General features: G+C 66.3%; 53 protein-coding genes, 1 tRNA gene and 2 pseudogenes (1 of these 56 running past the window's edge). 33 read left to right on the forward strand and 23 right to left on the reverse strand.

The features are described 5' to 3' along the window. The 3 genes from ACLP9N_RS08625 to ACLP9N_RS08635 form a co-directional block, all read left to right on the forward strand. The coding region (locus ACLP9N_RS08625) for an RNA polymerase-binding protein RbpA (protein WP_442407110.1) at positions 1–126 on the forward strand (126 nt) is incomplete at its 5' end. 115 nt (positions 127–241) lie between these two features. Then, positions 242–862: an AAA family ATPase gene (locus tag ACLP9N_RS08630; RefSeq protein WP_442407111.1), complete on the forward strand. Its 621-nt coding sequence runs from the start codon at positions 242–244 to the stop codon at positions 860–862. A gap of 106 nt (positions 863–968) precedes the next feature. Next, positions 969–1,436, forward strand: coding sequence for a restriction endonuclease (locus tag ACLP9N_RS08635; RefSeq protein WP_442407005.1), 468 nt, complete (start codon positions 969–971; stop codon positions 1,434–1,436). 135 nt (positions 1,437–1,571) lie between these two features. On the opposite strand, the gene ACLP9N_RS08640 is transcribed toward ACLP9N_RS08635, so the two are convergent. Further along, positions 1,572–1,967, reverse strand: coding sequence for a hypothetical protein (locus ACLP9N_RS08640; protein ID WP_442407006.1), 396 nt, complete (start codon positions 1,965–1,967; stop codon positions 1,572–1,574). Next, entirely contained in the window at positions 1,964–5,671 is a 3,708-nt protein-coding gene (locus ACLP9N_RS08645; protein ID WP_442407007.1) for a PE family protein, read from the reverse strand. The genes ACLP9N_RS08640 and ACLP9N_RS08645 overlap by 4 nt, the downstream gene beginning before the upstream one ends. Before the next feature lie 240 nt (positions 5,672–5,911). Here ACLP9N_RS08645 and ACLP9N_RS08650 point away from each other — a divergent pair, with 240 nt between their 5' ends. Next, positions 5,912–7,147 carry a cytochrome P450 gene (locus ACLP9N_RS08650; protein ID WP_442407008.1) on the forward strand — a complete coding sequence of 412 codons (1,236 nt, stop codon included), beginning with the start codon at positions 5,912–5,914 and terminating at the stop codon, positions 7,145–7,147. Here ACLP9N_RS08650 and fadD1 read toward each other — a convergent pair. The 8 genes from fadD1 to ACLP9N_RS08690 form a co-directional block, all read right to left on the reverse strand. Next, the gene (gene fadD1, locus ACLP9N_RS08655; RefSeq protein ID WP_442407009.1) at positions 7,132–8,733 is read right to left on the reverse strand and encodes a fatty-acid--CoA ligase FadD1; all 1,602 of its coding nucleotides are present in this window, start codon (positions 8,731–8,733) and stop codon (positions 7,132–7,134) included. The genes ACLP9N_RS08650 and fadD1 overlap by 16 nt on opposite strands. Beyond that, positions 8,726–9,133: a Zn-ribbon domain-containing OB-fold protein gene (locus tag ACLP9N_RS08660; protein WP_442407010.1), complete on the reverse strand. Its 408-nt coding sequence runs from the start codon at positions 9,131–9,133 to the stop codon at positions 8,726–8,728. The genes fadD1 and ACLP9N_RS08660 overlap by 8 nt, the downstream gene beginning before the upstream one ends. 1 nt (position 9,134) lies before the next feature. Next, on the reverse strand, positions 9,135–10,337 hold the full coding sequence (locus ACLP9N_RS08665; RefSeq protein ID WP_442407011.1) for a thiolase family protein: 1,203 nt from the start codon (positions 10,335–10,337) through the stop codon (positions 9,135–9,137). Further along, positions 10,334–10,771 (reverse strand): MaoC family dehydratase, encoded by a 438-nt coding sequence (locus ACLP9N_RS08670; RefSeq protein WP_442407012.1) that lies wholly within the window; start codon positions 10,769–10,771, stop codon positions 10,334–10,336. The genes ACLP9N_RS08665 and ACLP9N_RS08670 overlap by 4 nt, the downstream gene beginning before the upstream one ends. Beyond that, positions 10,768–11,271, reverse strand: coding sequence for a MaoC family dehydratase (locus ACLP9N_RS08675; RefSeq protein ID WP_442407013.1), 504 nt, complete (start codon positions 11,269–11,271; stop codon positions 10,768–10,770). The genes ACLP9N_RS08670 and ACLP9N_RS08675 overlap by 4 nt, the downstream gene beginning before the upstream one ends. Before the next feature lie 8 nt (positions 11,272–11,279). Beyond that, entirely contained in the window at positions 11,280–12,404 is a 1,125-nt protein-coding gene (locus ACLP9N_RS08680) for an acyl-CoA dehydrogenase family protein (RefSeq protein ID WP_442407014.1), read from the reverse strand. A gap of 5 nt (positions 12,405–12,409) precedes the next feature. Beyond that, positions 12,410–13,588: an acyl-CoA dehydrogenase family protein gene (locus tag ACLP9N_RS08685; RefSeq protein ID WP_442407015.1), complete on the reverse strand. Its 1,179-nt coding sequence runs from the start codon at positions 13,586–13,588 to the stop codon at positions 12,410–12,412. Between the two features lie 255 nt (positions 13,589–13,843). After that, positions 13,844–14,197 carry a hypothetical protein gene (locus tag ACLP9N_RS08690; protein WP_442407016.1) on the reverse strand — a complete coding sequence of 118 codons (354 nt, stop codon included), beginning with the start codon at positions 14,195–14,197 and terminating at the stop codon, positions 13,844–13,846. Between the two features lie 393 nt (positions 14,198–14,590). Here ACLP9N_RS08690 and ACLP9N_RS08695 point away from each other — a divergent pair, with 393 nt between their 5' ends. From ACLP9N_RS08695 to ACLP9N_RS08705, 3 genes are all read left to right on the forward strand, one after another. Beyond that, positions 14,591–15,826 carry a cytochrome P450 gene (locus ACLP9N_RS08695; RefSeq protein WP_442407017.1) on the forward strand — a complete coding sequence of 412 codons (1,236 nt, stop codon included), beginning with the start codon at positions 14,591–14,593 and terminating at the stop codon, positions 15,824–15,826. A 36-nt stretch (positions 15,827–15,862) separates the two neighbouring features. After that, positions 15,863–16,012, forward strand: coding sequence for a hypothetical protein (locus tag ACLP9N_RS08700; RefSeq protein ID WP_442407018.1), 150 nt, complete (start codon positions 15,863–15,865; stop codon positions 16,010–16,012). 623 nt (positions 16,013–16,635) lie between these two features. Further along, complete coding sequence (locus ACLP9N_RS08705; RefSeq protein WP_442407019.1) at positions 16,636–17,154, forward strand: DUF5994 family protein; 519 nt, start codon at positions 16,636–16,638, stop codon at positions 17,152–17,154. Between the two features lie 79 nt (positions 17,155–17,233). On the opposite strand, the gene ACLP9N_RS08710 is transcribed toward ACLP9N_RS08705, so the two are convergent. From ACLP9N_RS08710 to ACLP9N_RS08720, 3 genes are all read right to left on the reverse strand, one after another. Next, positions 17,234–17,437 (reverse strand): cold-shock protein, encoded by a 204-nt coding sequence (locus ACLP9N_RS08710; RefSeq protein ID WP_442407020.1) that lies wholly within the window; start codon positions 17,435–17,437, stop codon positions 17,234–17,236. Positions 17,438–17,622: 185 nt separating this feature from the next. After that, complete coding sequence (locus ACLP9N_RS08715) at positions 17,623–18,906, reverse strand: DEAD/DEAH box helicase (protein WP_442407021.1); 1,284 nt, start codon at positions 18,904–18,906, stop codon at positions 17,623–17,625. A 279-nt stretch (positions 18,907–19,185) separates the two neighbouring features. Beyond that, a complete protein-coding gene (locus tag ACLP9N_RS08720; protein ID WP_442407022.1) occupies positions 19,186–19,800 on the reverse strand; it encodes a TetR family transcriptional regulator in 615 nt (204 codons plus the stop codon). A gap of 97 nt (positions 19,801–19,897) precedes the next feature. Between ACLP9N_RS08720 and ACLP9N_RS08725 the strand changes: the two genes are divergently transcribed. Continuing rightward, positions 19,898–20,710, forward strand: coding sequence for an SDR family NAD(P)-dependent oxidoreductase (locus tag ACLP9N_RS08725; RefSeq protein WP_442407023.1), 813 nt, complete (start codon positions 19,898–19,900; stop codon positions 20,708–20,710). On the opposite strand, the gene ACLP9N_RS08730 is transcribed toward ACLP9N_RS08725, so the two are convergent. Next, the gene (locus ACLP9N_RS08730) at positions 20,692–22,134 is read right to left on the reverse strand and encodes an amidase (protein ID WP_442407024.1); all 1,443 of its coding nucleotides are present in this window, start codon (positions 22,132–22,134) and stop codon (positions 20,692–20,694) included. The genes ACLP9N_RS08725 and ACLP9N_RS08730 overlap by 19 nt on opposite strands. Before the next feature lie 105 nt (positions 22,135–22,239). Between ACLP9N_RS08730 and ACLP9N_RS08735 the strand changes: the two genes are divergently transcribed. Both ACLP9N_RS08735 and ACLP9N_RS08740 read left to right on the forward strand, forming a co-directional pair. Continuing rightward, positions 22,240–23,580 (forward strand): hypothetical protein, encoded by a 1,341-nt coding sequence (locus tag ACLP9N_RS08735; protein WP_442407025.1) that lies wholly within the window; start codon positions 22,240–22,242, stop codon positions 23,578–23,580. Between the two features lie 166 nt (positions 23,581–23,746). After that, on the forward strand, positions 23,747–24,013 hold the full coding sequence (locus ACLP9N_RS08740) for a hypothetical protein (protein WP_442407026.1): 267 nt from the start codon (positions 23,747–23,749) through the stop codon (positions 24,011–24,013). Between the two features lie 41 nt (positions 24,014–24,054). Here the strand turns inward: ACLP9N_RS08740 and ACLP9N_RS08745 are convergent, their stop codons facing one another. Beyond that, positions 24,055–24,513: a winged helix-turn-helix transcriptional regulator gene (locus tag ACLP9N_RS08745; RefSeq protein WP_442407112.1), complete on the reverse strand. Its 459-nt coding sequence runs from the start codon at positions 24,511–24,513 to the stop codon at positions 24,055–24,057. Positions 24,514–24,573: 60 nt separating this feature from the next. Here ACLP9N_RS08745 and ACLP9N_RS08750 point away from each other — a divergent pair, with 60 nt between their 5' ends. The 12 genes and pseudogenes from ACLP9N_RS08750 (at position 24,574) to ACLP9N_RS08805 (ending at position 39,549) form a co-directional block, all read left to right on the forward strand. Next, a complete protein-coding gene (locus tag ACLP9N_RS08750) occupies positions 24,574–25,713 on the forward strand; it encodes an acyl-CoA dehydrogenase family protein (protein ID WP_442407027.1) in 1,140 nt (379 codons plus the stop codon). 8 nt (positions 25,714–25,721) lie between these two features. Continuing rightward, positions 25,722–26,708: an LLM class F420-dependent oxidoreductase gene (locus ACLP9N_RS08755; protein WP_442407028.1), complete on the forward strand. Its 987-nt coding sequence runs from the start codon at positions 25,722–25,724 to the stop codon at positions 26,706–26,708. A gap of 126 nt (positions 26,709–26,834) precedes the next feature. Next, positions 26,835–27,182, forward strand: coding sequence for a DUF732 domain-containing protein (locus ACLP9N_RS08760; protein WP_442407029.1), 348 nt, complete (start codon positions 26,835–26,837; stop codon positions 27,180–27,182). A gap of 194 nt (positions 27,183–27,376) precedes the next feature. After that, positions 27,377–31,681 (forward strand): AAA family ATPase, encoded by a 4,305-nt coding sequence (locus tag ACLP9N_RS08765; RefSeq protein ID WP_442407030.1) that lies wholly within the window; start codon positions 27,377–27,379, stop codon positions 31,679–31,681. Between the two features lie 92 nt (positions 31,682–31,773). Further along, the gene (locus ACLP9N_RS08770; RefSeq protein ID WP_442407031.1) at positions 31,774–32,553 is read left to right on the forward strand and encodes a hypothetical protein; all 780 of its coding nucleotides are present in this window, start codon (positions 31,774–31,776) and stop codon (positions 32,551–32,553) included. Then, positions 32,553–33,737, forward strand: coding sequence for a polyprenyl synthetase family protein (locus ACLP9N_RS08775; protein WP_442407032.1), 1,185 nt, complete (start codon positions 32,553–32,555; stop codon positions 33,735–33,737). Before ACLP9N_RS08770 ends, ACLP9N_RS08775 begins: the two co-directional genes overlap by 1 nt. Continuing rightward, on the forward strand, positions 33,734–34,192 hold the full coding sequence (locus ACLP9N_RS08780) for a hypothetical protein (protein ID WP_442407033.1): 459 nt from the start codon (positions 33,734–33,736) through the stop codon (positions 34,190–34,192). The genes ACLP9N_RS08775 and ACLP9N_RS08780 overlap by 4 nt, the downstream gene beginning before the upstream one ends. Continuing rightward, positions 34,189–34,470 carry a hypothetical protein gene (locus ACLP9N_RS08785; protein ID WP_442407034.1) on the forward strand — a complete coding sequence of 94 codons (282 nt, stop codon included), beginning with the start codon at positions 34,189–34,191 and terminating at the stop codon, positions 34,468–34,470. The genes ACLP9N_RS08780 and ACLP9N_RS08785 overlap by 4 nt, the downstream gene beginning before the upstream one ends. After that, a complete protein-coding gene (locus ACLP9N_RS08790; RefSeq protein ID WP_442407035.1) occupies positions 34,467–35,489 on the forward strand; it encodes a hypothetical protein in 1,023 nt (340 codons plus the stop codon). The genes ACLP9N_RS08785 and ACLP9N_RS08790 overlap by 4 nt, the downstream gene beginning before the upstream one ends. After that, positions 35,482–35,886, forward strand: a complete 405-nt coding sequence (locus ACLP9N_RS08795; protein ID WP_442407036.1) for an SCP-2 sterol transfer family protein — start codon at positions 35,482–35,484, stop codon at positions 35,884–35,886. Before ACLP9N_RS08790 ends, ACLP9N_RS08795 begins: the two co-directional genes overlap by 8 nt. Continuing rightward, positions 35,883–39,001: pseudogene (locus tag ACLP9N_RS08800) on the forward strand (NAD(P)-binding protein). The gene ACLP9N_RS08795 and the pseudogene ACLP9N_RS08800 overlap by 4 nt, the downstream one beginning before the upstream one ends. Positions 39,002–39,075: 74 nt before the next feature. After that, on the forward strand, positions 39,076–39,549 hold the full coding sequence (locus ACLP9N_RS08805; RefSeq protein WP_442407037.1) for a GtrA family protein: 474 nt from the start codon (positions 39,076–39,078) through the stop codon (positions 39,547–39,549). 71 nt (positions 39,550–39,620) lie between these two features. On the opposite strand, the gene ACLP9N_RS08810 is transcribed toward ACLP9N_RS08805, so the two are convergent. Beyond that, positions 39,621–39,704: transfer RNA gene (locus ACLP9N_RS08810), tRNA-Tyr, on the reverse strand. 69 nt (positions 39,705–39,773) lie between these two features. Between ACLP9N_RS08810 and ACLP9N_RS08815 the strand changes: the two genes are divergently transcribed. Genes ACLP9N_RS08815 through ACLP9N_RS08830 form a run of 4 tightly spaced genes read left to right on the forward strand, consistent with a single transcriptional unit; the run spans position 39,774 to position 42,972 of the window. Continuing rightward, the gene (locus ACLP9N_RS08815; RefSeq protein WP_442407038.1) at positions 39,774–40,265 is read left to right on the forward strand and encodes a YajQ family cyclic di-GMP-binding protein; all 492 of its coding nucleotides are present in this window, start codon (positions 39,774–39,776) and stop codon (positions 40,263–40,265) included. 60 nt (positions 40,266–40,325) lie between these two features. Beyond that, positions 40,326–40,832: a hypothetical protein gene (locus tag ACLP9N_RS08820; RefSeq protein ID WP_442407039.1), complete on the forward strand. Its 507-nt coding sequence runs from the start codon at positions 40,326–40,328 to the stop codon at positions 40,830–40,832. Then, positions 40,826–41,452 (forward strand): RES family NAD+ phosphorylase, encoded by a 627-nt coding sequence (locus ACLP9N_RS08825; protein WP_442407040.1) that lies wholly within the window; start codon positions 40,826–40,828, stop codon positions 41,450–41,452. Before ACLP9N_RS08820 ends, ACLP9N_RS08825 begins: the two co-directional genes overlap by 7 nt. Before the next feature lie 50 nt (positions 41,453–41,502). Then, complete coding sequence (locus ACLP9N_RS08830) at positions 41,503–42,972, forward strand: flavin-containing monooxygenase (protein ID WP_442407113.1); 1,470 nt, start codon at positions 41,503–41,505, stop codon at positions 42,970–42,972. 8 nt (positions 42,973–42,980) lie between these two features. Here ACLP9N_RS08830 and ACLP9N_RS08835 read toward each other — a convergent pair whose 3' ends face one another. Beyond that, positions 42,981–44,399 carry a trypsin-like peptidase domain-containing protein gene (locus ACLP9N_RS08835; RefSeq protein WP_442407041.1) on the reverse strand — a complete coding sequence of 473 codons (1,419 nt, stop codon included), beginning with the start codon at positions 44,397–44,399 and terminating at the stop codon, positions 42,981–42,983. A gap of 173 nt (positions 44,400–44,572) precedes the next feature. On the opposite strand from ACLP9N_RS08835, the gene ACLP9N_RS08840 reads away from it, so the two are divergent. From ACLP9N_RS08840 to ACLP9N_RS08850, 3 genes and pseudogenes are all read left to right on the forward strand, one after another. Next, positions 44,573–45,598, forward strand: a complete 1,026-nt coding sequence (locus ACLP9N_RS08840) for an NAD(P)H-dependent glycerol-3-phosphate dehydrogenase (protein WP_442407042.1) — start codon at positions 44,573–44,575, stop codon at positions 45,596–45,598. A gap of 228 nt (positions 45,599–45,826) precedes the next feature. Continuing rightward, a pseudogene (locus ACLP9N_RS08845) lies at positions 45,827–47,077 on the forward strand (SulP family inorganic anion transporter); the annotation flags it as partial. 178 nt (positions 47,078–47,255) lie between these two features. Beyond that, on the forward strand, positions 47,256–47,663 hold the full coding sequence (locus ACLP9N_RS08850) for a hypothetical protein (RefSeq protein WP_442407043.1): 408 nt from the start codon (positions 47,256–47,258) through the stop codon (positions 47,661–47,663). A gap of 8 nt (positions 47,664–47,671) precedes the next feature. On the opposite strand, the gene htpX is transcribed toward ACLP9N_RS08850, so the two are convergent. Together htpX and grcC1 are read right to left on the reverse strand one after the other, a co-directional pair. Then, positions 47,672–48,532 carry a zinc metalloprotease HtpX gene (htpX, locus tag ACLP9N_RS08855; protein WP_442407044.1) on the reverse strand — a complete coding sequence of 287 codons (861 nt, stop codon included), beginning with the start codon at positions 48,530–48,532 and terminating at the stop codon, positions 47,672–47,674. 204 nt (positions 48,533–48,736) lie between these two features. Continuing rightward, entirely contained in the window at positions 48,737–49,744 is a 1,008-nt protein-coding gene (grcC1, locus tag ACLP9N_RS08860) for a nonaprenyl/(2E,6E)-farnesyl/geranylgeranyl diphosphat synthase (protein ID WP_442407045.1), read from the reverse strand. A gap of 21 nt (positions 49,745–49,765) precedes the next feature. Here grcC1 and menJ point away from each other — a divergent pair, with 21 nt between their 5' ends. From menJ to ACLP9N_RS08875, 3 genes are all read left to right on the forward strand, one after another. Further along, entirely contained in the window at positions 49,766–51,004 is a 1,239-nt protein-coding gene (gene menJ, locus ACLP9N_RS08865) for a menaquinone reductase (RefSeq protein ID WP_442407046.1), read from the forward strand. 114 nt (positions 51,005–51,118) lie between these two features. Next, positions 51,119–51,799 (forward strand): class I SAM-dependent methyltransferase, encoded by a 681-nt coding sequence (locus ACLP9N_RS08870; RefSeq protein ID WP_442407047.1) that lies wholly within the window; start codon positions 51,119–51,121, stop codon positions 51,797–51,799. Between the two features lie 25 nt (positions 51,800–51,824). Continuing rightward, on the forward strand, positions 51,825–52,163 hold the full coding sequence (locus tag ACLP9N_RS08875) for a DUF732 domain-containing protein (RefSeq protein ID WP_442407048.1): 339 nt from the start codon (positions 51,825–51,827) through the stop codon (positions 52,161–52,163). Here the strand turns inward: ACLP9N_RS08875 and ACLP9N_RS08880 are convergent. Beyond that, on the reverse strand, positions 52,160–52,849 hold the full coding sequence (locus ACLP9N_RS08880) for a demethylmenaquinone methyltransferase (protein WP_442407049.1): 690 nt from the start codon (positions 52,847–52,849) through the stop codon (positions 52,160–52,162). The two genes, ACLP9N_RS08875 and ACLP9N_RS08880, sit on opposite strands and share 4 nt — an antisense overlap. A gap of 123 nt (positions 52,850–52,972) precedes the next feature. Between ACLP9N_RS08880 and ACLP9N_RS08885 the strand changes: the two genes are divergently transcribed. Further along, a complete protein-coding gene (locus ACLP9N_RS08885) occupies positions 52,973–53,797 on the forward strand; it encodes an SDR family oxidoreductase (RefSeq protein ID WP_442407050.1) in 825 nt (274 codons plus the stop codon). On the opposite strand, the gene ACLP9N_RS08890 is transcribed toward ACLP9N_RS08885, so the two are convergent. The 3 genes from ACLP9N_RS08890 to menD all read right to left on the reverse strand — a co-directional run. Further along, the gene (locus ACLP9N_RS08890) at positions 53,798–54,961 is read right to left on the reverse strand and encodes a glycosyltransferase family 4 protein (protein ID WP_442407051.1); all 1,164 of its coding nucleotides are present in this window, start codon (positions 54,959–54,961) and stop codon (positions 53,798–53,800) included. Positions 54,962–55,039: 78 nt separating this feature from the next. Continuing rightward, complete coding sequence (locus ACLP9N_RS08895; RefSeq protein WP_442407052.1) at positions 55,040–55,546, reverse strand: DUF3592 domain-containing protein; 507 nt, start codon at positions 55,544–55,546, stop codon at positions 55,040–55,042. 10 nt (positions 55,547–55,556) lie between these two features. Further along, positions 55,557–56,864, reverse strand: the 3' portion of a protein-coding gene (gene menD / locus ACLP9N_RS08900) for a 2-succinyl-5-enolpyruvyl-6-hydroxy-3-cyclohexene-1-carboxylic-acid synthase (RefSeq protein WP_442407053.1). Its footprint extends 327 nt past the window's final position; only the last 1,308 of its 1,635 coding nucleotides appear in the window; its start codon lies beyond the right edge, outside the window; it ends in the stop codon at positions 55,557–55,559.

The following is a 56,864-nucleotide window of genomic DNA, read 5'->3' on the forward strand; positions in this document are numbered from 1 at the left end:
CCCAAGAAGGTCAAGGTGCCGCGCACACCCTGGGACATGCTGCGGGAACGCCGCTCGATCGAGGAACTCGAGGAACTGCTCAAGGAACGCCTCGAGATCATCAAGTCAGGCCGCCGCGGCAGCTAGCTTAGCTACCGGCCGGGGTCACGAACCTCGGGCCCAAGCCGACGGGGTGGAGTTGTCAACCGCCGCCACCGGCAGCAATCAGTAGCGGTATCCCATTGGGCACATTTTGGGCACGATGCCCGCTTTGTGTGGTCTAAATACTACGTCTGAGCTGCGCAAATACTTGTGCGCCCTCTATTATCTCGCTCAGATTGACAGTGAGATACTCGATCAGATTGTCACGCGGTTGCGGAGTGTCCTAACAGGATTCGACGGTTTCGAGTTCAACACCACCGAAACCAATAGGATCGGGTTCTCTGCTCGATTCGCGGACGTGCGGGGCCTCGTTCCGGCGGTGAACCTTTCTGACGGCACTCTTAGCCTAATCGGCATGCTCGTCCTTCTATTCAGTGCCGCAAGGCCGCCCGTAATGTTCTTGGAAGAGCCAGAGAACGGCCTCACCCCGCGTTCTACGCGTGCAATCTATGAGGCGGTGCTTGAGGCCGCAAGCCCAGTTGCAGATCGTCGAAGCCAGATCCTCATAGCTTCTCATAGTCCGTTTGTGATCGTCCAAGCGTGGAACGGGGAGGAGCGCGACTTCATCTACCAAATGAAATCGGACGAAGGGATTGCCCGTGTCCGTCCGCTCAAGGAGGCGCTCGAAGCCCAAGGCGTCCAGCTGCGGAAAAAGGGAGGCGAACGTAGCGAATTGGGTCTCAGGACGGCTGATCTTGTGATGGACGGCTACCTTTCCTAGCCCATATCTAGCCCGGATCCCATCGCCTAGTCCCTAGTCGCCGTGCAAGCCCAGCTCCTTCAAGAGTGACCAGACCCACGAATCGCTCGCCCGCAAGGGCGAGACGATGACCACCGCCGAGATGCTTGGCCTACGCATCCGGCACCAGCAGTCCTACTCTAATGAAGGGAAGTGGTCCATATTGACGACAGCATTGACTGCACTGATCAACCAGTTGCCCGAAGACCCCAAGGCCAGGGGTGACAGGTTCGAAGAGCTTTGCCTGTGGTTCTTCAGAAATGACCCGTACTGGAGGCAGAGCTTCGAGCGTGTCGACTCGCGGGCCAAGTCGCCGTACCGTCACATGAAGGCAGACAAGGGCACCGACCTGATCGCCAAGCACATCGACGGAACGCTGTACGCCATCCAGTGCAAGGCGTACCCCAATAGCTCGGTCACCATGCACGGCATGTCTCAGTTCAAGAACGGCCACGCCATTTTCCACTCCGCGATGATCGCGCCCACCGTCGGCCCCGGGTCCAATAAGTTAGGTGCCCAGATCGCCGATTCGTGGCGCACGCACAGCGACGCGTAGGCTCCGCGCGACACCCACCCGCGCATGGGCGAACGCGGAAACCCCTTGGCGCCGCGGAAAACTACACCGCGATCCACGCCGGTCGAGCGGTGTGTGCGCGTGATCGCCAGTGGCGGTGCTGGGCCTACGTACGTTTCACCCCGCGTCGCTGAGTGGCCCATGCTGCCGGCAGGAATCGGCGACCTCGATGTGTGGGGGGCCGATCCTGGTTGATGGCCGCCGGTGCCTGCCAGACGAGTCGTTATGATGCTGATCCGGGGCTCCCGGGTGTGCCGGGGGAACCGCCGGGTCCGCCGCTACCGCCGGCGCCGCCCAGGCCGCCGGTGGCAACGCCCGGCGGATTCGTGATGGCGCCACCGCCGTTGCCGCCGCCCCGCCGTACTCGCCTGATCCCGAGCTGTCGCCGCTGTTGCCGCCGGTGCCGCCGTTACCCGATGTCGCCCCGCCCAAGCCGCCAGCCCCGCCGTTGCCGCCGACCTGCCCGACGCCGCCGACGCCGCCGGTGCCGCCGTTAGGGCACGCCGCGATCATGCGGCACCGCCGGTGCCGCCGGTGCCTTTGCTGCCGCCGGTGCCGCCGGCCCCGCCGGTGACACCGCTGGGGGCGCCGCCGTTGCCGCCGGTGCCGCCGGCCCCCCCTGCGTTGCCGGTGGTGCCGCCGGCCGCACCGTAGCCGCCGTGCCCGCCTTCGGCGCCATTGCCGCCGTGGCCGCCTGTGCCACCGCTGCCGGTGCCGCTGCCGGTGCCGCCGGTGCCGCCGACACCGCCGCCGCCACCGGCGCCGCCGCTGCCACCCTTGCCGGTGGTGCCACCCTCGCCGCCGCCGCCGCCGCGGCCACCATTGCCGCCGGTGCCACCGCTGCCGCCGCTGCTATTGCCGCCCCCGGCGTGCCCGCCGGCACCGCCGTTGCCGGCGGTGCCGCCGGCCCCGCCGTTGCCGCCGGCGCCGGCGGCGCTGGTGTTGCTGTCACCCTGGCCTCCGCCGCCGCCGGCGCCGCCGGTGCCCCCGACGCCGGCCGGGTAGCTGCTGCTGCCGGTGCCGGTGCCGGCCGCGCCGGCATTGCCGCCCGTACCGCCATTGCCGCCGGCCCCGCCGTTGCTGCCGCTGCCGGTTTGGGCTTGGTAGAAGGTGTGGCCGGCGCCGCCATTGCCGCCGCCGCCGCCGTTGCCACCTTGGCCGTTGGTACCGCCCTTGGGGGTGCCGCCGCCGGCGCCGCCATTGCCGCCGGCCCCGCCATTGCCGCCGGCATTGGCACCAGCGGCAACGGCGCTGTCGCCCTGGCCGCCGCCGCCGCCGGCCCCGCCGGTGCCCCCGACGCCGGGCCCGAAGCTGCCGCTGCCGATGCCGGTGCCGGCCGCGCCGGCATTGCCGCCCGTGCCGCCATTGCCGCCGGCCCCGCCGTTGCTGCCGCTGTTGGTGGAGTTTTGATAGAAGCTGTGGCCGGCGCCGCCATTGCCGCCGCCGCCGCCGTTGCCACCTTGGCCGTTGGTACCGCCGTTGGGGGTGCCGCCGCCGGCGCCGCCATTGCCGCCGGCCCCGCCATTGCCGCCGGCATTGGCACCAGCGGCAACGGCGCTGTCGCCCTGGCCGCCTCCGCCGCCGTCGCCGCCCCGGCCACCCAGGCCGGCCGCGCCGCCGCTGGCGGCCGCGCCGGCATTGCCGCCGGTGCCGCCGTTGCCACCATTGCCGCCATTGCTGCCGCTGTTGGTGGAGTTTTGATAGAAGCTGCCGCCGTTGCCGCCGCCCCCACCGGCACCGCCGCTGCCGCCGTTGGGGCTGGTGGCGCTACCCGCGGCGCCGTTGCCACCGGCCCCGCCGACGCCGCCGTTGCCGGTGCCGCTGCCGTTTCCGCCGTTGCCGCCGTTACCGCCGCTGGCGCCGGGGGTCGTGGGGCTGAAGCCGTTGCCGCCGTTGCCGCCGTTGCCGCCGGTTACCGCGCTGCCCGCCGCGCCGGCCGCACCGACCTTACCACCGCTGCCGGTGCCCGCCGCGCCACCGGTGCCGCCGTTACCGGCGCTGCCGCCACCGGCGGTGCCGCCGTTACCGCCTTTACCGCCGTTGGGGTTGGCGGCCGTACCCGCGGCGCCGGTGCCGCCGTTGCCGCTGCCGCCGGCATTGCCGCCGTGGCCACCGGTCCCACCGTTACCGGCGTTGCCCGCGGTACCGTGCGCGGCCGTGCCGGCCGCCCCACCTTGGCCGCCGGCCCCGCCGGTGGCCCCGTTACCGCCGTTACCGGCACCGTTGCCGCCAGCGCCGAAGTTCACCCCGGCCACACCGGCCGCACCGTTCACACCGCTACCGCCGTTACCGCCGACCCCGCCGGAACCGCCGACACCGCCATTACCACCGTTACCCGATAACGAACCGCCCGAGCCGCCGGCACCGCCCTTGCCGCCGGTCCCACCGGCGCTGCCGGTACCGCCCACACTGGTCGCGGTGCCCGCGGCGCCTTGCGCGCCCGCCCCGCCGGTGCCGCCGTTACCGCCCGCACCGCCGTTGCCCGCCGAACCCACGCTGCCGCCGCTGCCGGAGCCGGCCGCCCCGCCCGCACCCGCGGCCCCGCCTTGCCCGCCGGTGCCGCCGTTGCCGCCGACCTGGCTGGCCGAGCTCGACGCCCCACCGGTGCCGCCGTTGCCGCCGACCCCGCCGGTGCCGCCGGTGCCACCGTTGCCCGCGACCCCACCGGTGGCCGCCGTCCCGCCGACCCCACCGATACCGCCGGTACCGCCGTTGCTGCCGGTACCGCCGATGCTGGCCGCCGCACCCGTAGCGCCCGCAGCGCCCGCCCCACCGTTGCCGCCCCGACCGCCGGTACCCCCGTTGCCCACCGCCCCGGCCTGACCGCCGCTACCACCGGCCGCCCCACCGGAACCCGCGGCCCCACCGTGCCCGCCGGTGCCACCGTTACCGCCGGCCAGGCTGGCCGAGCTCGATGCCCCACCGGTACCGCCGTTGCCGCCCAACCCGCCAGTGCCGCCGGTACCGCCATTGCCCGCCACCCCACCCGCGACCGCCGCACCGCCGGCCCCACCGGTACCGCCAGCCCCACCGGCCCCACCGGCTGGGCCGGTCGCACCCGAGGTGGTGGCCGCCGCGCCCGCACCACCGGTGCCACCCTTGCCAGCGACCCCACCGGTGCCGCCGTGGCCGCTGCTCACATGGGCGGCGCCTCCGGCCCCGCCGTTAGCGCCGGTCCCGCCGTTACCGCCGACCCCGGCGTTCGGTAACCCGGACTCCCCGGCACCGCCGGCCCCGCCGCCCCCGCCGGCCCCACCGGCCCCGCCGCTACCCGCCGAAGTTCCGCCCGCCCCGCCGGTCCCGCCGTTCGCGCCAGCCCCACCAGCGCCACCCCCGGTCCCACCGTTGCCGCCGAACCCACCGGCCCCGCCGGTCCCGCCGTTCCCTGTCGTCCCGCCCGACCCGCCGGCCCCGCCGAGCCCGCCGGCCCCACCGGCCCCGCCATTGACCCCCGCCACCCCGCTGGCCGGCAACACCCCCGCACCGCCGGCGCCACCAGCCCCGCCCGGCCCGCCGGGTGCACCATTGAGCAGCGTCGTCCCGTTGGCGTTGGCCCCGACCCCCCCGGCCCCGCCACTCCCGCCGTTACCACCCTGCGAACCGGCGCCCCCAGCCCCGCCGGCCCCCCCGCCCCCCAGCACCCCGTTGAACCCGGCGACCCCGGCCACCCCCGCCGCACCGGCCCCGCCGTTACCGCCATGACCACCCAGCGCCCCGGCCGCCCCACCAGCCCCACCGGCCCCGTCGTTGACCCCCGACACCCCCGCGGCGCCATTGCCGCCGTTGCCGTACAACATCCCCGCCGCCCCGCCATTGCCCCCCGCGCTCGCTGCATTAGCGCCGTTACCCACCAGCGGGCGCCCGATCAGGTCCTTCACCGGGGAAAAGAACGCCAGGCTCTGCGCACCGGCCACCACCGCCGCCAACGGCGAGGCATTGGCCGCCTCCGCGGCCGCATACGCGGCCTCCGCGCTATTCAAGGCATTCGCAAACTGGGCATGAAACGCCGACGCCTGCGCACTCAGCGCCTGAAACTGCTGACCGTGACCGGAAAACAGCGACGCAATCGCCGCCGATACCTCATCCTCAGCCGCAGCGATCACCGCGGTGGTCCGGACCGCAGCCGCCGAATTGGCCGCGCTCAGCGACGAACCGATACCCGCCACATCCGCGGCGGCCGCCGCCATCATGTCCGGAACTGCAAGCACGAACGACATGGCGGTACTCCTATCAGACCATTTCTTGACCATCGGAGATATGAATTTTGTTATGAATTAGACCATCAGTATGTATCACAAGCAATGGCCAGATTTTTGGTTTTCTGCTATCTTTACGCCCCCGTTAAATCTGGCGACAAGCTGAACCAGCCTGCGGCCGTGACGAAGGGACTGGTCCTCGCGCCGGGTGCTGGATGGCGCGGCTAGCATCTCCCAAACAGAAGCCCAAGGAGCAATCCCATGGCCACTCCAAACCTCCCGCCGGGTTTTGACTTCACCGATCCCGAGATCTACGCCCACCGGTTGCCAGTGCAGGAGTTAGCGGAGCTGCGCCGCACGGCGCCGATCTGGTGGAACGAGCAGCCGCCCGATCAGGGCGGGTTCGGCGTCGGCGGCTACTGGGTGGTGAGCAAGCACCGCGACGTCCGCGAGGTCTCGCTGCGTAGCGACGTCTTCTCGTCGGCCAAGAAGTCCATCGTGCCTCGCTACCCGGAAGAGCTGGCGCAGGGCCAGATCGAGGCCGGCCGGACGTCGATGATCATGATGGACGACCCCGAACACAGCCGGCTGCGCAAGATCATCGCCCGCGGCTTCACTCCGCGCGCCGTCGAGCGGCTGCGGGCCGACCTTGGTGAGCGTGCACAGCGAATCGCACAACACGCTGCGGAGGAGGGCTCGGGCGACTTCGTCCTTCAGGTGGCCGCCGAGTTGCCGCTGCAGGCCATCGCCGGCCTGCTCGGGGTTCCGCCGGAAGACCGTGGCAAGTTGTTCGACTGGTCCAACCAGATGATCGGAAGCGACGATCCGGAGTTCGCTCACTACAACTCGCTGACCTCTGCGGGCGAAATGATGTGGTACGCCATGCAATTGGCCGCCCGCAAGGCCGAAGAACCGGGTGACGACATTGTCACCACGCTGATCCAGGCCGACGCCGAGGGCCAAAGCCTCTCCGAGGCCGAGTTCGGCATGTTCGTCGTCACGCTGGCCATCGCGGGCAACGAGACGACCCGCAACTCCATCACGCAGGGCATGATGGCCTTCACCGACAACCCCGACCAATGGGAATTGTTCAAGGCGCAACGACCGAAGACCGCCGCCGACGAGATCATCCGCTGGGCCACCCCGATCACGGCGTTTCAGCGCACCGCACTGGCGGACACCGAGCTCGGCGGTGTGGCGATCAAGGAGGGCCAGCGGCTCGTGCTGTTCTACCGGTCCGCCAACTTCGACGAAGAGGTCTTCGACGACCCGTACACCTTCAACATCTTGCGAGACCCCAACCTACACTTGGGATTCGGCGGCACCGGAGCTCACTACTGCATTGGCGCCAACCTCGCGCGCATGACGGTCGACCTGATGGTCAATGCCATCGCCGACCACATGCCCGACCTGGCCCCGACGGGAGATCCCGAACGGCTGCGCTCACCGTTCATCAACGGCATCAAACACTGGCCGGTCGACTACGCGGGCCAGTGAAAATCGGGGCCCCGTACCTCATTGAATTCGCGCCCCCGCGTGCGACGCTCCCACAGCAGCCCGTCTCCGGCGGTCGGGCCGGCCTTGATGAGCTCGCGCTTGAGGATTTTGTTGGTGGCGGTCCGGGGGAGTTCGGTGTTGATCCGTACATACCTCGGCCACGCCTTCGGTGACAGGTCAGCCTGGGCGGCAAGGAACTCTTCAAAATCCTTGGGCGACAACGCTGCATTGAGCACCAACGCCGCCATCACCTGATCACCCACGTGCTCATCGGGGACCGCGTACACGGCCACCTGGTTGACCTCCGGCAGGCGTTGCAGGATCCGCTCGATCGGTCCCGCCGCGAGGTTCTCCCCGTCCACCCGCATCCAGTCGGCGGTACGCCCGGCCAGATAGATCCAGCCGTCCGCGTCGCGGTAGGCCAGGTCGCCCGACCAGTACATGCCGTGTCGCATTCGCTCGGCGGTGGCGTCGGGATCGTTGTAGTAACCGGTGAACCCGCCCACACCGTAGGTGTTGACCAATTCGCCGACCGCTTCGTCGAAATTGGCGAGCGCACCGTGCTCATCGAAAACCGCTGGCGCGCATTCGGTCACGGTCTCCGGGTGGTACACGCTGACACCCGGATAGCCTTTCCCGATCGAGCCGGGCGGCGTCCCGTCCTCGCGCATCACCACGACGGCGAACTCGCTAGAGCCGAAGCTGTCCGTCACCCGACAACCGAAACGCTTTGCGAATTCGTCGATATCGCGCTCGGTGGCCTCGTTGCCGAAGGCCGCGCGCAGCGTGTTATCGGCGTCGTCGGGACGTTCCGGGGTCGCCAGCAGCAGCGCCAGCGGTTTGCCGACATAGTTCATGTACGTCACGCCATACCTACGGATGTCGGCCAGAAACCGCGACGGCGAAAACTTGGCCGGCACCATCGCGGCACCGCTGTTGATCGCCACCGCCCACCCCGCCGCGACACCGTTGGAGTGAAACAGCGGCATCGCCAGGTAACACACGTCGTCGCCGGTGATCTCAAACCGGTCGACCAGGCTCGCGCCGCACAAGACCGCCATCGCGTGCGCGAAGCGCACCGCCTTGGGGTCACCGCTGGTGCCCGACGTGAAGATCATCGTCACGGGGTCGACGCCTGTGACTTCGTGGGCAACCAGCGGTCCCGCGGCCGTCACCGCGTCACGGTACGCGGCGCTGTCGACGTCCAGGACCGGTACACCGCCCAGGTCCAGTCCGTCGAGCAGCGTCAGGTTGTCGGTGTCGACGAGCACGACTTGGCAATCGGCGCGGCGAATGTCGGCCTCCAGGCCCTCGCCGCGGCGGGTGGTGTTGATCCCGCACAGCACGTAGCCGCCGAGCGCGGCCGCCGCCATCGACCGCAGCATGGCCGGGGAATTGCCCAGCAGCGCGCCGACATGCGACGGCCGGGCGGGGTCAGCGAGCACCAAGCGGGCCGTCAGAAAGGACGCCTCGGCTGACGCCTCGTTCAGGTGCTCACGCCAGGTCCAGGTCCGGTCGCCGTGCATCACCGCGACCGTGTCGTCGGCCATGCGTGAGCGCAGCAGCTGCTGCACTGTCTCAAACATCGGCAGGCCTATACCGCAGCAACGTGACGTCTCCGACGTCGCAGAACACCGGGGACACCCGCATGCCGATACGGATGTCGTCCGGTTCGACGTCGACCAGTTCCGTGCTGACCCGCGGGCCCACGTCCCACTCGACGACCGCGAGCAACTGTGGCACCTTGTCAGCCCACGGCGGACCGGTCGGGCGCCGTGCGACGGTGTAGGTGTACAGCTTTCCCGCGCCGTCGATTTCACGCCACTCCAGATCGTCGACGAGGGTCCCGGGGGCAAGGGTGCGCGGATAGAAGACGTACTTCCCCGCCGACGGCGAATACTGGATCACAATCCGGTGCTCGCGCAACGCATCCCAGAATGGCCGTGATACGGGTGTCGGCTCGGGGACCGGGCAGGGTTCGGTCAACTCAGTCACCCCCTAACACCAGGGCGACCTGCTCGCTCATGATGCCGCCGTTGCCCGTCACGAACGCCGTGTTGCACTCGCCCACCTGCGCTTCGCCGGAGCGGCCCATGATCTGGCGCGCACCATCGACCACGTGATGCATGCCGCCGGCCATGCCCGCCTGCCCGAACGACAGCTGGCCACCAGCGGTGTTGAGCGGGAAGTCGCCGCGGAAGGTCAGGTCGTGCTCGGTCAGCCACTTCGTGCCCTCGCCCTTGCCGCAGAATCCGGCATCCTCGAGCGTCATCAGCACGGTGATTGTGTAGCAGTCATAGATGGACGCGACGTCGACGTCGGCCCGCTGCAGCCCCGCCATCGCGAACGCCTTGTCGGCGGCCCGCGCGATCGGCGTGCGCATGAGATCGTCGGCGTACGTAGGGGTTTTGAACCGGATGTGCTCGCCGAACCCCTTCACCCACACCGGCCGGTGGCGGGCCCGGCGCGGCACGTCGGCGTTGGCGACGAGCACGCCGGCGCCGCCCTGGACGCGCATCACCGTTTCCAGCATGTGGATCGGATCGGCGATCACCGGACTGTTCAACACGTCATCGACGGTGATCGGCTTGCCGTGAAACACCGCACCGGGGTGCGCGCACGCGTTGGCGCGCTGGTGCACCGCGATCGTCGCCAAAGCCGCAGCTTCGTAGCCGAATTCGGCGGCATACCGCTGCGCGATCTGCGCGTACGGGGCGTTCTGGCCGACGTTGCCGTACGGGATCTCGAATTCGGCCTGCGGTGAGCCGTAGTTGTTGCTCGACGCCCCGTACCAGCCCAGTGTTCGCGCGGGCCGCTGCTGCGATCGCGGAATCTCCAACGACCCCGGAACCACCGCCAGCACCGCATCGCACACCCCCAATTCGACCGCCGCCGCCGCCCGCCACACCATGCCGGCCGCGGTTGCACCGCCCAGGTCGACCCGGTCGCCGAAGTCCAGCGGAATACCCAGATACTCCGATAGCGTCGCGGGCGCGAACATGTCCGACTCCACGATGCCGTGGCACGACAGTCCGTTCACCACAGCGGGTTCCACGCCCGCATCCTCGATCACCAGCTTTGCCAGCAAGGCGTACTGGTCCAGCGTGAACGACGGCGGCCGGCTCTGATGGCGTTCGGCCGGCAACTCCGCGATACCGATGATGGCCGCTTCGCCGCGCAGGCCGGTCATCGCGCGCCCCGTAGCGGCAGCGCGACGGTCGCGGTGCCGGGCATCAGCAGGTCGTCGCCGCGCCGGCAGGAGATGTCCAGATCCACCTGCGCCAGGCCGTCCGCTATCCGCTTGCCGGTGACCACACCCCCGAACGTCAGCTCCTGGCCCGGATAGGCGATCGCGCGGTTCTGCACCGAGAATGCCACCAGCCGGCCATCACCGCCGATCCAGTCGGTGAGTGCCCGCGACAGCAACGCCGCCTGCAACGGGCCCTGGACGAGGACGTTGTCGTAGCCTTCGACGTCACGCGCGAAGTCCTTATCGTAATGGATGCGATGACCGTTGTATGTCGCGGCGCTGAAGAAGAACATCTGGGTCTCGGTCACCGTCACGGTCAAAGGGTTTATCGCAGTGCCGGTTTCGACGTCCTCATAACACAGCCCCTCGGTCATGCGGGCCGCGCGATCATCGACATGGTGGCTTCGGCGACCAGCTCGCGGTCCTGATTGCGGTACTCACCCCGCCAGGTCACCAACACGAATCGGCCTGACCTGCCTTCCTTTTCCACGATCGACTCGACGGTGCGCACCATTTCGATCTGGTCGCGGTGATAGGCGGGCAGGTGGAAGGTGGTGCTTTCGCCGCCGGCCATGCGCCGCGGCGCCCGCGGAAAGGAAAGGCTGCCGGTTACCGCGCCGGACGATCCGTCGGGCCGCAGGTCACCCAGGTCGCTCACGCCAAGGACGGCGTACTGCAAAAACAGTGGCGGACAGATAATGTCACGGTAGCCGTGCGCCCGCGCGTATTCGCCGTCGAACCACAGCGGGTTGTGGTCGCCGACGGCTGCAGCCCACCGCTGCCAGTCGCGCCGGTTCACCTCACCGCTGGCGGTCGCCACGACCGTGCCAACGCGCGCAGCGGATTCGGCGTCGATGAGGCTTTCGGAAGTCATCGCTAAGTCTACCAATCCATCTCGTCCGCAAGCCATTTCGCGGCAATATCGGCCCCGCCGCCCAGCGTCGCCAGCACGCGGGCACGCTCGGAGAACAGGTGCAAATCGGTGTCAAGAACGTAGCCCATCCCGCCATGCAGCTGATGGGCGTCGAGCGTGATCTTTTTGACCGCGGCCGCGCGAATCTTGGCGATGGCGGTTTCCCGGGTGGCGGTGCGGCCGCGCCCGATCCAGAACACCGCCGACTGGGCGGCCAGCCGGGCCGCGGTGAGCGCGATGTGCATGTCGGCCACCAGATGCTGGGCGGCCTGGAAGGACGCGATCGGGCGGCCGAATTGTTCGCGCATTTTCGTGTATTCGACCGTGCGCTGCAGCACCGCCTCGGCCACCCCGACCAGATCCAGGCACAGCAATGCCACAGCGGCGTTGGCCACCCGCCGCAGCTCGCGCTCACCGAGGCCCCCGGCGCCGCCCAGGACCCGGCGCTGATCGTCAACCACCACGCCGTCGAATCCAACGGTGAACGCGCGGTGCCCGCCCATCATGGCCAGTGGTTCAACGGAAAGCCCGGGCGAGCCTGCGTCCCCCATGTCCAGGACGAAACCCATTGTCCCACTGCCAGCTTCGGCGCTCACGACGATCAGGTCCGCGAGGTCGGCGTCGGCGACGAAGTCGGCCACGCCGTGCAGCCGCCAACCGTCGCCGTCCTCGCGGGCGCGCAGCGGCGGGGTCAGCACGGAAGCGTCGCGCGGGTTCCACAGCGCGGTAGTTCCCCGCGCGCTCCCCGACGCCAGCGCCGGCAGCCACGTCTCGCGCGCCTCACCTAAGCTCAGCCAATCGACGGCACGAGCTGCGTGCAACGTGCTGTGAATGACCATGGGGCACAACGCATATCCGGCCTCCACGCAGAACACGCCGAGATCGACCAGCCCTCCGCCAGAACCGCCAAGCCCTTCCTCGATGGACAGCCCCAGCACCCCGGCCTCGGCGAGCGCTTTCCACAACCCCGGTGTGATGCGCACGCCGTCGGGGCTGTGCAGAGCGCGGGCGAGCGTGGTCGGGCATTCGGCGGTCAACACGTCGCGACACATGGCGGACAGATCGCGCTGGTCCTGATCGGGAATGAGCCTCATGCCGGTCAACGTCCGTAGGAGGGCATTCCGTGACCGCGCTGGGCGATCACATCACGGAGCACCTCGTTGGTCCCACCCCCGAAGCGCATCAACGGCGACACCCGGTAGAGGCGCTCGAAGAAGCCGTCCAGCGGCGCGTCCGGGCTGCGATGCGCGATCAACCCGTCGGGCCCCAGGATATCGATCGCCAAATCGGCGATCCGCTGGCGCAATTCGCTGGTGAATATCTTCTCGACACTGACCTCGACGGTCGGGATGCGCCCGCAGTCGAGCATCGACGCGGCCTCATAGCCCATCAGCTTTGCGACTTCGACGTCTGTCTCGGCTTGTGCCAGGCGGCGGCGAAACACCGGGTCCTGCGCCGGAACCGAACCGTCGCGTACCGGCCGGGCGGCCAGGGCAACCAGATCGTCGAGCGCCCGACGCAGGTCGCCGGCGTTGGTCAACGCACCGCGCTCGAGATCCAGGGCGCCGGTGATATAGGTCCAGCCCATGTTGACCTCGCCGATCAGGTTGGTTGCCGGTACCCGCACGTCGCGGAAGAACGTCTCGTTGGTCCGGTAGCCCGACCAGGCGTACAGCGGGTGAATCTCGATACCGGGCTGATCGATCGGCACCATGATCACCGAGATCCCGCGGTGACGCGGGGCATCGGGATCGGTGCGCACGCACAGCCACTCATGCGTCGACCGTTGGGCCCCACTGTTCCAGATCTTGGACCCGGTGATCACCCATTCGTCGCCGTCGCGGACGGCACGTGTTCGCAGGCTGGCCAGGTCGGTGCCGGCATTGGGTTCGGAATAGCCGACCGCACAGACGATCTCGCCCCTGGCGATGCCCGGCAGGAACTCCTTCTTATTCCGTTCGGTACCGTGCCGCATGATCATCGGTGCCACGGAGGTGACGGTGAGATCGGGTCCCGGTACACCCCAGTATTCGAACTCGCTCATCAGCAGGTGCTGATGCATGGCGGTGAGTCCCAGGCCCCCGTACTCCGAGGGCCAGTTCAGACCAAACCAGCCGCGCTCCCCGATCTTGCGGCGGAACGCCGACAGCTCACCGCCCTGGTACTCCAGACCGTGCTCGGCCATCTCGGCCCGCAGTGCGGGCGTGACGTTGTCCTCCAGGAAGCGCCGTACCTCTGCCAGCCATGCCCGCTGCTCGTCGTCGAGCTCGAAGTCCACACCGGCGACACTAGTCGCTGAGCGCTAATTCGCTACCGTGGGTTTCGAAAATGTCTCGCCGCGGGGGACCACGTCGGGCGGGAGAGCGAGTCATATTCCTTCGCCACGGCGAGGCCCGAGGCGACTAGGACAAGTTAGTGGCGACGCTCAACGCCCCTGACCCCCACGGTAATTGGTCTCCGCGAGCGTGCGTGTTCGTACAGCGACACGCCGCAAATCCTGACATTTTGCGCACGCTCGGCGCGCGCCGTGCGACTAGAGCAGCGGAGAGTAGGTCGCCTTGACGCGGTCCAACAGATCCTGCGCCCGGCGCTCGTAGTCCGCGATCGTGTCGCGCTGTTCACCGGCTTTCGGCCGCTCAGTAGGCAGGGCGGTGCCGATGTCGAGCGTTCCCGTGTTGCCCCGACCGAGGACGCGCACCAGGTCCGGCAACAGGTTCTCATAGTCACTGATCGCGCCCTGGAAGTCACCGGCTCTCGCACGATCGCGCGCCAGCTGGGCCCGTTTGACCAGGGTTTCCGGGTGCTTCGGGCCGCGAAGGCGGGTGACTTGGGCTAGAGCTTCCTCTGAGGCAATTACGGCGGCCGCGGTCAAACGATCCGGGGGCATCGACGGCTCCTTTCGTGCAATTGTTTGAGGCTAGCCCCTGCCGGGGCGCCCTGCACGATGACGCTTTTGCGCCGGACGGACCATGACAATACGTCGGGTAATTTATGTATGGTGACTCGCCAGATGCGGCTCGATTTAAATCGGTTCGGGTATCAACAAGCCCGGTGAGCAATCGACGTCGTTGACAGTCGGCGACCGCGGCCATACATTACGTGAATGTTGTCCGCGGCCTCTGGCTCAGCGGAACCGCACTGCATCGGGCGGGCAGGTGAACGATTGAGTTTGACCGCGATCAGCAACCCCACGGGTCGTGCGTGGCGGACCGCGGGCTTGATGCTGATGTCCGTGCCCAGCGCGGCAATACCGTAGCGTAATACGACCCTAGGAGGCGTCATGCCCGTCGGTACCGCTCCCGCAAGCGTTTTCGACGCCGATCTGCCGGCACTCAAGTATGAGCAAACCGAAACCCCTGCGGAGATCTATCCCCGCCTCCAGGCGGCCCAACAGCTGGCCCCAATCGCGCTCGGACCGTACGGACCCGAAGTGCTCTCCTACCAACTGGTCCGTTCGGTTCTGCGGGACACCCGGTTCCAGATCCCACCGGGCCTGAATCTCCTTGTGCAGGGCATTACTTCGGGTCCGCTATGGGACAAGGTGGTCAACAGCTTGCTGTGCCTGGAAGGCGATGCACACCATCGGCTGCGCAGTCTGACGTCCAAGGCATTCACGCCCCGAGCGACCCTGCGCCTGCACGACACCATGGTCGAGATGATGAACGGTCTGGTCGATGGAGTCGCTGACGCGGGCCGCTGCGACGTCGTCACCGACCTCGCGCGCCCCTACCCCGTCCCGATCATCTGCGCGTTGCTCGGCGCGCCCCGCGAGGATTGGCAACAGTTTTCGTTGTGGGCCGACGATGTCTTCAAGGCCTTCACCTTCACCGTAGGGGTGCGCGAAATCGAGCCGGTCGTCATGCGCGCGTGGGGACAGCTCGACGAGTACGTCGACGACATGGTGGACCGGCGCCGGCACAGCCTGACCGACGACCTGCTCTCCGACCTGATTCGCGCCGAGGACGACGGCGATCGCCTCAACCCCGCCGAACTGCGCATGCTCGCGGGCGGCCTGCTGTTGGCGGGGACGGACACCACCCGCAACCAGTTGGCCGCATCGGTGCACGTCCTGTGTGAGCATCCGGAGCAGTGGAAGCTGCTCAGGGAGCACCCCGAACTGGCGATGCACGCGGTCGAGGAAACCATGCGCCACTCGCCGATCGTCTGCGGAACCCTTCGCCTGGTTGTCGAGGATGCCGAGCTCGACGGCTATGTATTCCCCGCTGGCACGATGGTTCTGGTGAATACCGCTGCGGCCAACCGTGATGCCGCTGTCTACGACGAACCGGACCGCGTCGACATCACGCGCGAGGGAGCGCCGGCGATATTGACTTTCGGGGGCGGCATCCACTACTGCCTGGGCGCCAACCTGGCCAGGCGTGAGCTCGCCGAGGCGCTGAACGTCCTCGCGGGCCGGTTGCTGAACCCGCGCATCGCCGGGCCGGTTCCGTGGAAGCCAATGATGAGCCTGAGCGGGCCGACGAGTCTGCCGATCGAGTTCGACACGGAGCGATAGTCGCCGGCCGCACGGCACTCGCGTAGGGTCCGGAAGGTGACTGCGCGCGAGACACTCGACGGCAACGTACTTGTGTTAGCGGACAACTTCATCAGGGCCGAAAGCGATCAATATTCCAGCAACGTCGTCAAGGACGGCGGATTCGGCAAGTTTGCGGCCGACTTCGGCGAAACCAGTTGGTATTGATGCGGGCCAATTGCAAACACAAATTCTCTTGTGCCGCAGAATCTCTCGGGATCAGCCCACTATCGCTGACCATCGATTGAGTTCCGGAGGTTTGCAGGAGCCGGCGTAAACCCTGGCTGCTGGAATGTGGCTGGAATCAGATTCGCCGGTGCAGCTATCTGCTGCCCCGGCCGATGCGGGGTTTTGTCAACAGAGGATTGCCCGCAGCCGCGCATGCGCCGACGCCCCGGGATCCGGATTGCGGATTATGCGCGGCTAGTGGCTTACCCAGTCGCTGCCAGCGCCATAGCCACTAGGGTGTACTATTAGGAGTGGACCGTTTCGCGTTAGCGGTGATCCCCATCGTAAATGCATTACGAAAAGATCAGCGTGCGATTCGCTCCCACCGCGATCGTGTAGCCCGTTCTACCACAATATAGCCGGGCCGACTCTGCTAATTGGTAAAGGACATAGTCCATGGATTTTCTCAACTTGTTTTCTCACCCCCAGGAGCCTGAGTTTGTTTCTTCTGGCGACACCTCAACAGGGCCAGTGGAGCACCCCACTTTCTCGGACCGGCCCGACACGAATGCTCCGGGCGCCAAGTCGGCATCACCGTGAACGGCACGAGGGGGTCGCGGCGCTTGGCCGGTCCCGTGCGAATCGCCCTAGCCACCCTCCTGGGCAGCGACATTGATGGGGCGTGGTGGCCACGCACAGCTTCGGTCGCACGCGAACTGCCCGAGCTCATCGAGGCTTTGCATCGACCGCTGGGCGAAATCATCCATATCAGCATCAACTGGTCGTCGACGGAGCGGGCGGCTGATCTGGACTCGATGAGCTACGGCGGGAAGTCGATGCCCTGTTGGCGCGACCAGCGTCAACGCATCATGGTGATCGCAGGTCGTCGCGCTCGCGCGAAGCTGTTGGTTGTGCCGCACATGACGACGCCAGCCCTTGGCTGGATGGTCTTACGCCGGGCGGCCGCTGTACCGATTCCTGATGCAGAACAAGACAGCCAGGTGCTTCACACCGCCGACGTCGTCATGCGTGCCGCGCAGGTCGAAAGTGCATCATGGGCAACTCGAACGCTTAGCGCTCAAGTTGCCGAAAGCCGAACGGCGCCAGGGTTGCACAACCGCGAGCCGTCTCCCAAGGGCTAGGAACAGCCTAGAAAGACCATTGGGCTGGTGCGCCATCGCACACCAGCCCAATGGTTATGTGTGGTCAGCTAGACCTCAGCTATACCGAGGTCACTCCGACGGCCTGGGGCCCTTTCGGCCCTTGCTCGATGTCGAATTGGACGCGCTGGTTGTCCTCGAGCGTGCGAAAGCCGCTGCCTTGGACCTCGGAATAGTGGACGAAAACGTCCTTCCCGCCCTCATCAAGAGCGATGAAGCCAAAGCCCTTTTCGCCGTTGAACCATTTCACAGTTCCCTGTGCCATTTAACTTAACTTCTCTCATTCAGCGGATGAACCAAAAACATCCGAATCCTCAGTATACACGAATAATAGTGGAAAATTATTTGGGCGATCACGCGTGGAAATCTTCGCGCGGCCTTGTTTCGACGATCGGCCAAACATGGATACGCCTCCGATAGCAGGCGCTGCCACCCCGTCGCGTCCGCTGGCTAGCGAGTGCTCCGTTGTGGGCGGCTGGACCGGCGACGACGTCGTTGGCCGGCGACATCCGATCGACGACCTTGGGACGGTTGCGGCGGGGCGGCCTTGGGTGCGGGAGCCTGGTAGCGGGCGGGCTCACCAACCAGCGCATGCACGGCGGGTGAATCGGCGGCCACCAACTGTGGAGTGACATCGATACCGGCCCTGCGCAGCAACGCCTGGGTGTCCTTGCGCTGCTCGGGCAACACGACCGTGACCACGTCACCCGCGTTTCCGGCCCGCGCCGTGCGCCCGGAACGATGGAGATAGGCCTTGTGTTCGCTGGGCGGATCTATGTGGACCACCAACTCAACCTCGTCGACGTGCACTCCACGTGCGGCGATATCGGTCGCCACCAAAACCCGGGTCTCGCCCGCGGTGAACGCGGCCAGATTGCGATCGCGCGCGGGCTGAGACAGGTTGCCGTGCAAATCAACTGAAGGAATCCCTGATTCGGTGAGCTGCTTGGCGAGCTTGCGGGCGTGGTGTTTGGTGCGCATGAACAGAATGCGGCGCCCGGTGCCGGAGGCGAGCCGATGGACAAGCTCCTTCTTGGCGTCAACACCGGCGACGTGGAAGACGTGATGGGTCATTGCGGACACCGGCGAGTTGAGTTCATCCACGGAGTGCGAAACCTGGTTTTGGAGGAATCGCTTGACGAGTTTGTCGACTCCGTTGTCGAGGGTTGCGGAGAACAGCAGCCGCTGACCACCCGTCGGTGTGGCGGCCAGGATCCGCGTGACGCCCGGCAAGAAGCCGAGATCGGCCATGTGATCCGCTTCGTCGATCACGGTGATCTCGACGGCGTCGAGGCTGATCAAACGTTGCTTCATCAGGTCCTCGAGCCGACCCGGGCAGGCCACCACGATGTCGACGCCGGATCTGAGTGCGGCCACCTGCCGGGATTGGGGGACGCCGCCGAAGATCGTCGTGACCCGCAGGTTGTAGCAAGCTGCCAACGGTTGCAGCGTCGCGGTGATCTGGGTGGCCAACTCACGAGTGGGTGCCAGCACCAAACCCGACGGTCGCGACGGACGTCGCTGGTGGTCGGAGAGCCTGCTGACCAACGGAATCGAGAACGCAAGCGTCTTTCCGCTGCCCGTCTTGCCCCGGCCGAGAACATCACGGCCGGCGAGGGTATCGGGGAGGCTCTCGACCTGAATTGGGAACGGCTGCGTGATGCCTCCCGCGGTGAGCACGCTGATCAGTGCTGGTGGCACGCCAAGATCAGCGAAAGTCTTGTCTGTAGTCAATTTTCGGTGCCTTTCCGGCATCGGGTGTGCCTGGTGTCGTCGCGACGGTTCGCGCGCCAATGTCAGCACAATGTGGCGAGATTGCCGGTGGGCAAAATCGTTCGCCGCGAGACGAGTAGTGCTGGATGCACGGATCATCTGAAATCGGTGCCAGCCCGGAATTCGGGGCGGCGCCGGTGGAGGATGAGGAAGCGTTCCACGACGTGTTGGCATCTGTTGTCGTGAGGCCAACGTTATCGACAGCATAGCGCACGGCCGTCCTCGGCCAACAATCGCCGGTCAACGGCGCGAGCTGAAACTGTCGACCAGCGCGACCAAGGTGTTCATGCGCCGTTCGTAGGCCCGGCGAGCCCGGGTCGGACTGTCTATCAGCGAACCGAGGTCCTTCAGCCCGTCGGTCGTGGCGACCAGAACAGCGGCAAGGTCGTCGGCGTCGACGGTTTCGGGCAAGTCACCTTCGGCCTGCGCCTGTCTGATGAGTCCGGCGACGAGACCGACCCAGGTGCGCATGTGGTCGCGGACCACATCGCTGACACCGCCGACGCGGGCCAGGTCGCGGGTGAGCCGAGACACGCTGAACGCGCTGGGGTCGCGGTGAACCTTCACCAACGCAGAGGCGACCGCACGCAGCTGGTCGAACGCGCCCGGCTCGGCGCTGATCGCCTGTCGCACCGAATCAATCCACTGCCGCTGCTTCTCCTCGATGACTGCAAGCGCGAGTTGTTCTTTGGAGGAGAAGTGAAAGTAGAACGCTCCCTTGGTCAGTCCGCTGCGCGTGATGAGCTGAGCCATCGTGGTCTCGGCGTAGCCGCGTTCGGCGAACACCTCGGCCGCGATCTGCAGCAGAAACGCGCGGGTGGCGGCGCCCTTCGGGGTGACTGCGGGTGATGACACGCCGTGACCTTAGCAGAAACCAACCGGGCGGTATCACTAGACATACCGAGCGGTCGGTTTTATTGTCATCGGTGGGCACTTCAGAAAGGTGACAACCATGGACTACACAGGCCAGCGGGCATTGGTGACGGGCGCTTCTTCGGGGATCGGAGCGGTGTTTGCACGGGAACTCGCGCGGCGCGGCGCCGATCTGGTGCTGGTCGCCCGATCCGAGGGGAAACTCGCCGACCTCGCCGAAGAACTGAGCGGCTCGTATGGCGTGGCCGCCGAAGTCGCGGCCGCCGATCTGGCCAAACCGTCGGCGGCCGCCGAGCTGGCCGAGTCGCTGCTGGCACGCGATTTGCGGATCGACATCCTGATCAACAACGCCGGGTTCGGCCTATTCGCGCCGGTTTACGAGGCCGATCACGCCACGCTGGCCGACATGGTCCGCCTCAACGTCGAGGCGCTGGTGGACCTGACGCGCGTGTATCTGCCGGGCATGCTCGAACGCGACCGCGGGGCGATCGTCAACGTCGGTTCGACGGCGGGATTTCAGCCGGTCCCCTACATGGCGGTCTACGGCGCGACCAAGGCCTTCGTGCTGTCGTTCACCGAGGCGCTGTGGGCCGAGACCCGCGGCACCGGCGTGCGGGTGACCGCGCTCTGTCCCGGATCGACCGACACCGGGTTCTTCGATGTCGCCGGCGACGACGCGCAAGTTGGCCACCGCATCTCCCCAGAAAAGGTGGTGCAGGCCGCATTTCGTGCCCTCGACCGGCGGGCCAGCACCGTCGTCACCGGCGGCTTGGAAAGCTGGATGTTGACCAATTCGTCGCGGCTGGCACCACGTCAACTAGTGGCGCGGATAGCCGAGCGGACCATGCGGCCGAACAAAAGGCAGGCGGTGAATCAGGGGATCGCCGGGTGAAACGACGACCAGGGGTGAGCCGATTCCAGTTGGGCGGCAACGCGAATGAGGACGTCCTCATGCCCGTAGCCGGCGGCGAGCTGGATTCCGATCGGTAGGCCCTCGGCGTTGCGGTACAGCGGCAGGTTGATCGCCGGCTGCCCGCTCATGTTGAACGGCGGCGTGAAGGCGGCGAACTGACCGGCCCGACGCATCGGTGCGGTGGGATGCTCGGGATTGTTCTCGAATTCCGTTAGCAGCGGCGGTGGTTCGGCGACCGTCGGCGTCAGCAGCAGATCCCACCCGTCGGCCCACCACTGCTGCAGTGCACGCCGGAAGGCCCACCCCTCGGCCTCGGCGATGGCGTAGTCGACGGCGGTCAACCGCCGCGCCTGCTCGATGTGGGCCCAATTCACCGGCTCGATGTCGTCCGCGGTCACCTCACGGCCGAGTGTCGCACTGAATCCGCGCGCCGCCATCGCCATCTGAGTTGCCCACAGCGCCATGAACTTCTGCGGCAACGTGTCGTCGGCGAGACACGCGGGCCAGGCCGGCTCGACGATGTGCCCGAGTCCCTCCAGCATCGACGCCGAGGCACGCACCGCCGAGACGCAGTCCTCGTGCAGGAATTCGCCGCGCGGATGGACGTCAAGCAGCCCGATGCGTAATCGCCCGGGGTCGGCGCCGACCTCTTCGAGGTATGGCCGCTGCGGCGCCGGTGCGATGACGGTGTCGCCGATACCGGGACCGCGCACCGCGTCGAGCAGTCCCGCCGTGTCGCGCACCGTGCGGCTGACGCACAGTTCGACCCCCAGACCGACCTCGGCGCGTGCCGGCCCGACCGTGATCCGCCCCTGGCTCGGCTTGAGCCCCACCAGCCCGCAGCACGAAGCCGGGATGCGAATGCTTCCGCCCCCGTCCGATGCGTTGGCGACGGGGACCATCCCGGCGGCCACCGCGGCTGCGGCGCCGCCGCTGGATCCGCCCGGTGTGCGCTCCAGCGCCCACGGATTGTGGGTCGCACCCCAGGCGAGCGGCTGCGTCGTCGGCAGGCTGCCCATCTCGGGGCTGTTCGTCCGCCCGGCGATGACCAGCCCGGCCGCCTTGAACCGGGCCACCAGCGTTGTGTCTGCGGTGTCGATCTTGCCCGCCTCTTTGAGCGCCACATTGCCGTTGGACAGGGTCTGACCCGCGAAGCTCGTGTAGAGGTCCTTGAGCAGAAACGGGACGCCGCGAAACGGGCCGTTGGACAGGTCCGGATCGGCGACCACCGACCGGGCGTGATCGAACCACTCGATGACCACGGCGTTCAACGCCGGGTTCGACCGCTCGATCCGCTGGATCGCCGCCTCCAAGAGCTCGCTGGGCGTGACCTCGCCCTTGGTCACCAGCGCCGCCTGGTCCGTGGCATCCATCCACCGTGTCTCATCGGCTAGAGCAGTCATGGTTTTCGGTTTATCACGTGGGGTCGACGCCGCCCCGAGTCGCGGTAGGGATCGATCACCTCTAGGCTCACTATTCGGGGTCTTAGCTGGGGGGCTTACTGATGTATGTCACTAAGGGCTCACTTGTCTGAACGCAGGGTTGCAATATTGGCTTTGGCCGCGTGTTTAGCGGCCTCCTGTTCAGCGACGAGTGCGCCCCCGCCCGCGGCCAAACCGACCACCTACGCCCCTCCCACCACCGCCGCCAGCAAGGTGGCCCCGCCGCCTACCGAGACAAGCCCGCTGGCGAAAGATTGGAAAAGCTACGGCGGGACCGCCTACTTCGGCTGTCCCGAGGAATTCACCGTCAGCAAGTCGGCGCTCAAGGACATCCGCCCCAAAGTATTCGATCCGAAAACAGGGCAGTTCGCCTCACCCGATATGCCCATGATTCCTGCCGACGAGCATGTAACCGGCGCCATGTGCGCGCTGTCGAACACCGTAGACGATATGAAAGTTGTCTATGTGATAACGACTGCCAAACCGGCGCAAGCACCCGCGCCCGAAGTCACCAAGACGACCACGTATTTGTTCGATCTCAAGTCGAGCCAGCCGCTGGCCACCAAAGAACTGCAACCGCCTACTCCCGACCTGAAGTTGACGGCAGCGAACGAATGGCGGCTCTCCGCGACCAGAAGCGGCGTGGCATTGGTCAACGCCTTCACCGATGGACACGGCCCGGTGGCGGCGCCGCGGACCGTGATTCTGTCCAATACCGACCTGTCGATGATGTGGAACGATCCGCAGCCAGGTCAGGTTTGGCAGGATGTTCTTTCGTTCCAACGGAATATCACCGCCGGCAAGACGTCGGGAGCCGAGCTGCGACTGCCGACGGGCGAGCCGGTATTTCAGGACAACGACATCTGGACCGTCGACGCCGAGCTGTCTGACGGGCCGGACAAGCTGGTCAAGCTCTCCCGCAGGGATTCTGACAGCCCTTCGGTCGTGTCGACGATGTTCTACGACTTGAACTCCAAATCCCTCATAAAGTTCGGCGATTCCGAGAAGATTTCCGGTGGCGATTTGATCGCCACCTTGTCGGACGGGAAATTGTTTGTCGACGGTCGCGGTTCGAACAATTCACAGTTCGGGTTCGGAGTCTGGAACCTGGGCACGAAGCAGTGGGATCTGCTGAAGAACAGGGACGAAGCCACCAAAATGGCCATCGCCAAACTGACCTTCTTTGACGACCGGCTCTACGTCACGTACACCAGCGGCACACTGTCGGTGATCGCGTTGCCGGCGGCGAATCAGGTCGCGTCGAGCTGGTCCGTCCGGCCGTTCGGGCGGATCACCGGCTGGACGCTGGTGTGCCGCGGTGAAACAGCGACGTCCAAGGGCGGCGACTGCAAGGAAATCGTGCTGGTCCAAGACGAGGACGGCCGCTACCCCGGCCCCTGGGCCTGACGGTTAGCCGTCCGGCCGGGTAACGAGCGGCGCGATCCACCGCCGAAGAAATGCGGTGTGGCGATCTTGAGCGTGCCCTCGTCGCTGTTCAGCGGCCACGTGCACGCCCAGGCCGTGGTCTTCGCGGTGGAGCTAGCGGTCTTCGCGCTGATAGCACCCGACCCTGGTGCGGCAATGGCTGTTTCTTCGGCATGTGGTCCAACACGGCCATGCGAACCCCGCCGCGCCCAACGTCTTCCTCGGCGTCTTCGGTCCCGTCTACCTTGGCGTACTCGCGGCCCTGTGGATCAGCGCGCTGCCCGGCTACGTCGGGGCCGAGCAGGGGATCACAAGCGACGCAACACCTACGGGAAGTCTGCCGTATGCCGCGTTGTGCTTCGCCCTGGCCGCAGTGTGGGTCGTCATGGGACGAACCGCCGGCCGCCACCGGTAGGCGAAGGAAGCGCCGCAAGGACCCATAGGCCGAACCGCGGCTCAGGTGTAGCCGTCGCCCGGCTCAGGGGTCACGTTCTGGGCGGTGATCTCATCACCGCAGTGCGCGCAGGTCAGCCGTGCATCGGCAACCTGGCCGCAGTCGTTGTGGCGCAGCACAATTGGCGGTCCGTTGGGGTGCGGCAGATGCTCGTCGCCCCATCGCATGAGCGCCACGATCGCGCCGAATAGATCACGCCCGGCGGCCGTGAGCCGGTATTCGTGGCGCTCCGGGTCATGCGAGTACGGCACGCGCTCCAACAGTCCCGCGTCGACCAGCATCCGCAGACGCGACGACAGCGTGGGCCGCGGGATGTTCAGGTTGCGGGCCAGCTGACCGAAGCGGCGAACCCCGAAGAAGGCCTCCCGCAGGATCAACAGCGTCCACCGCTCGCCGACCAGCTCGAGAGCCCGGCCCACGGACTCGCCGTCGAAGCGGTGCGACAGATCAGTGGAGGCCACCATGGTTCAATCATCTTACCGGTTCAATTGCTGAACCCATAGTGGTAACGTAAATGAACCATGACAACGGGCTACGACGACATCGAGGTGACCAGCCGGCGGATCGCCGACGCGGCCTCGAAGATGTGGGCCGAGATCGACTCCGCCCGGCGCCTTCCCGACGAGCTGGTGGAGATGCTCCGCGACAGCGGGCTATTGCGCGCCGGCGCACCGGCGGAGGTCGGCGGGTTGGAACTGCCACCGCAGGTGGGGCTTCGCGCGGCCGAGGAATTGGCGCGCGGCGACGCGTCGACGGGCTGGTGCGTCGCGATCGGGATCACCAGCACCCTGCTCGTCGCCTACCTGCCGCCGTCGAGCCGCGACCAATTGTTCGGCGACGGGCGCGGCCTGGCCGCGGGCGTGTGGGCGCCGCGCGGTAAAGGGCGGTCGGTCGACGGCGGCGTCGTGGTCTCGGGCCGGTGGGCGTTTTGCAGCGGCATCTGCCATGCCGACGTGCTGTTCGCCGGCTGCATGGTCGACGAAGCGTCCGTGCCGTCCGTCGTCGCGCTGCCGACGAAAGACCTTCAACTCCTGGACAATTGGTACACCCTGGGATTGCGCGGCACCGGCAGCCACGACACCGTCGCCGACGAAGTCTTCGCGCCCGCTGACCGGGTCGTGTCGATCTTCGATGGGCCCGTCCTGGACCGGCCCCTGTATCGCTTTCCGCCATTTGGGTTCTTCGCGTTGTCGGTCGCCGCGCCGGCGCTGGGCAACGCGCGCGCGGCCATCGACGACCTCGTGGAATTGGCCGGTGACAAGAGAGGACTCGGGTCGACTCGCACACTGGCCGAACGAGCCGCCACACAGGCGGCGGTCGCGGCCGCCGAGTCGGCCCTGGGCGCAGCAAGGGCGCTTTACTACCAGGCGGTCGACGACGCCTGGCGGGCCAGCCAAACCGGCGACAACCAAGTGCCGGTCTCGGTCGAACTGCGAAATCGAATGCGCCTGGCCGCAACCCACGCCGCGCGAACATCGGCCGACGTGGTCCGCACCATGTACGACCTCGCAGGCGGCAGCGCGATCTACGACACCTCGCCGCTGCAGCGACGGTTCCGCGACGCGTTCACCGCCACGGCCCACTTCCAGGTCAACGAGGCGTCACGCGAGCTTCCCGGCCGGATCCTGCTGGGCCAGCGCGCCGACACTACAACGCTGTGAAAACGCTTGTGACCACACGAGTCGAGGCCGTTCTGCCGTTTTGGCTGGACCGGCCCGACGAGGAAGCCCTCGACATCGCGCGAACCGTCGGCGATGTCGGGTTGGACGCCTTATGGATTGGCGAAATGGTGACCTACGACGCCTTCGCGCTGGCCACCGCGATCGGCCATCGCGTGCCCAGCCTGCCGCTGCGAGTCGGACCGCTGGCGGTCGGTGTGCGCAGCCCGGTCACGCTTGCGCTCGGCGTCTGCTCGGTCGCATCGCTGACCGGGACGACGGTCGATATCGCGCTCGGCGCCTCCAGCCCCGCGATCGTGGCCGGCTGGCACGACCGCGAGTGGGCGCACGCGGCGCCGCGCCTGCGAGAGACGATCGCGTGCCTGCGCTCCCTTTTCGCCGGCGAGCGCAGCGACTACGACGGCAGCCAGGTCAGCAGTCACGGCTTTCGACTCCGCCGGCCGAGGCCCGAGACCCGCATCGCGGTCGGCGCTTTCGGGCCGGCGATCACCCGAGTGGCGGCCCGGCATGCCGACGAGGTGGTTCTCAATCTTGTTCCACCGCAACGGGTAGCCCAGGTGCGCGCCACCATCGACGGTGAGGCCGCCGCAGTCGGCCGCACCCCGCCGAGCCTGACGGTGTGGGTCCCCGCCGCATACGAACCCGGCGATGCGGCCATGCGGCAATTGGCGACCCAGCTGGCGGTCTACCTCGCCCCGCCCGGGTACGGCGAGATGTTCTGCGAGCTTGGCTACGGCGACCTGGTCCAACGCGCCCGCGCGGGCGCCGGACGCCGCGAACTGGCCGACCACATCCCCGCGGACCTGCTGGGCCAGATCTGCCTCGCCGGGTCCACCGAACGCGTCGCCGCCAACCTGCGGGCCTACCACGAAGCCGGCGCCGACTGCGTCGCGGTGGTGCCCTCCACCGCCGAGGACCCCGGCGGCCGGGCCGTCCTCACCGCCGTCGCGGAAGCCAGGATCCAAAACAAACCCTGAGAAACCGATTGAGCCCGACTATCCGGCTTTGAATTAGTTGTTCTCAGCTTTCGCCGTTTGTCATATCTGCGCAGCTTTGCCGCCGCACACTGATGCCACCACAAAAAGGAAAGGAACCGCATCAAAATGCCCTCACTCCGCTGGCTGGCCGGACTAACCGTCCCCGTATTGGTGGGCGCCGCCCTGGTCACTAATGCTGCGACTGCGACTGCCGACCCCGTTAACGACGCTTACCTAGCGCAACTGCGCGGCGTCGGTATCACCTGGCCGCCGGGCCACGACGAGGCCCTCATCGGGATGGCGCACCTCGTCTGCGACGACCTGGGCTGGGGCTGGACCCCACAGCAGATCGCCAACCATGTTCACGCCAATTTGGACCCGGACGGCGTCACGTTGGGAGACGTCGGTTCACTGGTCAACATCGCGCATGCGACCTATTGCCCCAACCAGAGATGCTGGGCTCCCCACTGCTGAGCGTTCTTTGCGTCCCATTCTGCGGCCGCCACGACCCGCCGGGTCTGCGTAGTTCCGCTTGCAGCGGCCGAACCGGTCATTACGATTAACCCCGGTTCCGCTGGAGGGGAACTTGGCATGCACCTGCGCTTCACCTTGCGATCCCCTTGCAGCGCCGTCCGGCAGACGGCGCCCCTTACCGTGGGCCCTGCGCCGTGACGACGCCAGTACTCGATATCGGCGGCCGAGTAGTCGACCGAAAGCAGGAACTCGCCGACCTCCGAGCAGCGGTGGACGCCGCAGGACGAGAGGGCGGAGGTTGCGTCCTGCTCAGCGGGGCGCCGGGGCTTGGCAAGTCGACACTCATGCAGGCGTTCGGCGTCGAGGTGTCGCAGCGCGACTGTGTGTTCGCCTATGGGAGGTGTCGGGACGGCGCGCCCGCACCGTACTCGGCGTTGGGCGATGCGCTCAGCTCGCTGGTCCGCACCATGGAGGCGACCGGGCCCGCTGAACGTGACGGTTGGCGCGCGGACATCGTCGCCGAGACGTCGTCGCTGTCCGGGATCCTCGGGGAGCTTGTGCCCGACCTGGCGCGTGTGCTCGGCGAGGCCTCGCGGGTGGCGGATCTCGACGCAGCCGATGCTCGGCGACGGCTGCACCATGCTGTCATCCGGCTGCTGTCCGATTCCGCGTCTTATCGGCCTGTGGTGCTGGCGATCGACGACTTGCAGTGGGCTGATCGAGACACGTTGCTGCTGTTGTCCGAACTCTTGACGGTGTCGCTTCGCAATGTGTTGGTCCTCGGTGCGCATCGCGCGGGTGGATTCGACCCGCGCTCAGCAGGATTCACGTCTGCGAGCCTGCGCAGCATCGAGCTAGCTCCGCTGGCCCGCGAAGACGTCGAGGAACTACTTGCTACGGTGTCCGGCCGGGTTGTGGAGCTGGGCGACGTGGCCGCCGAATTCCACCATCGGACGGGCGGCAACCCGCTGCAGGTCCGTCAGCTTCTCTACCGCGCACAACGCGAAGGCGCGCTGATCCCGGTCGGACCGGGCGGGCGCCCCAATTGGGACCTGCGCGTCCTTACGTCGCTCGAGGTCACTGCTACGGCCGCCGAGTTTCTCGGCCGTTACCTCGGCCAGCTGCGTCCGGAAGATCGGGCGGTTTTGAGTTCGCTGTCGTGTTTCGAAGGCGAGTTCGACCTGGACGACGCCACAGCAGCGGCCGCGCAGCCGCCCGACCTGGTGGCCCAGGCGCTCTGGGCGTGCCTTGAGCTTCGCTTGCTCGAGGCCCTCGACGGCGGCGGCCAGCGGATCACCAACGCGATCAGCCGCGACGCCCACTACCGGTTCAGCCACGACCGCATGGCCGAGGCCGCGCGCGCTGGAATGTCCGCCGACGACATCCGCGCCGTTCACCTGCGCATCGGTCGACGGCTGGTCACGCTTGGAGACGGTCGAATATTCGAAGCCGCACGCCACGTCGGCATCGGTGGCCTGGGGCTGGCCGACGACGTCGAACGCACCAGGTTCGTCGACGTATTACGGCGGGCCGCGCGGAAGGCTCGGACGCAGGCCTCGTTCCCGTTGGCCCTCGGGTACTGCCGGAACGCTCTGGACCTGATCGGCGAGCAGCGATGGGCCGCACACTTTGCGCTGACCCGGGAGCTGCAGCTCGACGCCGCTGACGCCGCGTTGCTGGTCGGTGACGTGACGACGCTCAATGCGCTACTCGACGAGGCCGAGCGGAACCTGTCCGAGCCCCCTGACCGCGCGCGCATCGCCTACCTCCGGCTCAAAGGCCGGATCGCAGAGAACCGTCTCCAGGAGGCGCTCGAGATTGGGCTGCAAGCGCTCGACGAGCTCGGCGAAGGTGTGGCGACGGACGCGGGCAAGCCACGCATGGGCAATGCGATCGTCCGGATGAGGCTGACGATGCGCCGCTGGAGCAACGAGCGGCTGCTGCGGCTGCCGCAGTGCGATGACCAGCGGGTCATCGCACTGCACCCGATTCTCGCCGAGCTATGCAACATGGCGGTCCTCGTTCGGCCTAACCTCTTGCCCTTGCTGGTACGAAAGCAACTCGATCTCACGTTGGCCCACGGCCACACTCCATCGTCGCCGCTGGTCATCGCCGGTTACGGGATTGTCCTTGTGATGGTCGGTGACCATGCGGGCAGCCAGCGCTTCGGCGAGGTAGCCATGCTGCTCGCGGAGCGCCCGGAATTCCGCGAAGCCCGGCCCCAGACGGTGTTCATGTACCTGGACTACATCCACCACTGGCGGCACCCCCTCCGCGACGGCTTAGGCGAGCTCCGCGATGCGGTCGACGAGGCACTCGACCAAGGCGACCAGGAAAACGCCGGATTTCTGGTCGCGACCTTGCTCTCCCAGTCATTTTGGGTCGGTCGTCCACTACCCGAGATCGACGCCCTTGCCCGCTCCCTCATCCCCCACATCCGTTCCCAGCCCGTCCCGAGCACTCTTTGCCAGGCTATGCAGCAGCTTTGCCTCAATCTGATGGGCCGCAGCGCTGATCCCGTCCTCCTCGCCGGTGAGAGTGGTTACGACGAGCGAGACGTGCTGCCAGCGGCCCGCCGTGAAGGCGACGAGGTGGCCCTGGGCGTAGCCGCAGCCATGAAGCAAGGCCTGTACTTCTGGTACGGCGACCATGCCGGCGCGGTCGCCGCAACGTCAGAAGCAATCGAGCACCTCGGCGGTCTGGCCGGCATCGCGGCCTCACAACTTGTCTATCTGATCGGCGCCCTCAGCATGATTCAGTGCGCGCCGCGAGATCGCGCGACGGCGCGCTTCGTGAACCAGTCGTTGGCGTTGCATCGCAAATGGGCCGCAGGCGCACCGGAAAACTACGCGGCATCGGAAGCTCTGCTGCAGGGCTCGTGGGCGCGAGCGCGCGGACAAAACGCCAAGGCGGAGCGCCACCTTCACCAAGCGATCGAACTCGCCGAGGAAAACCAGCTCCCCGTAATCAGCGCCCGCGCCCATGAGGAGGCCGCCGCCCTGTACGCCGACACCGGCCGGAAAACGCTTCGCGAACACATGCTGCGAACGGCGTATCAGCGCTTTCTGAATCTGGGTTTCGCGGTGTGCACGGACCGGCTCGCGCGCGAGCACCCCTGGCTGCTCAGACGCGATCTCGCGACCGGGTCGACTGGGATTGACCCGGTGGGCGCGCATCAGCTGCTCCGCGCGCTGTCGGGGGCGCCGAACCAGGACGGCTTGGCCAACATCATTTTGGGCTCGGTTGCGGACACGACGGGAGCGGGCCGCGTCCTGCTCATCACCGGCGATCCGGAGAATATGTCGGTGCGGGCCATCAACGATCACGGCCACATCTCGATCGTCGAAGGGCCGTGGACCGAGGTCTTCTATGACAAGGACGTCGTGCGCCGTGTGATGGACGGCGACTCGCCGGTCATCGTCGCCGCCGACCATCAGGCGCCGTCCATCCTTGCTGCTCCGATCAGTGTGCAAGACAAGACAATTGGTGTGATTTACGCAGACCAGAACGAGTCCGGCAGAAACTTCGGCGCCGACCACGAGCAGGCGGTCGCCTTCCTGTGCGCCCAGGCTGCCGCGCCGTTGTGGAACTTCCAGCTCGAGGCACGACTACGGGCCGCAGACGAGCACCGACAGTCGTTGATGGACGCACAATCGAGATTCGTGCCCAACGAACTGCTGCGCATCCTCGACATCGACGACCTTCGCCGCGTCCGCAACGGCTACCGGGTCGAGCGCGAGATGACGGTGCTCATCAGTGACATCCGTGGCTACACGACCATGATCGAGGACATGAACGTCGGCGAGGCGAGCAACTTGGCGATGGGCTTCCTGCGGGCGGTCGAGCTCCCGATCATCGGCTACAACGGCATGATCCAAGACGTCCGCGGCGACGAGATTGTCGCGGTCTTCGAATCGCCGCCCGATGCCCTCCGAGCCGGATTGGCGATGCTGCGCTCCTTGCGCGCGCACAACCAGGAGCGAAAGGCACTCGGGTCCGAGGAACTGCGGGCGGGAATCGGCATCAATACCGGGATGGTCGGGGTCGGGCTCGTCGGTGGGGTGAACCGCATGGTGCTCACCATCATTGGCGATGCGGTGAACCTGGCCGCTCGGGTCGAGAGCACCAACAAGCGCTACGGCTCCGCTTTGCTGATGTCCGATAAAACCTATTCGCACCTTGCCGATCGGGAGCGGTTCGACATCCGGCGCATGGAGCGCGTGATGGTGGTCAACCGACGCCGACCGGTGACGATTTACGAAGTCTACAACGAGGATTCGGCTCCAATTCGTGCCGCGAAGCGCTCAGCGCAGTCCGCTTTCGACGAGGCGTTTGCGCTATTCGACGCCGGCGATGTCGACGCGGCGCGCGGCGCCTTCGAACGATGCCGCCAGTTGCTGCCCGACGACCCCGTCGCACCGTTGCATATAGCGCACTGCGACGCAATCGCTCGCGGCGAAATGTCTCCCGGGCAGGACATAGCGCTCTTAAATAAGTAGTGCGCTACTCCATTTTGTAAAATTGCACGAAGTGTTGCGCGAATTGCGATTCTGTCTGCCATGATTTTGGGCGACGGTGAGGAGTCGCACCCATGTACTTCAGCGCTGAGCGGTTAGCCCTGGCCAACCAGGCAGTCAAAGAGACGTTTGAGCAGTGCAGCGTTGCCTGGCAAGCCATTCCCCATTGGGACACTCGCGACCCGAGCAAGACCCAGGTTCCCAACGGCGTCGTGCCACCAGGCAACCCCCTGACGCTCGGACTGGTAAATCAGGATTTCACAGTGACGCTGGCCGAAGCAATCGCGCCCGCACCCGATGCGGTGGTCGCCGCGGTGATCGCCAATACCGTCAAACTCGCTGCGTTGGTCGACGATGCGGTCTTCCCCGCGCTTGGCGCCGGCCCGTCAGTGACAATCGCCGCGGGGCCGTCACCACCGACCCAAGCCGACCTGAACGCCCTCATCGCTGCCCGAGCGCTCGTCGAGGCGGGCGGGTACCGCGCGCCGTCGTGTCTCATCACGAATACGGCGGGGCTCCAGCAACTCACCACGTTGACGACCAGCGCGATCCCCGGTACGAACGTGTTGTTGCGTCCGGCCGACATCAACGCACTGCAGCGTGTGGACAAGCTCGCCCCGGCCAAAGCCATGGCACTGCTGCTCGGACGGCGCCAGAGGATCGCGCCCGGAGGCGCGATGGAGGCATCAGCGGGTGAAGAGGCGCTCGACCTCGCCGTCGGCATCCTCCCCAGCCTGGAGGTCATCGGCGAAGCACCTGCCCCCAACCTCAACCAAATCCAACTCAGAGTCCGCATCAGTTTCGTGCTAAGGATCAAGGATCCGAACGGATTCGTCGTCATCCTCAATCCGTAATGACATCGACTCTGCCCGAGGCGCGCGCAGTCCGAGTGGCACCTAACCCGCTGGAGGAGTATCTCTCCTTATGCAAGGACGCCTGCGACGACGAGATCAAGCGGCTCTACGGCCCTGGTGAGCGGGGGTCCAACGGCCTCTACGACCTGATCCTCGACTACCCCTTGCGCGGCGGAAAGGCGCTTCGGCCGGCCCTGAGCATCGCGACTTGCCTAGGGCTCGGCGGCCATCTCGAAGCGATCCTACCGACCGCTGCGACGCTCGAGCTCTACCACAACGCGTTCCTCATCCACGACGACATCGAGGACGAATCATGGTGGCGGCGAGGCAAACCCACGCTGCACATCGACCACGGCGTGCCGATCGCCGTCAATGTCGGCGACGCCATGCTGTCGCTGTCGCTACAGCCACTGCTCGACAACGTCGAGCGCGTCGGGCTTGGACCTGCCCTGCGCATCCTGCGCGCCGTCGCCAAGATGACCCGGCTGACCGTCGACGGTCAGGCGCTGGAGCTCGAGTGGGTCCGGTCCAACACCTGGCGGCTCGAAGACGCCGACTACCTCAAGATGGTCGAACTCAAGACGAGCTGGTACTCGTTCATCACACCGCTACAGGCCGGCGCGATCGCGGCCGGCGCCGGGCCCGAGCGGTTGGCGCCCCTGGAGTCCCTCGGCCGGCACCTGGGAGCGGCCTTCCAGATCACCGATGACCTGCTGAACTTGCGTGCAGATCCCGAGGAGTACGGCAAGGAGATCGGCGGCGACCTCTGGGAGGGCAAGCGGACCCTGATGCTGTTGCACACCTTGCGGTCTGCCGAGCCGAACGACCGGGAACGCGCAGTGCAGATTCTGGCCAAGCGGCGCCCGAGCGCCGACGGCGAGCTAGGACTGACCGCCCTGCTGGATCGACTCACCGCCCGCGGCCAACTGTCCCGGTCGGGTAGAGCCGAGATCGAAGCTCGTCTGCAGGGACACCATCCCTCGGAGTCAAAGAGCCTCAACGACATTCAATGGCTCTACGAATTAATGCACCGCGTCGGCTCCCTCAGCCACGCCCGGGATGTCGCCGCGGGTTATGCGCGGGAGGCGGCCGTCACGCTCGCCGGTCTCGATTGGTTGCCGCGCAGCCGCCACCGAGACATGTTGGCCAGCCTCGTGGACTACGTACACGGGCGGACCCGATGAGCCCCGAAGTATTGATCGGCATGCTGGCGGAGCTCGAGCGGATCCGCGAGCTCACCCTCAACCTCATCGAGCGGGAGACCCCGCGGTTGCACCCGGCCCCGCCGGACGAGGCCAGCGAGGCGGAGCGAACTGTATTCGACCTACTCCTTGGCGCGCGTCGTGCGGTCCTGGGCAACCCCGCGGCCGCCCGAGGCCTACACGATCTACTCGTTGCCGAGGGCCGCCGTTACGCAAACACCCCCCGCGGGGCGCGACTGCGCGACGCGTTGGCCGCCTCCGAAGCCGTGGAGAACCTCCGACGCGTTTGGGAGATGGTGAGCCTCAACGTTCTCGGCGGTCCCGCCGCACCCAACGCCAACCCCGACGCCTGGGCGGATCTGCTGGCCGACGCTGTCATCGGGCATGGCCTCGACGATTCCATCCTGGCTCGCCTGCGGCCCGAGGGGTTCGCATGACGCTCACCGATCCTCGCGAGGCGCTCGCCGACCAGAGCGATTTCATTGGCTACCTGGTTGGCCTCGCCGGGATGGCCCAGGTGGTTCACACCCTCGCCGCCGACGGCGACCGCCGCGCTGGGGGTCCCCACGACCCAGACGACTTCGTGCATGTCCTCCTCGGGTTTGCGAGCATTGGTGCAGCAATCGAGCGATTCGCCAATTCGTCTATGGCACAGCAGAATACGAATGTGGAGGCGCTGCCGTCCACGGCATCGACCACGCGGTGGCTGCGATGAACGCAGTGCTCGCACGCAACGACTTCCTCCGCGCCCCGGTGCTCGCCACTGCCCGGCCCGCGGGTTTCAAGGAGTGGCACCACTTCGTGATCCATGGGCGAGACGCGCGGCTCTTGATCAACTTCAGCCTTAACAATGAAGTGTTTGGCCGAGATGAAGTCCGGCTTGCGCCACGCGTCATCGTGATCGCTCACGATGAGAACTGGTCCGGCGCCGTCGAGCGGTTCGACGGGCGCGCTCTGAACGTCTCGGCCGATCTGGGCGAACTGACCGTTGGCGGCAATCGGATGACCGTCCTGCCCGACGGCTACTGCGTGGCAATCGACCTTCCCGACAAGGACATTCGCGGTGAATTGCATTTCACCTCGGCGAGCCAGCCTTTCGTGGTTCGCAACGAACCGGTCGGGGACGGCCGCGTGAGTTGGCTCTTTGTACCCAGGCTGCGCGCCGCGGGATGGCTACGAATCGGCGGCCGAGAACACCGCATGGAAAACGACCTGGCCTATCACGACCACAACTGGGGTCGGTTCTGGTGGGGCGACGACTTCGGCTGGACGTGGGGCACCATTTTGCCCACCGGACCCGGGGACCCGTGGTCGATGGTATTTGTGCAGATGACCGACCGGAGCCGGCTGCGCTGTCTGTCCCGGGCGCTCTACGTATGGCACCATGATGAGCCCGCCGCTATATTCCGGCACGCGGCAGTGCAGGCGCGCACGGACGGACTGCTCAGCCGCGCAGCCGACTGCACCTTGCCGCCCCCAATGCGCCTGGTGCTGGACGGCGAAGTGCCGGGGGTGCCGGAACGGATCGATATCACCGCGACACGGGCTCGCGACAACGTGCACGCCGCGTTCCATTCGCAGTCCTATGCTCGCCTTGCGCAGCCGAGCGAAGTCCGCCTCGACCGATCGACTGTGCTCTGTGAAACCAGCGGCACCGCGCGGGCAAGCGGGACGATCAACGGCGAGGACGTCGACTTCGTCGGCACCGGTGTATTCGAGTTCCTCCATGGCTGAACGGGTTTCGTCGCTATTGCGGCGTTCGGTTGAACACCTGGAGCACGAGGTGCCCGATAACTATCGTTTGCTGGTCGCAGAACTAGGCCCGATGGTTGTCGAACTCGACGTCGACGGCGAGATCTTTACGCTGCACGGTGGTGACCGACTGCGGGTGTCAGACGGTGCGGCAGACACCGCCAGTACCCGGATCACCACCTCGCGAGTCACCATCCTCGACGTGCTCGATGCCAGGGTGGCGCTTGGCGAGGCCGTGGAGGCCGGCAGGGTGAGCGTCCGAGGGTCGCTCGATAACGTCCAGCGTGCGCACGACACACTGCTGGCCTATGTCCATGCCGCGGTCCGGGCGTCCTCGCAACCGACGCTGCTTGCCGAACTCCGTTCGGGGCCAACATGAGTGAGTGCATAACCACGCCCGCTTCCTGCGAAAGCCGTCCCACGGTGGCGATCCTCGGGGCCGGCATCGCCGGCCTCACCGCCGCGCAGGAACTCGCCGAGCGCGGCTTCGTCGTCACGGTGTACGAGCCTCGAGAAGACGAGCGCAGCGGGCTGGGATCGGAGCCAGCCGGGACATACCCGCCCGTCAAGCTCGGCGGTCTCGCCGCGTCTCAGTACTCCACGGTGGGCACGAGCGACGGAAGCCAAGCCGAGCTGCGTCCGTTCCCGGGACGGCGGGGCCAACCCCGCGCCCCCGACTGTGCAGTTGCGGGCGAACACGGGTTCCGCTTCTTTCCCGCGTACTACCTACACATCTGGGACATGTTCCAGCGCATTCCGGTCTATGAACTCGCGCAGACGGCGCGCGGCACGACCTGCTGGGCGCCGACCTCACGCACTGTGTATGACAACGTCCGGCGGGTGATCACCCAGGGCGTCACGAGAGACGGCAAGCCGTCCCTCGTTTTTCCCCGCGAACTGCCACGCAGCGGAGGTGAGTTTCTCGGCATCCTCGACCAGATTGCGCAGATGGGCTTGACACCGAGCGATATCGCCACCATGCAAAGCAGGCTGCTGCGCTACCTCATCACCAGTCCGCTGCGCCGCGCAAGGGAACTGCAGAACGTGTCGGCCTACGACTTCTTCGTCGGTTACGACAGCGAAACCAATACCAACCGGTTCGCTTATTCGCCCAGTTGTTACGCGTTGCTGAGCAAAATGCCAAAGGTCCTAGCGGCGTTCGACTCACGCTGGGGGGATGCGCGCACCAACCTCTCGACCTATCTGCAGCTGTACTTGAATATGGACCGCCGCGACAACAAAGCCGATGGAGTGCTCAACGGTCCCACCACCGAGGCGTGGTTCGACCACTGGTACCGCCACCTCGTCACGCTCGGCGTCCGCTTCCTTCGCAATGCGGCGATGCGCCTCGACGCTCCGGCCTTCGACTCGAGTGAACCGCCCCATCTCAGACCCCGCGTGCAGATCACGTTCGCCGACGGCACACAGGTGGCTCCCGACTACACCGTCGTCGCCGCCGACGCCCCCGCCGCGGAAATCATCACCTCCGCGCTGCGCGCGGCGGGCAGCGGCGGCACCGTGGCCAAGCTCGAGGGCTTCACCACTTTTGCTCCCCCGCCCGACGGTCCGCTGCAGCCTGCCACGACCCGGCCCCAACAGCTACGAAATCCCTACAACATGGATGAGCTGGGACGCGTGCCCTGGGATCGGTTTCAAACGCTGTGCGGCATCCAGTACTACTTCGACACGGAGTTCCAGCTGCTGCGAGGACACATGTTGTACGCCGGCACGGAGTGGTCGTTGTCGTCGATCAACCAGCAGGGATTTTGGGATAAGCAACCCATTTTAGCTCGCGATGGCTACGTCTCGGTGCTCTCAGTCGACATCGGAGATTTCAACACCCCCTCCAGCCACCTGGTGGACGAAAGTGGCCGGGGCAAGGCGGCGCGCGACTGCACCCCCGACGAAATCGCCGCGGAGGTGTGGCGCCAGATCGTTTCCGCGCTCACTGGCAACGACGACTCCCTCAAGGACAAGGCAATCCCGTGGCCCGTGTGGTACGCACTCGACCGTGGCCTGCGCATGGCTCATGGACCCGGTCAGGGCCACGGCCGCGTGGTCATCAACGAGACGCCGTACCTCGTCCCCATCGTCGGGGACTGGAACAATCGGCCCAGCAGCGACCCCTGGAACCCGCAGGGAAGCTCTTGGACTACCGTGCCGCGCGAGTACCTGTGGCTCGAGGATCTCGAGCAGCGCAACGTCTGGCAAGCGCGCCACGGCGGTTATCAGATACAGAACAATTCGCTGGTCTTCGCGGGCACGTGGAACAAGACTTTCACCCGGATAACGTCGATGGAGGCTGCGTGCGAGTCGGGACGGCATGCCGTCAACGCCATCCTCGACCACTACATCTGGGTCCAATCTGGCGGTCTCGATCGCCGGGAGAACACAACTCTCGACTGGGAGTTTCCCTTCGGCTTCCTCGATCAAGGTTTGTCCGGTCCGGTCCGGCTGCCGACACCGGCCGGTGACTACTGCTACGTCTTCGACATCGAAAACCGCGAGCCCGCCGACGCCCGTCCGCTGCGCACTCTGGACTCGGACTACTGCGAGCGCTCGCTGCAGCCCCCATGGGACCCACCGGCTCCGCTATTGTCCGGCGTCCCTACGTCTTTCGTCCCACCACCCGCTGGAGGTTAGAAATGTATCCACTTACACCCGACTACAACCAACAGATGTTCGCCTATGTCCAGGCCTGGCGACAGTTTCTGGAGCAGTGGGCGGCCATGATGCCATTTCCTTCTCGGCCCGCCCCTCCCGTATGGCCCACGGGGCCGTTCATGCCGGCGGCAGGGCAGTTCATGGCGCCATTCATGCCGACCATGCCGCCGTTGGGACCTCAACCGCCCACTGCTGCAGCGCCGCCCACCACTATGGGGCCGCCCGCACCCGCTGACTACACCCAGCAACTGTTCGGCTACCTCCAGGCATGGCGGCAGTACCTTGAGCAGATGACCGGCGCATGCCCGGGGTCGCCGCAGGCGCCGAGCGGGCGGCAGCCGACCGGGAAGAACGGCCCCGCCGACGACAACGGCAAGAGCTCGAAGGCACCGCAGCCGCCCCAGCAGACCGACATACCGCCCGCCTATCCCGGCAGCAGCCTCGGCCCAGCATCGCTGGTGGATATACCGCCCGTCAGCCAGTACCGGAGCCAATTCCGGAGCCCTGGCTTCGGCCAACCCAACCCCCTCGGCCGTGGCCCAGACACGACGCAGTTGCTGAATCCGCCCGATTACGCGTTCGGATATCGCGACCGCGCCAGCGAAGGAGCCGTCCCGGCGACGACCGTCGTCTACACCACCGGGACCGGAGCCTCAAGCGACACATCGGAGGCAGCCACCCAGCCTCCGGTGGCCTCGACATTTTCGGCCATCATGGCCCGCGTCGAGCCCAACGCGACGCCGCTCGCCGAGCCGCAATCGCTTTTCTCCGCTCGCGGGGTGGAGGCGGCTTCGGCAAAGATTGAGGGAGCGGGTGAGCATTCGGCCTGAGCGTCGTTGAATGCGGCGCGCAGAGTTGGCCAACTGATCACACGGTGGATACCCGGCCATGTCACCGTACGCGTGTGGGTGCCGAACTGCGGGCCGGCCGATCACGCCTGGCCCACCGATTTCACGAGTGGTGTGAGGCGGTCGTTGGTCGGCTTCCGTTCGGGCTCCGCTCGGTTGTTGCGCCGACGTTTCTCGGCTTCTGTCTGATCAACGGCCTCTCGTTCGCCGTCGATCTGATGATCCTCACCGGTCTGCACAGCGGGCTTCACCTGCCGGTGCCGATCGCCGTCACGGCCGCTTATGCGTGCGCATTTGCACTGAGTTATGCGCTCAATCGCACCTTCAACTTTCAGTCCCACGCACCGGTCGGCCCGCAGCTGGCGATCTATGTCGTCGTGGTCGTCGTCAACTACCTGGCTTTCATCCTCGGGGTGACCACTGTGTTGGCAGCCGTCGGCGTGCACTACCAGCTGTCGCGGATAGTGGCGGGCATTTGTGAAGCGGTGTACATGTACTGCGCGATGAGGTGGCTGGTTTTCCGCCGCTAACCTTCCCGTTGTCCGGGAACGGCCCAGGTCAGGCACCGCGTCATGGTGGTGACAGTGAGTCAAAGTCCTCTTGGTGGCAGGTACAGGATTCGAACCTGTGAAGCTTTCGCGACGGATTTACAGTCCGCTCCCATTGGCCGCTCGGGCAACCTGCCGCCTAGCAGGTTACAACGACCGGGTAGACAGAGCACAAATGGCTATCACCCGAGGAAGGGACGGATCGGATGGCGGATTCATCGTTCGACATCGTCAGCAAGGTCGACCGCCAAGAGGTCGACAACGCGCTCAACCAGGCCGCCAAGGAGCTGTCCACGCGCTTCGACTTCCGCGGCACCGACACCAAGATCGCCTGGAAGGGCGACGAGGCGATCGAGCTGACCTCGTCCACCGAAGAACGCGTCAAGGCCGCCGTCGACGTCTTCAAGGAAAAGCTGATCCGCCGCGACATCTCGATGAAAGCCTTCGACGCCGGCGAACCGCAGGCCTCCGGCAAGACCTATAAGGTCACCGGCACCCTCAAGCAGGGCATCGACAGCGAGAACGCCAAGAAGATCACCAAGCTGATTCGCGACGACGGTCCGAAGAACGTCAAGACCCAGATCCAGGGCGACGAGGTCCGCGTCACCAGCAAGAGCCGCGACGACCTGCAGGCCGTCATCGCGATGCTGAAGAAGGCCGACCTCGAGGTGGCGCTGCAGTTCGTGAACTACCGATAGCAGCGGCATGCACTTCGTGCAGCTGTTATAAGTGCATGAAACGCACGTATAATGCTTGCCATGACCACTGTCGAGGAACTAGTCGTCGCAACGCAGCGGGTGCGCGAGGGTGCTCAGGCCCTAGGCGCTGCCCTCGCATCGGTTGCCCTGTACACGGAACCTGCTATTGCCCGAGCCATACAAGCGGAACACAACCTCTACACGCGAATCGAGGGCGAGTTCGGCATGCTAACCAGCACAGAAGCCGGCAAACGGATGGGGTCACGTTCACGCGCTCCGCGCAACCTTGCCACCACCGCACACCGCAACAACCAGTTGGTTGCTGTACGCCACGGCAACCATCTCGCATATCCAGGGTTCCAGTTTGGATCGGATGGGCAACCCCTCGCTGTGATCGGCCACCTGCGCGAGATCGCGGAAGCCAACGAATGGTCGGAGGCAGGTCTTGTGCAGTGGCTGTGCTCGCCGACGACTTACTTCGACGGGGATCGACCCGTAGACCACCTTACTGAGGATCCGGATCGAGTGGTCGCCGTGGCGGCGGATGCAATGGCCGTCTCGTGGTGAAAGGGCCACCGACCCCATTCAAGCCGGCCATCGACACCCTGCCCGCGGCGCACCTGCTGTACCGCGTTTTCACGTCCAGCCGCACGCCTATTGAGTTCAACGCCGGCGTGGGCGCCCCGACCCGGTTCGGCTTCTTCGGCCAGCCCGTCATCCCGATCATGTACGCGGCCGACACCGAAGAAGCGGCGGTCGCCGAGACCCTGTTGCACAACATCCCGGTCGATGGGGGTCTTCTGCCCTACGACGATTACTCCCGCAAAGCACTCGCCCGTCTCAAGGTGACTCGCGAGTTGCGCCTCGCTGCCCTGTACGGCCTGAAGTTGCGACGCCTAAAGGTCGGCCCCGAGGATGTCACGTCGAGCCCCGCGTCCACCTACGCGGACACAGTGCGATGGGCCGAGGCCGCGCACCAGATCGGAGTGGACGGCATGGTGTGGATGTCGCGATTATGCAATAGCTCTAAGGCGTACGTCTTCTTCGGTGACAGGTGCGGCGCGGCAAAGGGGGCTTTCGCCCAGGAGTTATCCCACGCCCGCATTTTCGCCAGCCCTGCGGACCAGACGTGGCTGATTGACCTGTGCGCGCCCTTGCATGTCGACGTGCTCATAGAGCCGTCTTAGCCGACCCTGGTTGGGTGCCTAATGTGGTGGGCGTGACTACCCAGCAAGACATCGACATCGACGTCGACGTCCTCATCGTCGGCGCCGGCATCTCGGGCCTCGGCGCGGCCTACCGGCTCAACGAGCGCAACCCGCACCTGACCTACACCATCTTGGAGCGGCGCGCGCAGATCGGCGGTACGTGGGATTTGTTCCGCTACCCCGGGGTGCGCTCCGACAGCAGCATGTTCACGCTGTCCTTTCCGTGGGAGCCGTGGACCCGCAAGGAAGGCGTCGCTGACGCCGAGCACATCCGCGAGTACCTGACTGCCACCGCGCACAAGTACGGCATCGACCGCCACATCCAGTTCAACAGCCACGTCCGCTCGGCGGACTGGGATTCTGCCACCGACACCTGGACGGTCACCGTCGAACACAACGGCGCGCGCAGGCTGCACCGCAGCCGGTTCCTGTTCTTCGCCAGCGGTTACTACAACTACGACGAGGGCTACACCCCGGATTTCCCCGGCATCGAGCAGTTCGGCGGCACGGTCATACATCCGCAGCACTGGCCGGAAGACCTGGACTACACGGGCAAGAAAATCGTGGTGATCGGCAGCGGCGCCACCGCGGTCACGCTGATCCCGTCGCTGACCGACCGGGCGGAAAAGGTGACGATGCTGCAGCGTTCGCCGACCTACATGATGGCGGCATCCAGGTACAGCAAGTTCGCTGCCGTTGTACGTAAAGTGTTGCCCCGCAAACCTTCCCACGCGCTCATCCGAATGCACGTTGCGTTGACGGAGGCGGTGTTCGTTTTCCTGTCCCGCAAGCTACCGGATGTCGTGAAGTGGTTGGTGCGGCGCAGGGCGATCAACAAGCTGCCCGAGGGCTACGACGTCGACACCCACTTCAAACCCCGGTACAACCCGTGGGACCAACGCATGTGCCTGATCCCCGACGCCGACCTGTACACCGCGATCACCGAGGGACGGGCCGAGGTGGCCACCGACCACATCGACCATTTTGACGCCACCGGTATCGCACTCGAATCCGGCGCGCACCTCGATGCCGACATCATCGTCACCGCCACCGGCCTGCAGTTGCAGGCACTCGGCGGAGCCACGATCAGCCTGGACGGCGTCGAGATCAATCCCTGCGACCGCTTCGTCTACAAGGCGCACATGCTCGAAGACGTGCCCAACCTGTTCTGGTGTGTGGGCTACACGAAGGCATCCTGGACGCTGCGCGCCGACATAACGGCCCGGGCCACGGCAAAACTGCTGGCGCACATGGCCTCTCACGGTTACACGCACGCCTACCCACACCGCGGCAACCAGCCGATGCGCGAAAAGCCGTCATGGGACATTCAGGCCAACTATGTGAAGCGGTCGTTGCACGCGCTGCCCAAGTCGGGAACCAAACGGCCGTGGAACGTGCGGCAGAACTATCTCGCCGACGCCATCGACTACCGATTCGACCGCATCGAGGAGTCGATGGTGTTCGGCCGCGTCCCCGACCGCGCGCCTGTGGCGGGGTAGTCGGCCCGCTACGCGGATTCGTCGACGGAGACTTTCTTCCCGCAGTTGGGACAAAACTTTTCGGCATGATGGTGCTCTGCACCGCAGTTCGCGCAGTAGTGGGGTTCGGATGGCGTCAACTGCTGCGCGGGAACTAGGCGGATGGGTTTGGCCATGCCGGTTTCTTGTTCCTCAGACGCGAGTCGCTGCCGACGGCTTCTGAGCACCGTGAAGGTCATCCAACCAGCGACGGCGAGCACCAGAAGAGCACCACTTATCAAGTACCGCAACATGTTCGAGCTTCGGAATACCGAAACGTCGCCGTACTGCTGGCGCAGGTTGACTGCGCTTGTCTTGAGATCGAGCGCTCCGGGATAGTCGGGCGACATCGCCAACGTCTGGTCGAAATCCTTGATCGCGTCGGTGTAATGGCCGGCGTAATAACGGTCGAGCCCTTTGCGGTAGGTCACGTCGGCGGGTCCGAGCGTCGCCTTGACACCTTTGCCCACCAGCATCGTCGCCAGACCGTCCGCGGGTGCTACGAAGTTGAACGCCTGCGGCTCGCCCACCGGGCCGAAGCTGTTCACGCCAATCACCTTGCCGCCGAGATCGATAGTCGGTCCACCGCTCATGCCTTCGGAGACCGCGGCATCGATCTCATATACCGGGCTGCCGTCGATGGTCGACTTTTTGCTGACCTTGCCGCTCTTGTTCGTCGGGTCCAGCGACGGACCGGTCACCCGGATGGTGCTCAGTGGGAAACCCACGGCAAGAATCGACGTGCCGATGCTGACGTCGGCGTCGGTGGCCAGCTCGGACGACGGCAAGTTGTGCTTTTCCACCTTGAGGAGGGCGACGTCGCCCCTTTTAAGGGGCCGGAAGTCCACGACGTTGGCGGGCAGCTTCGCGGCGACCTTTGTCCCGGTGCCGTACACCAGCGTGAAGCTGATGTCAAGACCCTGGTCGGAGGTGCCTTCGACGCGCGCGTTCTTCTGAAGCCACGCCAGCGCCGCGGCCGAGTCCGAGCCCTCCGGGGAGTCCGGAAACTGAGCCATATAGTCACTGGCAGCGTTCTTGAGTATCAACTCCTTGGCGCTCTCTGGATCGACGCAGTGACCGGCAGTCGCCACCCAACCGTCGGGATTGACGACGAAACCGGTGCAGTCCCAGGTCGCGAGGTAGGGCATACCGATGCCCACGCCGTATTGAGACAGTAACTGGCCAGTGGGCAGCCGGACCCGGCCGTACGTTTGGGCCGCGAGGTACATCACGGCCGGACGTATCCGGGCCGCCGCCGCTGCCTCCGGGTTGGCTTGTGGACGACCCCCGTCGGCAGATGCTGCCGGCGATCCGGCCAACACCGCAAGAGCAGTCGCAGACAGCAACGCAAAGACTCGGTAGCGGCGGGACACGGATCTCGACCGTGGCAGGCCGGCCCGTCCGGGCATGATTCCTCCTCATATCGAACCTGATCTCAACCATCCGGCACGTCCCACGGTGGGAGTAGGGGCCGAAGTCCCATTGCGCAGAGGTCATTGGTTCCCAGGCCGGACACGCGGCATAGGGCCCGCACTGGGTGAACTGCTTCTCAACGTCAGATGTCCGCAATACGCTGATCTCCATGTCGACGGAGAAGCGCGAACCTACAGTCGTTGTCCTCGGTGGCGGTTCCTGGGGCACCACCGTGGCGTCAATCTGTGCACGCCGCGGACCGACGCTGCAGTGGGTGCGCTCCGATGCGACCGCCAAGGACATCAACGATCATCACCGCAACAGCCGCTACCTCGGTAACGACGTCGTCCTGAGCGACACGCTGCGCGCCACCATCGACTTCGCCGAGGCCGCCCACTGCGCCGACGTCGTCGTGATGGGCGTGCCATCACACGGCTTCCGCGGCGTGCTGACCGAGCTGGCCAAGGAACTGCGGCCGTGGGTGCCGGTGGTGTCACTGGTCAAGGGGCTCGAGCAGGGCACCAACATGCGGATGTCGCAGATCGTCGAGGAGGTGCTGCCCGGTCACCCGGCGGGCATCCTGGCCGGGCCCAACATCGCGCGCGAAGTGGCCGAGGGCTACGCGGCCGCGGCGGTGCTGGCGATGCCCGACCAACATCTGGCAACCCGACTGGCGGCGTTGTTCCGCACCCGCCGCTTCCGCGTCTACACCACCGACGACGTCGTCGGCGTCGAGGCCGCGGGCGCCCTCAAGAACGTTTTCGCCATCGCGGTCGGGATGGGTTACTCGCTGGGTATCGGCGAGAACACCCGTGCGCTGGTGATCGCCCGCGCGCTGCGCGAGATGACGAAGCTGGGCGTGGCGCTGGGCGGGGAGAGCGAAACCTTCCCCGGACTGGCCGGCCTGGGCGACCTCATCGTCACCTGTACCAGCCAGCGCAGCCGCAACCGCCACGTCGGTGAGCAGCTCGGTGCGGGCAAGTCGATCGACGAGATCATCGCGTCGATGAATCAGGTCGCCGAAGGCGTCAAAGCCGCGAGCGTGATCATGGAATTCGCCAACGAGTTTGGGCTGAACATGCCAATCGCACGCGAAGTGGACGCGGTGATCAACTACGGCTCGAACGTTGAGGAAGCCTATCGGGGCCTGATTGCCGAGGTCCCGGGGCACGAGGTATACGGCTCAGGCTTCTGACCCGGCGCGCGGAGCGCATTGAGTTCTTTGCGTTCCGTATGCACCCGGCTCGTCAGCTTGACCCGTGCTGCCCCGCCCCAATACCGTCGAACGCAGCAGCCAGGCGTGCCGGGCGCGAATAGTCGCGCCGTAATCACCTGTGCGCCAACTAGTTACGTCTACGTAACGTCCCCCGCTAGGGCCCAACGAGGGAGCTAACCATGCAGCGCCTAGAAATATTCGAACGACTGGGTGCGATTCTGCGATATCACCGTCGCCGCAGGTGTCCTGCAAGTCGCGTTGGGGCTCAGCCGAGTTGCTCGAGCCGCGCTTGCGATCTCGCCCGTCGTCGTGCACGCGATGCTGGCCGGCATTGGAATCACGATCGCCCTGCAACAGACCCACGTATTACTGGGCGGCAAATCTAAAAGCACGGCCTGGCACAACGTCATTGAGCTTCCGGCGCAAGTCATCGGAGCCCACCGGCACGGGGTCATCCTGGGCGTACTCGTGATCGTCATCCTGATCGCCTGGCGGCGGGTTCCGGCCAAGGTCCGCCGTATTCCCGGCCCGTTGGTTGCCATTGTTGGCGTCACCGTAATCTCCGTGGTTTTCCCGTTCGATGTACGACGGATCGACCTCGAGGGTTCGGCACTAGACGCACTGGAACTTCCCGATATCCCGCACGGCGACTGGGGCGCGATCGTAGTCGCCGTAGTAACCATCACGCTCATAACCAGTGTCCAGAGCCTGTTGACCGCGGTGTCGATCGACCGGATGCACAACGGGCCACGAACCGACTTCAACCGCGAGCTGATCGGACAAGGCGCAGCCAACATCGTGTCCGGTGCGGTCAGTGGCCTTGCCATCGCCGACGTAATCGTCCGTAGCGCAGCCAATGTCAGCGCGGGAGCCAGAACCCGCGCCTCGACAATCATGCACGGCTTCTGGATCCTGCTGTTCACCATTCCGTTCGCCGAGTTGGTCGAACAGATCCCCACCGCCGCGCTTGCCGGCCTACTCATTGTGATCGGCATCGAGCTGCTGAAGCCAGCCCATATCGAAACCGCGCTACGCAACCGCGATTTCGCTGTCTACGCAGTGACGACTTTCAGCGTCGTCTTCCTCAATCTGATGCACGGCGTGATGATTGGACTCGCGCTGGCCGTCGCGCTGACCGGATGGCGGGTGATCCGGGCCAGCGTTGAGGCCGAGCCCGTGGGTGAGGACTGGCGCGTCACGGTCGAGGGAGCATGCACCTTCCTCGCACTGCCTCGGCTGACACGCGTGCTGGCGTCGATCCCTGCCGGCAGGAATGTGGAGGTCACCATTTCGGTGAACTACCTCGATCATGCTGCACATCAAGCGATTACCGACTGGCGGAGACAGCACCAAGCCACAGGTGGCACCGTTCGGATCCAGGGTGTGGTCGAGACCGGTCAACTCGCACGCCGCACCGTGAGCGACCTATTCGAAACCGAACGGCCCGAAGCCGCCTAGATTAAGCAGCCCGCGACGCAAGAATTTCGCAAGAATTACGCGAGGATCCGGCAAGCGTTCTGCGGCATCCTCGATAGCGAACCGGTCTTGCGTGGGGTGGCCGGGGGCGGCGTCTTGGCTGACCTGCCCCCGGCCAATGCCGGGGAAGACAACGACTCCCGCAGAAAAGAAGTTATCGATGCGGATCACAGCGATAGCGATGGCCGGCCTGGTGGCCGGCACGCTGGTGACAGCCAGTCCCGCGCAGGCCGACGTGGCGGCGCAACCCGCACTCACCCATTTCTACCCGCAGCAACCCGCCTTCAGCCTGAGCCCCCAATCCGACGCGGAAGAGGTGCGGCGGGAAATCGTCGACCTGGACGCAGCCTGGGGCAGCCTGACCCCGGCGGAACGAAATCAGCGACTAGCACAGATCCAGCAGCAGCTCACCAACTTGGATTTTGAGACCCGCAATATGCCTCAAGATCAAAAGGCGGGGGTGGACCTGATTCTGCTGCCGTCGCTCGTCAACCTCGGCAGCCTGCTCGGGAAGGCTCAGGGCCCTAATCAGCCGTGTTACTTCCCGGCCTGCCTGCCCGGGCTGTAGCAGGGGTCTTACCCCCGCGCCATGGCCTCCAGCCGGCGAATGCGGTCCTCAATCGGCGGGTGCGTCGAGAACATCGAACCGATCCGCTCACCCGCACGGAACGGGTTGGCGATCATCAGGTGCGCCTGGCTGGCCAGCTGCGGCTCCGGCGGCAGCGGGGCCGCCTGCACGCCGCCCGAAATCTTGCGCAGCGCCGACGCCAGCGCGAGCGGGTCGCCGGTCAGCATCGCGCCCGATTCGTCCGCCTGGTACTCGCGCGACCGCGAGACCGCCAGCCGCACCACCGTGGCAGCGATGGGACCCAACAACGAAACCAGCAGCAGCGCAAAGGGATTCTCGCCGTCTCGTTCACCGCCGAACATTCCCATCCACATCGCCATGTTGGCCAGCGCGGTGATCACCCCGGCCAGCGCGCCGGCGACACAGGAGATCAGGATGTCGCGGTTGTAGACGTGTGACAGCTCGTGTCCCAGCACGGCGCGCAGCTCGCGCTCGTTGAGGATGTCCAGGATGCCGGTGGTGCAACAGACGGCGGCATTGCGCGGGTTGCGGCCGGTGGCGAACGCGTTCGGCGCGTTGGTGTCACTGATGTACAGCCGCGGCATCGGCTGGTGCGCGGCAGTGGCCAGCTCGCGCACGATCCGGTACATCACCGGCGCCTGCACCTCGGAGACCGGCTGCGCGTGCATCGCCCGCAGCGCCAGCTTGTCGCTGTTGAAGTACGTGTAGACGTTGATCCCGACAGCGAAAAGCGCCGCGAAAAACAGCGCCGTCCTGCCGAACATCGCACCGACGGCCACGATCATGGTGGACATACCGACCAACAAGACGAACGTCTTCAGGCTGTTGGCATGCGGATGCCAGGTCATCAGTGTCCTCCTACGAACACACGGGTAAAGCTGACTACAAATCATTGAACGCTCGGGATGACCACCTGGGTTCCAGGACGCGCGGTGAGCCGCTAGCCCTGATGGTGGCGACCCGCTTCACCCGGCTCCGCCACGCTCGCGATCGCCACTAGCCCTGCCGGTGGCGACCCGCTTCACCCGGCTCCGCCGCGCTCGCGATCGCCACTAGCCCTGCCGGCTGATGGTGTAGTCGACCAGGGCAGCAAGTGCGCGGCGGCCGGGGATGTCGGGCAGCAGGTCCAGCTCGTGACGCGCCTCGGCCGCGTACTGGCCCAGGACGTCCTTGGCCTTCGCCATTCCCGGCGACGCGCGCAACAGCGTCAGCGCCTCGATGACCTCTGCGTCGTCCGTTATCGGTCCGGCCAGCAGCTCGCGCAGCCGGGCACCTTCGGGCCCGGTCTCGGCCAGCGCGTAGAGCATCGGCAGGGTGTGCACGCCTTCGCGCAGATCGGTGCCGGGTACCTTGCCCGACTCTTCGGACTCGCTGTCGATGTCGATGATGTCGTCGGAGATCTGAAACGCGGTTCCGACGAGGCCGCCCAGCCGATCCAGCCGCTCGACCTGCTCGTCGTCGGCGCCGGAGAACATCGCGCCGAACCGGCCGGCCGCACCGATGAGGCAGCCCGTCTTCTCGTGCACCACCTTCAGGTAGTGCTCGACCGAATCCACCCCCTCGGCGGCGCCGCGGGTCTCGCGCATCTGCCCGGTCACCAGCTGAGCGAACGTCTCGGCGATCAGGCGCACCGCCTCCGGTCCCAGCCGCGATACCAATCGCGACGCCGTCGCAAACAGATAGTCACCGGCCAGGATGGCGACATTGTTGCCCCAACGCGCGTTGGCGCTGGGCGCGCCGCGGCGCACGGCCGCCTCGTCCATCACGTCGTCGTGGTACAGCGTCGCCAGGTGCACCATTTCGATGACCGCGGCTGCCGTCGTCACCTCCCAGGCGTCCGGCCGAGGCCCGATCTGGGCGGCTAACACCGTGAACAGCGGCCGGAATCGTTTACCGCCGGCCAAAAACAGGTGCAGCAGCGAATCGGTCATCACCTCGTCGGCACCGCGCAGCTCGGTGTCCATCAGCTGCTCGACCCGCGCAACCCCGTCTCGCACGGTCGCGGCGAACTCGGCGTTGCCGAAGTCGACGCCCGTCACCACCGTCGCCGGAGTACCCATTCGACCAACATACTGGTGGGCGTGCGAACCAAAGCCTCCAGCGCCGACCTGGTCGTCGTGGGCGCTGGACCCGCGGGATCGGCCGCGGCCGCCTGGGCGGCCCGCGCCGGCAGCGACGTACTCGTCATCGACTCGGCCAGCTTCCCCCGGGACAAGGCCTGCGGTGACGGGTTGACGCCGCGCGCGGTCGCCGAGCTGGAACGGATGGGGCTGGGCGACTGGCTGGATACCCGCATCCGGCACCGGGGCTTGCGGATGAGCGGTTTCGGCGGCGAGGTGGAAGTGGACTGGCCCGGCCCGTCGTTCCCGTCGACCGGCAGCGCGGTGGCCCGCCTGGAGTTGGACGACCGGATTCGCAAAGTCGCCGAGGAGTCCGGGGCGCGCATGCTGCTCGGCACCAAAGCCGTTGCCGTTCACCATGACTCATCGCGACGGGTGGTATCGCTGACGCTGGCCGACGGCGCCGAGGTGGGCTGCCGCGAGCTGATCGTCGCCGACGGGGCCCGGTCCTCGCTGGGGCGCAAGCTGGGCCGGCGATGGCATCAGGAGACGGCGTATGGCGTTGCCGCCCGTGGGTATCTCAGCACCGACCGCAGCGACGACCCCTGGCTGACGTCGCATCTGGAACTGCGCTCCCCCGACGGCGCCGTGCTGCCCGGCTACGGCTGGATTTTCCCGCTGGGCAACGGCGAGGTGAACATCGGCGTCGGCGCGTTGTCGACGTCAAAGCGGCCGGCGGATCTGGCGCTGCGGCCGCTGATTTCGTATTACACCGACCTGCGCCGCGACGAGTGGGGCTTTACCGGCCAGCCGCGCGCGGTGTCGTCGGCGCTGCTGCCGATGGGCGGCGCGGTTTCCGGGGTGGCCGGGCCGAACTGGATGCTGATCGGCGACGCCGCGGCATGCGTCAACCCGCTTAACGGCGAAGGCATCGACTACGGGCTGGAGACTGGCCGGCTGGCCGCTGAAATGCTGGGGCTGCTGGGCGCGCGCGACCTGTCGCGGGCGTGGCCGTCGGTGCTGCAGCAGCACTACGGCCGCGGGTTTTCGGTCGCGCGCCGACTCGCGCTGTTGCTGACCTTCCAGCGGTTCCTGCCCACGACCGGACCGATCGCGATGCGCTCCAGCGCGCTGATGACGATTGCCGTGCGGGTGATGGCCAACCTGGTCACCGACGACGACGCCGATTGGGTGGCGCGGCTGTGGCGGGGAGGTGGCCGGGTGTCGCGGCTGCTCGATCGCCGACCGCCGTTCAGCTGAGGACGCCGAGCAGACGTAAAAGTCGCCGAAAAGCATGGTTTCGCAGACTTTTGCGTCTGCTCGCCAATATCAAGGTCATTGACATATATCAGCCAGATTGATATATCTGGTGGCATGACTGAGACAGATTTCCAATTTGAATCGGCGTATCGCGGCGAATCCGAGCAGTTTGGTGAGGGCGTCCGCCCGCCGTGGAGCATCGGCAAACCACAGCCTGAGCTGGCCGCCCTGATCGAGCAGGGCAAGTTTCACGGCGACGTGCTGGACGTTGGCTGCGGGGAAGCAGCCATCTCGCTGCACCTGGCCGAGCGGGGCTACACCACCGTCGGACTGGACCTGTCACCGACCGCCATCGACCTGGCCCGGCGCGAGGCCGAGAAGCGGGGCCTGACCAACGTCAGCTTCGCGGTGGCCGACATCAGCGATTTCACCGGCTTCCCGCCGGGATCAGCCGGCCGGTTCGGGACCATTGTCGACAGCACGTTGTTCCATTCCATCCCGGTCGAGGCCCGCGAGGGCTACCAGCAATCGATCGTCCGGGCCGCGGCCCCGGGTGCGTCCTACTTTGCCCTCGTCTTCGACAGGGCAGCGGTGTCCGGAGGACCGATCAACGCCGTCACCGAGGATGAGCTCCGTGACGTGGTGTCCAAGTACTGGGTCGTCGACGAGATCAAGCCAGCCCGGCTGCACGCCAAGGCGCCGAAGGACTTCTTCGGGAGCATGGAGGTCCGCGAGGAGCCCAATGGCTTCGTATCGGTTGGCGGCTGGCTACTGTCGGCGAACCTGGGCTCCTAGAACAGTCAGGTGTATAGTCCGCCTAATGAAGGGGACGAGCCTCGCTGCCGGGGTTGCCATGGCAGCCGCCGCTATCGCACTGGCCGCACCGGCACAGGCCGACGATTGGGACTACCCGTTCAACGCTCAGCTCCACGCCTACGGCATTTACGGCCCGCAGGACTACAATGCCTGGCTGGCCAAGATCAGCTGCGAGCGGATCGGCAGGGGTGTGGACGGCGACGCGTACAAGTCGGCGACTTTCATCCAGCACAACCTGCCGCGAGGCACCACGCAAGGCCAGGCGTTCCAGTTCCTGGGCGCCGCGATCGACCAGTACTGCCCTGACCAGGTCGGCTTCCTGCAGCGGGCCGGCACTCACTAAGCCGGCTTGTATCCGGCGTGCAACGCCACGATGCCGCCGGTCAGGTTGCGCCACCGCACAGCTGACCACCCGGCCCGGGAAATCTGGTGCGCCAGCGTCGCCTGGTCGGGCCAGGCTCTGATCGACTCGGCGAGGTAGACGTAGGCATCGGGGTTGCTGGACACCGCTCGCGCGACCTTCGGTAATGCCCGCATCAGATACTCCTTGTAAGCGGTGGCAAACAGCGCGTTGGTGGGTGTGGAGAATTCGCACACCAGTAGCCGACCGCCGGGCCGGGTGACGCGGGCCATCTCGCGCAGCCCCGCCTGCGGGTCGGCGACGTTGCGCAACCCGAAACTTATCGTGACCGCATCGAATACGCCGTCGCCAAACGGCAGCCGGGTGGCGTCACCGGCAACCTTGGGCACCTTGCGCGCTTCGCCGGCCGCGAGCATCCCGACCGAAAAATCGGCCGCCACACACCACGCCCCGGACTTGGCCAGCTCCACTGTGGACACCGCGGTACCCGCGGCCAGGTCCAGCGCCTTGTCACCCGGCCCGATCCGCAGGGCCGAGCGGGTGGCGCGCCGCCAGTGCCGATCCTGGCCTAGCGACAGCACGGTGTTGGTCAGGTCATAGCGGCGGGCTACGCCGTCGAACATCGACGCGACGTCCCGGGGGTCCTTATCCAGGGCGGCGCGACTCATGGCGTCGACGCTACCTTCCGCCCGGCGACGATGCGGCCCTCGGATCGGGGTGAGAGCGGGGTGAAGAGGAGCCGGGCAATCGGACCGGGGAATGGTGTGTCGGCGAATGCGTTACAGAACTGCGTGAGCGAAAAAGTTTGGTTTATCACCGGTACCTCGCGCGGATTCGGGCGCGAATGGGCGATCGCCGCGTTGCAGCGCGGCGACAAGGTCGCAGCGACGGCACGCAACACCGCAGCGCTGGACGATCTGGTGGAACGGTACGGCGACGCGCTGATGCCGATTCGCCTGGACGTCACCGATCGAGACGCCGACTTCGCGGCGGTCAAGCAGGCACACAACCATTTCGGTCGGCTGGACATCGTGGTGAACAACGCCGGCTACGGCCAATTCGGGTTCGTCGAGGAACTCTCCGAACAAGAGGCACGCGACCAGATCGAGACCAACGTGTTCGGGGCGCTGTGGATCACCCAGGCCGCGTTGCCCTGCCTGCGTGAGCAGCGCAGCGGGCACATCATCCAGGTGTCCTCGATCGGCGGCATCACCGCGTTTCCTAGCGTCGGCATCTACCACGCCTCGAAGTGGGCGCTGGAGGGTTTCTCCCAGTCGCTGGCCCAGGAGGTCGCACCGTTCGGCGTGCATGTCACGTTGATCGAACCCGTTGGTTACTCCACCGACTGGGGCGGCTCGTCGGCAAAACACGCCGAGCGCCTGCCCGGCTATGACGAGGTGCATGCGGCGACCGAAGCCGAACGCAGTCGGCGGTGGTCTCAACCGGGCAACCCCAACGCGTCGGCGGCCGCGCTGCTGAAGGTGGTCGACGCCGAGGAGCCGCCGCTGCGGGCATTCTTCGGCGCTTCGGCGCTGGCTATCGCGAAGGCCGACTACGAAAACCGGCTACGCACGTGGGAAAAGTGGCAGCCGGTCGCGGAGCTCGCACAGGGCTAGTCACTCCCCCTGCGCGTATCGCCTAAGCGACGTACGCGACATGCGCGCTCGCGCGTGGGGCGACTGCACCGCCTCGTAATGGCCAAGCAGCTCGTCACAAATGACCGGCCAGCTGCGGCCCAGCACGCTGCGCCGGGCGGCTTGCGAATAGCGGTGGCGTTCTTCCAGAAGGGCGGCGACGGCCTCGGGCAGCCGCGCCTCGAACTCGTTGACTCCCAACAGCAGTCCGGTGCGGAAGGGGGCTACCAGGTCGCGTGGCCCGCCGGCGTCGGGGGCGATCACCGGCAACCCCGACGCCAGTGCTTCCTGCACGACTTGGCAAAACGTCTCGTGCTCACCCGTATGCACGAAAACGTCCATGCTCGCATACGCCGCGGCGAGCTCGTCGCCGTACAGCGCACCGGTGAAAACCGCTGTGGGCATTGCTGATTGCAGCTTCTGTCGATCGACGCCGTCGCCCACGATGACGAGCTGCACCGCGTCGTTGGCGGCCAACGCCCGTAGCCGCTCGGCATGCTTCTCCGGCGCCAGCCGCCCGACAAATCCGACGATCGGTTTGTGATCCGGTGACCATCGCCGCCGGAGCTCCTCGTCACGAGCCGACGGGGCGAACCGTAGTATGTCGACACCCCGTGCCCACTGATGTACCCGTGGAAATCGATGGGCAGCAAGGGATTCCATCGTCGCGCTGGACGGCGCTAGGGTGCGGTCGGCAAGGCCGTGCAGGTGGCGGAACCATGCCCACGCGGCACGCGTCGTAATCCCGATGCCGTAGCTGGCCGCGAAACCGGGGACGTCGGTTTGGTATACCGCTACCGTCGGCACGCCCAGACGGCGAGCCGCCCGCACGCCGCCGTAGCCCAGCAGCGCCGGCGATGCGAGATGGATCACGTGGGGCTCGAATCCGCGTAGCGCGCGCACCATTCCGGGCACGGGCACGCCCAGCGGCAAGGTGGTCACCTTCGGAAACATTCGAGACGGCACCCGATGGATTCGGATGCCGTCGTGAATTCGTTCCGCCCGGAGTTCGCCCGGCGGGTTATCGGGTGCGACAACTAGGGCTTCGTGGCCTGTTCGGCGCAGATGCTCGAGTATCCGAAGAACTGAGTTGCTGACACCATTGACTTGGGGGAGGAAGGACTCGGCGACGATCGCAACGCGCACGCCACCAATAGTGGCAGCACCGGCTGTCGATAAGGTTTCCTGACGGCATACGGGGCGCGAAATTTGCTGGTCAAAGCGTCAGGACGGCGCTTCGCGGCGATCCAGCCGTTTGTCCAGCAACGCCAAACCCACCAGCATGATCGTTGCGGCCAGCCAGCACACCACTGCGATGGACCCCGCCGGGATGATCGCCAGCCCGGCGTTGCGGTGCTGCACGCGGACCAGGTTCGCGTCTTTCTTGTTGTATTCCACGTAAATCCGCATGCCGGTAGCCAATTCGGACGGGTACAGCACACCGAGTTCGGGCCGGTAGGTGACGCGCTCGGGTGTGACGAACTCGATCGTGGAGCGCCGCGGCCCCGCGCTGAGCACCTCGGCTTGCGCGACGCCCATGTTGCGTTGGATTGCCAGGTCGTCGCGCCAGGCCCCGGCCACCAGCAGCAGCGACTGCAGCGTGACCAGACCGGTCACGATCAGAATGGCGATCCGGACCCAGCGTAGGGCAATCCGTGCCCGGGTTTTCGGTGGTTCATCGCTGCGTCCGTGAATAAGTAAGTGGAGCAACGATTTTGGCGATATCGCCATTATTCAAACCTCATAGCGCGGCCTTGATGGCGGCGTGTAGCTGCCGCAGCGTGGAGCGGTCGGCCTTGACTTCCAGTACCCGCATACCTACACCGGGTTCAGCGAGGGCCGCTTGCAGCTCGTCGACTTCGATTTGCCGACTCTCCACGTGATAGGCGCGACACAGCGCGCCTACGTCGACGTCGTGGGGGGTGCCGAAGATTCGCGCCGACACATCGGAGAATCTCGGGTCGCCCTGCTCGAGCAGTTCGAAAATGCCGCCGCCGTTGTCATTGGACACCACGATCGTCAGCCGTTGCGGTGTCCGTTCGGTGGGCCCGATCAGCAGCCCGGAGCTGTCGTGGACGAACGTCAGGTCACCGATCAGCGCGATGGTGCGTCCCTCATAGGCCAATGCGGCACCGATCGCGGTGGACACGGTGCCGTCGATGCCGGCCACGCCGCGGTTGGACCGCACCCGGATGCCGTCGGTGTTGAGGCCGACCAGCGCCGCATCGCGGACCGGGTTGGACGCGCCCAGCACCAGTTGATCACCCGGCCGCAGCGCGTCCACTACGGCGGCGGCGACGTGCAGGCCGGTCGTCAGCGGGTGCGCCGCCAACTGGCTGCGGACCGCCGCGTAGGCGTGCCGGTTCGCCTCCGCACAGCGCCGCAGCCAGGCCGGGTCCGGTGTCCCGGTGGTGACCGCCCGCGTGCCGGTGGCCTGCGAGTTTCCCGAGACATCCGGCCAGCGCGGCCCGGTGGTCAGCGCGTAGACGGGCACTTGCGGATCGGCCAGCAGCGCCGACACCGGGCGGTGCAGAGTGGGGCGGCCGAGCATGATCACCTGCTTGGGGCGCAGTAGCGGCAGTGCCAGCGGGTGCAAGGGGTTGGCCCCCGATGGCGGAGAGGGCGCCGTCGGCTCCGCGACGGTCGGCAATCCCGCCAAGTTGGGGTGCACGCCCGCGCCGTGCCCGGCGATCACGACGGTGTCGGGCGTCAGATCGATGGCCAGCGGCTGGTCGAAAGTTACCGGCGGCGTGTAGGTCCACGGCTTACCGTCGGGCCGGCCCTGCGGAGTCACCGCGCCGTGCGGCTCTGGGTCCGGCACCAGCGGCTCGCGCAGCGGGATGTCGAACTGCACCGGTCCGGCGTTGGCGGAGCGAGAACCGTTGGCGGCCACCACTACTCGGCAGGTCGCCGATCGCCAGGTGGCGTTCATCGAATCCAGCCGCTCGGGTGCGTCCTCGGCCAGGCCCAGGCTGATGGCGGCGCGAACCTGGGTGCCGAAGTAGCCCAGTTGCTCCATGGTCTGATTGGCCCCGGTGCCGAGCAACTC

Source organism: Mycobacterium sp., from assembly GCF_052144515.1.
Lineage (GTDB): Bacteria > Actinomycetota > Actinomycetes > Mycobacteriales > Mycobacteriaceae > Mycobacterium.

Excerpts from the sequence above, each read along its gene's own strand:
- ACLP9N_RS08835 (WP_442407041.1), bottom strand. The coding sequence starts at position 44,399 with ATGCCCGGACGGGCCGGCCTGCCACGGTCGAGATCCGTGTCCCGCCGC.
- ACLP9N_RS08775 (WP_442407032.1), top strand. The coding sequence starts at position 32,553 with ATGACATCGACTCTGCCCGAGGCGCGCGCAGTCCGAGTGGCACCTAAC.
- ACLP9N_RS08725 (WP_442407023.1), top strand. The coding sequence starts at position 19,898 with ATGGACTACACAGGCCAGCGGGCATTGGTGACGGGCGCTTCTTCGGGG.
- ACLP9N_RS08670 (WP_442407012.1), bottom strand. The coding sequence starts at position 10,771 with ATGACCGAGGGGCTGTGTTATGAGGACGTCGAAACCGGCACTGCGATA.
- ACLP9N_RS08895 (WP_442407052.1), bottom strand. The coding sequence starts at position 55,546 with ATGGCGATATCGCCAAAATCGTTGCTCCACTTACTTATTCACGGACGC.
- ACLP9N_RS08690 (WP_442407016.1), bottom strand. The coding sequence starts at position 14,197 with ATGCCCCCGGATCGTTTGACCGCGGCCGCCGTAATTGCCTCAGAGGAA.
- ACLP9N_RS08680 (WP_442407014.1), bottom strand. The coding sequence starts at position 12,404 with ATGAGGCTCATTCCCGATCAGGACCAGCGCGATCTGTCCGCCATGTGT.
- ACLP9N_RS08840 (WP_442407042.1), top strand. The coding sequence starts at position 44,573 with ATGTCGACGGAGAAGCGCGAACCTACAGTCGTTGTCCTCGGTGGCGGT.
- ACLP9N_RS08675 (WP_442407013.1), bottom strand. The coding sequence starts at position 11,271 with ATGACTTCCGAAAGCCTCATCGACGCCGAATCCGCTGCGCGCGTTGGC.
- ACLP9N_RS08695 (WP_442407017.1), top strand. The coding sequence starts at position 14,591 with ATGCCCGTCGGTACCGCTCCCGCAAGCGTTTTCGACGCCGATCTGCCG.
- ACLP9N_RS08785 (WP_442407034.1), top strand. The coding sequence starts at position 34,189 with ATGACGCTCACCGATCCTCGCGAGGCGCTCGCCGACCAGAGCGATTTC.
- ACLP9N_RS08795 (WP_442407036.1), top strand. The coding sequence starts at position 35,482 with ATGGCTGAACGGGTTTCGTCGCTATTGCGGCGTTCGGTTGAACACCTG.
- ACLP9N_RS08880 (WP_442407049.1), bottom strand. The coding sequence starts at position 52,849 with ATGAGTCGCGCCGCCCTGGATAAGGACCCCCGGGACGTCGCGTCGATG.
- ACLP9N_RS08635 (WP_442407005.1), top strand. The coding sequence starts at position 969 with ATGACCACCGCCGAGATGCTTGGCCTACGCATCCGGCACCAGCAGTCC.
- fadD1 (WP_442407009.1), bottom strand. The coding sequence starts at position 8,733 with ATGTTTGAGACAGTGCAGCAGCTGCTGCGCTCACGCATGGCCGACGAC.
- ACLP9N_RS08820 (WP_442407039.1), top strand. The coding sequence starts at position 40,326 with ATGACCACTGTCGAGGAACTAGTCGTCGCAACGCAGCGGGTGCGCGAG.
- ACLP9N_RS08750 (WP_442407027.1), top strand. The coding sequence starts at position 24,574 with ATGACAACGGGCTACGACGACATCGAGGTGACCAGCCGGCGGATCGCC.
- ACLP9N_RS08665 (WP_442407011.1), bottom strand. The coding sequence starts at position 10,337 with ATGACCGGCCTGCGCGGCGAAGCGGCCATCATCGGTATCGCGGAGTTG.
- ACLP9N_RS08770 (WP_442407031.1), top strand. The coding sequence starts at position 31,774 with ATGTACTTCAGCGCTGAGCGGTTAGCCCTGGCCAACCAGGCAGTCAAA.
- ACLP9N_RS08730 (WP_442407024.1), bottom strand. The coding sequence starts at position 22,134 with ATGACTGCTCTAGCCGATGAGACACGGTGGATGGATGCCACGGACCAG.
- grcC1 (WP_442407045.1), bottom strand. The coding sequence starts at position 49,744 with ATGGGTACTCCGGCGACGGTGGTGACGGGCGTCGACTTCGGCAACGCC.
- ACLP9N_RS08850 (WP_442407043.1), top strand. The coding sequence starts at position 47,256 with ATGCGGATCACAGCGATAGCGATGGCCGGCCTGGTGGCCGGCACGCTG.
- ACLP9N_RS08645 (WP_442407007.1), bottom strand. The coding sequence starts at position 5,671 with ATGTCGTTCGTGCTTGCAGTTCCGGACATGATGGCGGCGGCCGCCGCG.
- ACLP9N_RS08630 (WP_442407111.1), top strand. The coding sequence starts at position 242 with ATGCCCGCTTTGTGTGGTCTAAATACTACGTCTGAGCTGCGCAAATAC.
- ACLP9N_RS08640 (WP_442407006.1), bottom strand. The coding sequence starts at position 1,967 with ATGATCGCGGCGTGCCCTAACGGCGGCACCGGCGGCGTCGGCGGCGTC.
- htpX (WP_442407044.1), bottom strand. The coding sequence starts at position 48,532 with ATGACCTGGCATCCGCATGCCAACAGCCTGAAGACGTTCGTCTTGTTG.
- ACLP9N_RS08870 (WP_442407047.1), top strand. The coding sequence starts at position 51,119 with ATGACTGAGACAGATTTCCAATTTGAATCGGCGTATCGCGGCGAATCC.
- ACLP9N_RS08875 (WP_442407048.1), top strand. The coding sequence starts at position 51,825 with ATGAAGGGGACGAGCCTCGCTGCCGGGGTTGCCATGGCAGCCGCCGCT.
- ACLP9N_RS08710 (WP_442407020.1), bottom strand. The coding sequence starts at position 17,437 with ATGGCACAGGGAACTGTGAAATGGTTCAACGGCGAAAAGGGCTTTGGC.
- ACLP9N_RS08790 (WP_442407035.1), top strand. The coding sequence starts at position 34,467 with ATGAACGCAGTGCTCGCACGCAACGACTTCCTCCGCGCCCCGGTGCTC.
- ACLP9N_RS08780 (WP_442407033.1), top strand. The coding sequence starts at position 33,734 with ATGAGCCCCGAAGTATTGATCGGCATGCTGGCGGAGCTCGAGCGGATC.
- ACLP9N_RS08650 (WP_442407008.1), top strand. The coding sequence starts at position 5,912 with ATGGCCACTCCAAACCTCCCGCCGGGTTTTGACTTCACCGATCCCGAG.
- ACLP9N_RS08815 (WP_442407038.1), top strand. The coding sequence starts at position 39,774 with ATGGCGGATTCATCGTTCGACATCGTCAGCAAGGTCGACCGCCAAGAG.
- ACLP9N_RS08760 (WP_442407029.1), top strand. The coding sequence starts at position 26,835 with ATGCCCTCACTCCGCTGGCTGGCCGGACTAACCGTCCCCGTATTGGTG.
- ACLP9N_RS08735 (WP_442407025.1), top strand. The coding sequence starts at position 22,240 with ATGTCACTAAGGGCTCACTTGTCTGAACGCAGGGTTGCAATATTGGCT.